This window comes from Oceanobacillus sp. CFH 90083 (assembly GCF_009389585.1).
Lineage (GTDB): Bacteria > Bacillota > Bacilli > Bacillales > Amphibacillaceae > Oceanobacillus.
Genome location: NZ_VIYG01000006.1, coordinates 1 through 57,296 on the forward strand (window position 1 = coordinate 1; position 57,296 = coordinate 57,296).

The following is a 57,296-nucleotide window of genomic DNA, read 5'->3' on the forward strand; positions in this document are numbered from 1 at the left end:
ATTGTCCAATCGATGAACTGCTGGAAAACAGGGAGAAGCGAAAGGAATTCAAAGATAAGATTGATTCACGCGGACTAACCATTAGCGCATTTAGCTGTCATGATAATCCTGTTTCACCAAACCAGGCTCATGCCAAAGCAAGTCATGAGGCGTTTGTGAAAACCGTCCGTTTGGCAGAACTGCTGGATGTTCCGGTAGTTAATACTTTTTCCGGTACACCGGGATCGAATGAAGATTCGAAGTATCCAAACTGGCCGGTAACACCATGGCCGACGGAATATTCTGATATTTTAAAATGGCAGTGGGAAGAAAAGCTGATTCCATATTGGAAGGAACAGGGACAATTTGCGGAGGATCATGGTGTTAAAGTTGGATTGGAGCTCCATGCCGGCTTTCTTGTTCATACACCGCATACGATGCTGAAGCTGCGTGAGGCAACCAGTAATGCAATTGGAGCAAACCTTGATCCGAGTCATTTATGGTGGCAGGGAATTGATCCGGTAGCGGCAATTAAGATTCTTGGTAAAGCTGGGGCAATCCATCATTTCCATGCGAAAGATACGTATATTGATCAGGATAACGTCAATATGTATGGCTTAACAGATATGCAGCCCTATGGAGAGGTGCAGACGCGAGCCTGGAGTTTTCGTTCTGTAGGGTATGGACATAGTATTCAGGAATGGTCGAATATCGTCAGCGCGCTCAGAACCTATGGCTATGATTATGTCATCAGTATTGAGCATGAAGATCCGATTATGTCGATTGAGGAAGGGTTCCATGCAGCAGTGAAAAATTTAAAGCAGGTGAATATAACTGAACCTCCAGCTTCCATGTGGTGGGCTTAAAAATGTAAGGAAGAGATATTGATTGTTTAGGTAAGATAGACGCTATACAAAGCGAAAATTAATCGAATTGAAAAAGAGCCAAATCCTTTGCTAATAGGGGTTTGGCTTTTATTCTGGATAGTTAATGCTCTTTTGACTCAGTGTAAAGGCAGGTTCTGTAAAACTTTTAATTGATTCCAACAATACGATTAGGACATATGGAGCTTCTAAATAATCTTTTGCTTCTTTTATCTGATCATATTTGGAACGGACTATATCATTTATTAGATTTTTTCCGACTCGAAAGCCGCATGAATGATATTCCCAATTTCTGCTGTCGCTTTTTTCGCTTCCGGAATAGGGAAAAGCGGAAAGATATGGTTCATTTCCGGATATTCATAGTAATTGATAGTCACACCTTGAGACTCGGCTTTTTCTTTGAATTTTCTGGCGTCAGGTAAAAATATTTCATGTGTGCCAATGAATAAAGAAATTTCTCCTAATCCTCTTAATTGCCCATTCATCGGGCTGAGTAAATAGTGATTGGGATCGGTATCACCTGCGTAGGCTTTCCCTATTTGAATTAAGCCGTAAATCCCTAAGATTGGGTCTTTGCTTTCTAATTCATATGCCTCTGGATTTTTCATTGTAATATCGAGCCAGGGGGAAAGTAAAATGATATGTCGAGGCTGTGGCAGCCCCTTTTGCAGAAGCAATTGCGCTAAAGCTAATGCAAAGCCTCCCCCGGCAGAGTCTCCCATCAGCACAATCTCTTTCTCTTCTGAATGTTGCAGCATAGCTTCATAGATTGGGAGAACTTGAGCAAATGCTTCCTGATACTGGTGATTCGGTGCTTTTGGGTAAATGGGGACAATGATTGTCGTATTTGTTTGTTTTTCTATTTCACCAAGAAACCTCCAATGATAGCCTAATGGCTGATTGATATAACCTCCGCCATGTAAATAAAGTATCTGTTTTTCTGGAGACTTGTTTTCCTGGTTAAAAATATAACAATCCATTCCGTTCAAATTTTTTTTTTCGATCGCATATTTCTTTTGGATATGTTTAGGTAAGGTATATGGCTTTTCAGCCCGCTTTTTTTCCATAAATGCAGCCAGACGTTTCTCATCTGTGAATTTTTCTTTACTCCCCAGTCGGGTAAGAAAACGTTCAACTATTTTGCTTTGTACACTGCGCATGTTCTGACTCACTTCTTTCTGAAGAATGATATTTGAATTCTTTTCAATAAGCTTTTACGGCAGTTTTACGACCATTTGTTATTAAAAGTATTATTCTATTTGTTCTCTTTATTTAGTTTATAGACCATTATATATGCAGGTAAATTTATAAAACAGTGATAGCAGCAACATGTGGATTTATTAAAAAATCTGCTTCTGAAAACGTCCGGAATGATAAGTAAGCATGTTATTAGATATTGTATATTTTACTAGATAATGAAAAATTAAACTAAGATTTCACTTCACTATCGAGCATATTCATAAATGTAATCAATGAGGCGGGTATGTACCGGTCTTTTCTGTAAATAAATACGGTCTTTACTTTTTCATACGGATGCGGAATAGGATGCTGCTTCAGGCTTCCTTCTTCTATATATTTTGCAACAACGCTTCGTGGAAGCATGCTGAGACCAAGTCCGGCAGATACACAGCCAATGATAGCCTCCAGAGTTCCCAGCTCCATGATTTTATTAGGAATCACACCCTCCTGATGGAACCAATGCTCAAGCTTTTCCCGATAAGCACATCCTGTACGAAATGCCAGCATAGTCCTTGTTTGTAGGTCCTTGATCGAAGTGATGCCCGGGTGGTTTGTCTCTGTTATCAGAACCATTTCCTCTTCAAAAACTTCTTTTTGGAGGAGGGCAGGGTGTTCGATGGGTTCTGCTACAAACGCTCCATCGATTTCATGCTGAAGGACGCCTTGGATATTTTGTTCTGTAGAGCCTGTTTTTAGTGTTAAATCCACCTTTGGAAAAGCCTTGTGATACTTGGAAAGAAAGGTTGGTAAGCGTACGGCAGCCGTTGTTTCCATCGAACCGACAGTTAACGAACCTCTGGGTGTTTGATCATCTTTCATTACTGCTTCTGTCTCCTCCACCAGATGGAATATTTTTTCTGTATATGTCAAAAGCAGACTTCCTTTATCTGTCAGGACAGTGCCGCGGTTATGCCTGTAAAAAAGGGTGGTTTGCAGACTTTTTTCTAATTGCTGTATTTTCATTGTAATATTGGACTGTGCATATTGGAGTTCTTTGGCAGCTTGTGAAATGCTTCCTAACCTCGCAACCGTATAAAAAATTTTTAGTAAGTGCAAATCCATGCTCCTCTTTCCCCGCTTTCTTTTGTCATCAGATTAACAGATAGCAAATATCATTATTATGTATTATTCAGTATATCAAAAAAATTGTATACTTGATATATAACGGTTTTAATCAGGAAAGATATATTTTTATCACTCTGTTCGCTCGAGGATAAGTAAAAATAGATAAAGGGGTGTGAAATGATGATACATAATGAAATGACAAAGCTTTTAAAAATAAAGTATCCGATTATACAAGCGCCTATGGCTGGCGGGATAACGACCTCAAAATTAGTGACTGCAACGTCAAATGCAGGTGGATTAGGGATGATCGGAGCAGGATATATGACACCTGTGCAAATGCAGGAACAAATAAAAGAAATAAAGAAGCTGACATCCAAGCCCTTTGGCATTAATTTATTTGTTCCCAGCCCATTTCAAGTTTCCGAGGATGGTATAAAAGCAGCAAACCAAGCCTTAAACCCTATCCGTCAGCAACTGAATTTACCTCACACAGACAGTTTCTCTATATCAGATCATCAAGAGGTTGTTGCCACCTTTATGGAACAAATCAAGGTTGTGATAGAGGAGAAGGTTCCGATTTGTTCCTTTGCATTTGGTATTCCGCCACAGGATGTCATTGCTGAATTAAAACAACATAATATTACGCTGATCGGAACTGCTACAACAGTGACCGAAGCAGTTGAAAATGAAGCGGCAGGAATGGATCTGGTTGTGGTGCAAGGAAGTGAGGCTGGCGGACATCGCGGAGGCTTTATCAATCCGGAACAGGAAGGTGCCGTGGGCTTGATGGCACTGCTTCCGCAGGTTGTTGATCATATCCGTATCCCTGCTATTGCTGCCGGTGGAATAATGGATGGGAGAGGAGTGGCCGCTTCCATTTGTTTAGGGGCGCAAGGTGTGCAAATGGGGACAGCCTTTTTGACTTGCGTGGAAAGTGGGGCACATAAGGTACACAAAGAAGCTATTTTAAATATTAACGAAGATCAGACCGTACTCACTCGGGCCTTTTCCGGTAAATGGGCAAGAGGGATTAAAAATCACTTTATTTTAGAAATGGAACACCATGAAGTATTTTTGCCGGATTTTCCTGTTCAAAATACACTTACACAGGATATTAGAAAAGCCGCTGCCATCCAAGATAATCCGGATTTTATGTCACTTTGGTCCGGGCAAAGTCCCAGGTTAGCGAAAAGCCAAAAAGTGGAAGCATTGATGGAAAATATAGTTGCAGAAATCAAGCAAATAAATTGGAATATATAAGGAACCACTCCTTTTATACCACAGGGATAGCCAGATTTTTCTGGTTGTCCTTTTTTTATGCAGGTATGGAAGCATAGTCCCTTCTTTTTAGAAAAAGCATCGTTTAACAAAATTTAATCGAAGCTTATTTAATATAATTTAGTGACTATACAGCATTACTGCTATCGCAGATTTAACATAATAAAATCTCCAATATTTCTTTAATAGTTCTATTTTAAAAAGGGAGACATTATAAATGTAGTAAAGCAGGGAAAAGGGGGAGAAAATGATGAAACTTAAGAAGCTGACGTTATCCATCTCATTATTGTTACTAGCTGGATTACTGCTTGCTGCTTGTGGAAATGATGATGGTGAAAGTGAGAGTGAGAGCTTAGATAGTAATATTTTAACCATTGCTACAGGGGGAGCTTCTGGTCCTTATAATATAATAGCAACTACTTTAGCGGATATTTACACGAATGCCTACGATGTAAATTCAAGAACACAAACTACCGGAGCGTCTGCTGAAAACTTAAATCTGATGGCAGAGGGAAAGGTTGAAATGGCTTTTGTGATGAGTGATGCATTGAGCCAGGCTTTAAACGGGGAAGCAAGCTTCTCAGAACCATTAGATGGGATTTCCCAGATTGCAAACTTATATCCAAATGTAGTTCAAATCGTTGCCCGTGCTGATGCTGGAATTGAAACAATGGAAGACTTAATCGGCAAGCGTGTTGCTGTCGGTGATCAGGGATCTGGAGTAGAGCTGAATGCCCGTGCGTTATTAGATGGACATGGCATTACTTATGACGACTTGCAGGTAGACTATCTTGGTTATGCCGAGGCGTCGGATGGTTTATCGGCAGGAAGGATTGATGCTGCTTTTTTAACAAGCGGTCTGCCTAATGCTTCTTTATTAGAACTGTCGGAAACAACGGATATTAATTTAGTAGCCATCGATGCAGATAATATTACGGAAATTGCAGAGGAGCATCCATACTTTATAGCCTTTGAAATCCCGGCAGATACGTATGATAATGAGGAGCCTGTCCCGACTGCTGCTGTACCTAATGCTCTTGTTGTACGCAGTGATTTTAGTGAGGAGGATGTTTATAAATTAACGAAAACATTCTTTGAAAGTCTGGACACATTAAGCAATTCCCACCAGGCAGCAGAGGATATTTCATTAGAAAATGCCCAAGAGGGGCTGATAGCACCGTTACATCCAGGGGCTGAAAAATATTTTAATGAGCAATAAGAAAAAAAGAATATGGATGGGGAGTTTGCTGTTCATCTTGCTCCCTGTCCTTCTTTTCTATCGTTTTCCTGTCATTGAAGTAGCAGGGGAGAACACTTCTTTTTTTATAAAAGAGGATCAGTTTGTTTTAGGCTGGATTCATTCGATTGAAAAAGAGGAATGGCTTGAAAGCTATCAGAGGGAAGATCAGAAAATTATTTTAACAGATACCTTTTTTAAAACATATGGAGCCGGAACCCCCTTTCAGGCAAATAAGACGATGACTGAAAATGGATTTATTCATATGGAGCTTGATATTGAATATGAGGAGTTAAATGTAACCATTTCTGAATTTGTACAAACTACACTGTTTATTAATGGTCGTGAAATACCTCTATACCAGCATTTTGATCAATACGAAAATGTCATTATTACAACACGAAAATTACCTGTTTGGGAATACATAAGGGGTGATTATTTTTGAAAAAGGATCAGCTGAATGGAATATCGGATGCGGAGATTTCACAGGACAAGGTAGAAAAGGTACTGGAAAAATTCGATTTGGAATCGAATGTGCGGAAGTGGGACAGCAAGACGATGGTATGTTTTTTTAGTATTTTGGCGATTGGTTATGCGTTAGTTCATTTATATATTACATTTAACCCGATGCCCACCCTTCTGCAGCGAAATTTTCATTTAATGGTTGGGCTGGCAATGGTTTTTCTGCTTTATCCAGCTTTCAAAAAGCAAGGTCGTACGCAGGTGCCCTGGTACGATTGGATTCTTTTTGGATTAAGTACCACTTCCTGTATTTATTTGTTTGTTGTATATCAGGATATAGTAACCGTACGTGGCGGAATTGCCAACACGATGGATATTATGATGGCTATTTTGACAGTAATTTTAGTATTTGAAGCTGCGCGTCGGGTTACCGGCTGGATTTTGCCTGTATTAGCACTGTTATTTCTAGCTTATCCATTCTTTAGCCATCAAGATTGGCTGCCGAGAATGCTGCTGACAAGACCTTTTGATTTAGCAGATATCTTTGGTCAATTATATACGAAAACGGAAGGGTTATTTTCTACGGCAATTGGTGCATCTGTACAATTTATCTTCTTATTTATTTTATTTGGTGCGTTTCTGGCGAAATCAGGAATGGGAAAATTCTTTAATGATTTGGCTCTTGCGCTTGCCGGCCATAAACAGGGTGGACCGGCCAAGGTAGCTGTTATTTCAAGTGCCTTTATGGGGTCAGTCAACGGTTCAGCTGTTGGAAACGTTGTCAGTACAGGTGCATTTACGATACCTTTGATGAAAAGAATTGGTTATGATAAAAACTTTTCAGGTGCTGTGGAGGCCAGCTCCTCGATTGGCGGACAAATTTTACCACCAATTATGGGAGCGAGTGCATTTATTATGGCAGAAACAACCGGTATCTCCTATGGAACAATAGCTCTTTCCGCAATCATTCCCGCATTTTTATTTTTTTTAAGCAGTATTATGCAGGTTCATTACCGCGCAGGACGTGCTAACTTAAGAGGCTTGCCAAAAGCGGATCTTCCTCAATTAAAAAAAGTGTTGAAGGAGGGCTGGCATTTAACGATCCCCCTCGTCAGCCTGATAGTGATGCTTTTTTCTAACGTGCCAGTTTCTTATGCTGCCTTTTATACAATCATTATTACCGTTATTGTATCCTGGTTTAGAAAACATACAAGAATGAATGTAAAAGATATTCTGCAGGCATTAGAAACAGGAACAAGACAAGCGTTATCAACGATTGTTGCCTGCGGGGTCGTCGGTATTGTTATCGGTGTTGTTAACCTGACTGGTTTTGGTGCAACATTATCCTCTGCCATTACTAGTCTGGGCGCTGGTTCCTTAATGCTCACGTTAATCTTAACGATGTTTGCCTCGATTGTTTTAGGGATGGGCCTGCCATCTATTCCGGCTTATATTATTACAGCTACAATGGCTGCTCCGGCCCTGGCGGAATTTGGGATTCCGGTTCTCATTGCTCATTTGTTTGTATTCTATTTTGGTATCTTTGCCAATATCACGCCACCAGTTGCTCTGGCATCCTTTGCTGCATCCGGACTGGCAGGAGGCGACCCGATGAAAACGGGATTTATATCGCTAAGATTATCGATAGCAGGTTTTATCGTTCCATTTATATTTGTGTATGCTCCTGCCATGCTATTAATTAATCCGGATGGATTGCCTGCGAATACGACAGATTTTCCGTTTGCAGCGATATCGGATATTATGATGGTTGCTGTAAGTTCTACGATAGCGGTAATAGCCATTAGTGCGGCAGTGGAGGGATATATTAAAACGCATTTAAGCATTATGACCCGGATGATACTTGGAATGAGTTCTCTATTATTAATTGTACCAGAGTTGATTACAGATATAATTGGATACACGATCATTATTTTGATTTTTATATTAAACTATATCAAAAGCAACAAAGAGCCATCGGCAGCACTTCCTTTAAAGGAAGGCTTAGATTAACAAAAGTAATGTTGGTGAAGTCTGTCAAACTTTGTAAATAAAAATAAGGCTTGAGCAGGAGCAATTCACACTCTCAAGCCTTAATCTCAAGGATTGCTTACATGATAGATGATAAAAATATGAAATCAAAAAGATATTTATAGAACAGACTCTTTTCTCCGCTTCAGCATTTTATTCTCTATCCCTGCTTTTTATAAACCAAATACCGCATATACTTCTCCAATGGTCCCTCTACCTGCTGACGCTCCATTAAGTATGCAATTGATAAAGTAAACATCCACATTATGATGCCGAGCAGTACAGAAGTGGTGACAGTCAGGGATGCTCCTAAATGGAAGGCGATAGGAGAAAGGAGTATAACTGTCAAAACTTCATGTATCACAAAAAATGTTAATGACCGTTTTCCCATTGCGGCGATAGCATCTAATATGACACCACGATTTTTAATAGTAACGCCCAGCAGCCCAAATAATGCTGCGTAGCCTACACCACCTGCAAAACCAGTAAGAATATGAATACCGTATACAAACCCTGCGGTGAAAAGGTCAGGAAACCAGACATCATTAATCAGTACCAATGGTATAGCACCTGCAAGTGAAAGGCTTAAGCCGCCAATGGTTAATTGTTTTAGCAGCTTGATATGATTTTGCGGTTTAATGAATACATTGATATTTCCCAGCCAGATTCCCATTAGGACGGAAGGAATAACCGGAAAGGCGATATGGGTAAGTAATGGAATGATAGGGATAGAAACCAGCCGCTCAAGCATTGTATTTACATATGTTTCCTGACCAGTTAATTCTACCGGTAATCCGTAAGCTTGATTCTCTACGATAATACCACCCCATAAAAACGGGATATACAGGATGCAAATAATAGTAGAAATAAGCACATACTTTTTAATCTTCTTATTGTTCTTTTTTAAGCTGGAGATTAACAGGAGCCCCGCAATACCATAGGTCATTAAGATATCCTGCCCGCCAGCGATACCGGCGAGTACAGCACCGAATAATATTAAATACCAGCAGCGTTTTTTGATAATGCGTTTGGCTTCCGCTGTACCCTTTCTTTCCGATTGCTTACGGTAAATCATGACGAGACCATAGCCAAACAGGATAGCAAATAACGGACGTGCCCGATTATCTACAATGATTTCCATTAGAAAATTTAAGAAATGATCTAATGGTGTACTGGCGGCAACTTTTGTGATAACGCCTGGTTCGATCGTGTATAAAAACAATGGGATATGCGAGAGTATAATCAAAAAAAGCATCGATCCCCGGGCAAGGTCTAAGGATAGGGCTCTTTTCTTTTGAACCATTTTTCCAGCTTCTAAGTCAGTCATGAATTATCCTCCTTATTTATTTTTTTGGTTGTTCAATATTTAATTTGGTTATTTGGTAATATTTTTGATTGATTAATCAAAATTTATCATTTACTGATTTCTTTGTCAAGTCCTCTATCTAATGATATCTGATAAAAAATTTCCACCTTAGTAAAATGCCTGCCTTTATTCCAGCTCTCAAATAATATGGCTGGCTGGGCTTTTTTAAGCAGGGGCCGTTTGAATATCTTTGGAGAAGTACCACCCATTTTAAATTTAAAAATATCTTAAAATAAACTTTGAGGGAATGGATAGGACGATTAAAAGACTGCCGGAATATTTTTCTGATATTTAAGAAAAGTATGATTGACATCTAAAAATATATCTAGTATACTTTCGGTATCAAATATAAAAGGAGTGTTTTTTCATGTATAAACCAGGTTTTACATTATGGTACAATGTCAGTGATCTTGAGCGTACAATGGAATTTTATACGGAGCAGCTGGGATTTGAGAAGTATTCCTTTGATAAGGAAAATGGAATGGGAAGCGTGCATACGAATACAAAGGATTGTTATATTGGATTTTCAGAGGCGGAGAAGATTATTCCTTCGACAGCAGCTGCTGTCATGGAAGTAGAGAACATCGATGCGGCAGTCAAAAAATTGACGGAAAAGGGAATTGTATTTAATGGTGATGTTTCCATCATCCCAGGATATGTTAAGTTAATTACATTTAAAGATCCTGACGGCCATGACTTGGAGTTATCTCAAACACTATAATGGAAAAAGCTGTTCAGGTGATACAGATTACCAAAGAACTTTCGGGAAGGTGGATCATTCCCATTCTGCTGTCACTTGATAAATCAGGAGGGAGATTCACCCCCTTAAAGAATATTTTGCAAATTTCTCCGTCGAGACTGAGCAGTAATTTGAAGACGATGACAGAAGCAGGGCTTATTCAGCATCTGTCTCCTTTTGAGCGGAACCATCCATTGCTTCCGGAATATGAGCTTACTGAAAAAGGACTTTTTATGAAGGAAGCTGCCTATGTGATTTCAAATACGGAGCATCAGCTGAGTCAAGGTTTCCTTGCCGCCAAAGCCTGGAATTGGCCGGTGTTACTCGCGCTTTATTGTCAATATCATGAGTTCAATGCGATACGTCAGCTGTTGCAGACAGTGACCCCCCGTATCCTTTCCCGACGGCTTGGTGAGCTGTGGGAAAAAGGCTTAGTAGAGAAGACGCTCATTACCGATCCAACACCGAAGTATACGTATGCATTGAATGATGATGTGAAGCCGATTATTCGATCTGCCATGAGTGATTTATCCGCATTACTTTAATTCCATTTCTATATTTTGTTGAAGCTGTATCAAATTTTTAAAAATGAAACAGGCCTTGATGTATGGATACCAGATTAGTAATAAGGATCAGGCAGATTCAAATAATAGACTTCTACTTTGATCGAGAGGAGGAAGGTCAGATGAATTTTCGGAAAGCTCGGAAAGAAGATGTACCTGCAATCGTTCGCTTATTAGCTGATGATGAATTAGGTTCTCAGCGTGAAAGGTATGAAGAGCCATTGCCGGATGAATATGATCAGGCTTTTGAGGAAATGGAAGCCCAAACCGGTAATCAGATTATTTTAGCAATGGAAGATGAAAATATAATTGGCTGTCTGCAATTAACTATCATACCTGGGTTAGCAAGGCTGGGAATGAAACGTGCACAAATTGAAGCGGTGCGTATTGATAAGAATTTTCGTGGAAAAGGAATCGGGGAGGCTTTGTTTAAAGAAGCAATAGCTATTGCGAAGGATGAAAATTGTGGTCTTGTACAGCTGACAACAGATAAGCTGCGAAATGATGCCCATCGCTTTTATGAAAGATTAGGATTTTCCGCAAGCCATGAGGGGATGAAATTGATTTTTAACACAATGCAGCATACTGGAGCAAGTATCTGAGTCAGTGGACATAGTGGAATCACGTGAGGACTGTTTCATCCATCTTAGCGTTGGCAGCTATTGTTATCAAACTAACCCAGTTGGACTAATTTCCAACTGGGTCTTTTGCTGCTTCTTTCTTTAAAATGAAAAGCTGTCCAGCTCTTTCCCGCTTGTTTCCTCGTAACCTTTCATATATTTAATGCGGCGTTGGGCAGCGGATTGGCTGACCTGTTCATCTGCGTGGTAAGAGGAACGTACCAGCGGACCTGCTTCACAATGTGAGAATCCTTTCGAAAGTGCGATTTCTTTTAATTCCGCAAATTCGTCGGGATGATAATAGCGTTCTACTTGCAGATGTTTTTTCGTTGGCTGCAAATATTGACCAAGGGTTACAATGTCTACGTTATGCGCACGAAGATCATCCATTGCCTCAATAAGCTCCTCTTTTGTTTCTCCAAGTCCAACCATAATACTTGATTTTGTAGGTGTATTTGGTGCAATTTCTTTTACTCTTCTTAATAATTCCAGTGAACGATCATATTTTGCAATGGCACGAACTTTTTTCGTCAGCCTGCTGACCGTTTCAATATTATGGTTGAAAATATCCGGACCGCTATCCATTAAGGTATGTAAGCTTTCATAATCTCCTTTCATATCAGAAGGTAAGATTTCAATCGTACAGCCAGGTACTTTTTCACGGACTTGGCGAACTGTTTCTGCAAAAACAGCAGCGCCGCCATCTTTTAAATCATCACGGGCTACAGCAGTGATGACAACATGTTTAAGCCCCATGATTTCAACCGATTCAGCCACACGCTTTGGCTCATTCCAGTCCAGCTCATTTGGAAGTCCAGTTTTTACTGCACAGAAGCGGCAGCCTCTTGTACATGTATCACCAAGAATCATAAAGGTGGCAGTCTGACGTTCACTCCAGCATTCATAGATATTTGGGCATTTTGCTTCTTCACAGACGGTGTTTAATCGTTTATCACGCATTAAATGTTTTAAATGGCTATAAGATTTATTCGTATTGAGCTTAATTTTCAGCCATTCAGGTTTTCGTAAATATTCCTCTTGTCTGGACATATTATCGACTCCTATCTGGAAAAATTCCATTCATCTGTTACGTATTTGCTGTGCATCAAATCATGAATTTCTTTTTCTTGCTCGTTGGAAAGGACAAATGTCTTCAGTTCAATGTCTAAGCCGATTTGGAATCCGGTTTTCAGTGCTTTTTTTGTTTCTTCTAAGGATACTTCCCGTCCAGCTGCCTGATGAATTGAAATAGCTTTATTATCGTAGCTGGCACGTGCACGCTCTTTCACTTTTTCATTACGGTAAATAAAAAGGTCGTATAAGGTATCTTTATCCACAGAGAGAGGAATGGACCCATGCTGTAAAATAACTCCCTGCATTCTTGTTTGGGCACTGCCGGCTGCCTTTTTATTGTCGATGACTAATTCATACCAGGAAGGCTCTTCGAAACAAACAGCAGATTGAGCTGGAGTTACCTTTTCTTTGGGTACAGCAAAATCGGCAGCAATTCCAAGCTGACGATATCCTTCTAATAACCCTTTTGATAAAACCAGATAAGCCTCTTTCACAGACTTTGGCATACGTGGATGATTTTCTGAGATAATAATGCTGTATGTCAGCTCTTTATCATGCAGTACTGCACGGCCGCCAGTCAGCCTGCGGACCAGTTGAAAACCGTTTTTCTTCACTGCTTCCAGGTCTATTTTATTTTTTGTTTTTTGAAAATATCCAATGGAAAGACCGGCAGGAAGCCACTCATAAAAACGTAAAACAGGTGGTATTTTGCCGTCACTATGCCATCGAAGTAAGCATTCATCTGCTGCCATATTATAGGCAGGTGTTTGTTTATTCGTGTCTAAGAAATACCAGGTTTCCGTCATAAATAGTTTCTCTCATCAGTCTGAGAAAATCGATCCTCCTTTAAGTATGTATTTGATCCATTATTGCCCAAAATGCTATGACATTCTCTTATGAAGTGCTAGATTGATAGAGTTATTAACCTTTATCAGCATTTTAACTTTTGAGAACAAAGCCTTTGAAGCATTCTCTATCATGGTAAACTGTAAAATTATATTTGTCAAAAAAGTCAAATATTATTATAGAACATATGAAAAATGATTTAAGTTGTTGCAATACAGCAGTATAGAAAAAATGTTTATCATTAATCCGAATGATTAAAAAATCCTATTGCCAGCTCAAGCAAAATCTGTATATGATAAAAACAGCTTCTCTGTATGAGAATAAAAGAAGGTGCAGTTTATGATAGCAGATGAAATCCTGTCTACTCTATTAGTAGTTGGAGGCTTTATTGGTATTTTTATTATTATTTATATCTTTAGTAAAATACCTGGCTCAGGCCTTGTTTTCCGCTTGATCCGAAGACTTTTTCTAATTCTGTGGAGTATGGTTGTCTTCGGTCTTATCTTTTTTATGTTTTTTATGGTTGGTTATATGGTCATTGTGTTCTTTACTTTTAATGGAAGTGAAGAGGGTATTCTCTATCAAGGAGAGCCGATAAACTTTCTTATTGGCGATAACGCAAGACATGCGGCATTTTTTACGATGCTGTACGCAGGTTTTTGTCTGGTGTCTGTATATATTGTTTCTTTTATCCTGGCGATGGGGCGGAAGGCTTCCCGCATCAGCAGCAGGTTTCATGCTGAAATCATTTTAGTTATTATGATTGGTCTGGTGTTTACTGTTTTCCCGCTTGTTGCGGAAAGAATATTGCCGGATTTTGAAGTGGGGCGTTTTGGAAGATATGCACTGGGCGTTCTGCCGCTTATGATGTATATTCAGGGACAAATAAAAAAAGTCAGAGAACGTCACGGGCATGGGCGCTATTTATCTCGTAAGGAGCAATTTTACCGGGATTTGGATGAGAAAAAGTCAAATAGAGCAGGGAAATAATAGCTGACTTGCATCATTGGTTCTAAAAATTGCAAATGTGATTTGATCCCATCTAATAATCTAATTCAGTGATGCATAAATAAAGGAGTGTGATGAACTATCACCTGCCGGCAAGATGAGCTGCAGGATGCGGCTGATAAATCAACGAATGGTGTCTTTGCCGGTGCTCCTGAAGAAACTGAAAAAGAGCGTGAAAAAATTATTTACTAATAGATGCTTTTATAAAAAGAAGCAAAAATATAGCAGATAGTGATAAGAGCCATTACCTTATAGAAAGGGATGGCTCTTTTTATATGTTAGGAAAACATATAATTTTAGCGACAGTTTTTATGGTGCGTGTAATCGAGGTCCCGGACCCAGTCCCAAACCAGACAATCCTGCGCCTTTCCTCTTTGGTTTGCCAAGCTTTAGTCATGTAAATGTTTATCAACCTTACAATAAGTTTGCAAAGATCGTGAATTTTCTTAATAAATAGCAAGTATATTTATTGGATATTCAGAAGGGGAACAAAGGATGTCATTTATTCACAGAGGCGGCAGGTTCTGTTGTTGAATAAGACTTCTGAAGAAATAATGTTGAACTTATGGAAACACATTGCTAATCAAGGTACTTTAGGGATAAATAATTTTTAATGAAAAAAAGGTTTTTCGTATCGAGATTTGATACGAGAAACCTTTTTTACTTGGGAGATTGTCTCTGATGTTGGCTCTGCGATCTCTCTTTGTTTTTCTTTTAACTGCTCTAAAGCTGGAAGGAACTTTATTCTCCCTGGTAGTAGTTATTGTCGAATTATTTTGCCCTTTTTGTCCCACTTTGTCATATTTTAGATAGATTTCTACTTCCGATTATTCAAAATCAAAGGGTTCAAAATGCAAACACGGGAGGAATATCCATGAACAGTCTTAGGCATTTGTCAGATGAACTCTTAAAGGAGTCTTTGAGAAATGCAATCAAGTTAAAGCTGGAACAGGATTTTTGTACAACATTAAAAAATGAAATCAAGAAACGGGCAGAGAGGCGTGAAAAAAGTACTGCGAAAGCGATGGACATGACAAATACTTTTGAATTGTAATAGCAACAGGACATTCATAGCTTCATCGCCTTATAATCAATAATTGCTGAAATCGGAAGTAGAATTCTACCAGCCTTAGATTTAGGCTGGGAAAGGCAGCATTCGTACTTTATGGTACGCAATGCTGTCTTTTTATAAAGGTTCGTTTCATTTAAACATTTGTACAATACTTTCAGACACATTTATGTGAGCCGTTACTTTTAACTGATGATTTGTTATTCCAATAGAGCATTTGCTGCTTGGAGGCTTTATGTTTTTTAGATTCTTTTAGTGCGAGTTCTGAGCAGCTTTATTTGACTTATCCATTTACAGATAACAACTGCTTATTTTTTCCTTGATTTTCAGTGTAATCATGATAATTATTGCTTTTGCACTTGAAGACAGGCTTGATATGGGAGCTGGCTATCTTCCTGAAAGAGTAGGACGGGGAAGTGCGAAAAAATCTCTATTATCTGTCCGGGGCTGTTTATTAAGATTAATAAAGGGGTCATGCTTGGCTGGCTGATTGCTTTGATGATCATCGGTTATCTCGGATTTAATAGAAGGGGTTTAACCTCGAGTAAGTAAATATTCACGTAAACTTTAAAAGTCAATGTATTCCATGTGGTTATGGAGTAGGTTGACTTTTTTGTATTCTATTATTTTGTAAAGCTTCTGTAAAATTTTTTGGCGTTGGGTTGAAATGACTATAGAACAATGATAAATTAATAACGAAATCCGATATCAAGTTTCGATATTGATAGTACAGGAGATGAATCCATTGGAGGATAAATTATTAAGAAAGTTATTTTTAGGATTTATTCAAATTCATATTTTGCATCATGCCATGGAACATCCAATTTATGGTGCCTGGATGCTGGATGAATTGAGAGAGCACGGCTACACGATCAGCCCGGGCACGCTATATCCGATTCTTCATTCCATGGAAAAGGATGGACTTTTACATATGAATGAACGCAATGTAGGCGGGAAAATAAGAAAATATTACACCGCTACCGAAAAAGGTCAGGAGATTCTAGACGAAGCTCGAAAGAAAGCGTATGAACTGTTCAAAGAAATAAAAGATTGATAGGAAAGGGCGTGCAAAATGCATCATACTTCAGAAAAGGGTAAATTCAAACTTCTATTAGAAATCCTGCTTATTTCTACACGGCTGGGACTGACATCCTTTGGCGGTCCGATCGCGCATCTTGGATATTTTCACGAAGAATATGTCCGGAAAAGAAAATGGATGGATGAAAAAAGCTACAGCGACTTAGTAGCACTGTGTCAATTTTTACCGGGACCTGCCAGCAGCCAGGTTGGCATTGGTATTGGTGTTATGCGCGGAGGTGTGTTAGGAGGAATTCTTGCTTTTATCGGTTTTACACTTCCTTCTGTGGTTGCATTAATTATACTTGCTTTGTTTTTACAAGGTTCATCTGTTGGAGAATTAGGCTGGATTCAGGGGTTAAAAATCGTCGCGGTGGTTGTCGTCGCACATGCGATTTTAGGAATGGCTCAAAAATTGACGCCTGATTTAAAGCGTAAATCGATTGCACTGTTTGCTTTAGTCGTAACGTTATTATGGCAAACAGCCTTTATACAGGTCGGTGTTATTTTAGTAGCAGGCCTGATCGGCTACGCAGTGTATAAAAATTATGCTGAAAATGATGATGCGAAATTTATTTTTCCGATTTCCCGAAAGATGGGGATCGTATGTTTGTCTTTATTTTTCGGGTTACTTATTTTTCTTCCTATTTTAAGAGAGATGACATCGCTGAATTGGGTTGCTCTGTTTGACAGCTTTTATCGATCCGGTTCGCTTGTTTTCGGTGGAGGGCATGTTGTTTTACCATTGCTGGAGCGTGAATTTGTCCCGACAGGATGGATGGACGAGGCTTCCTTTTTAGCCGGCTACGGAGCTGCCCAGGCTGTACCCGGACCATTATTTACATTTGCGGCCTATATCGGTGCCGTTATCAGCGGGTGGAAGGGTGGATTAGTAGCAACTGCAGCTATTTTTCTGCCAGCGTTTCTGCTTATTTTAGGCACATTGCCTTTTTGGAATCAAATCAGACAAAATCATAAAATGAAAGGTGCTCTTATGGGTGTGAATGCTGCTGTAGTCGGGATATTAATTTCTGCTTTCTATCATCCTATTTGGACAAGCGCGATCCTGGAGCCGATTGATTTTGCTTTTGCTGCCGTCCTTTTCAGTATGCTGGTCTATTGGAAGCTGCCGCCTTGGGTTATTGTTATGGCTGGAGCTCTTGGGGGTACTTTTATATCCATGTTATAAAGGGAGACTTAAGCAGTGGATGAAGCAAAACTCCACTGCTTTAAGTTGATAAATGGATGTATTTCATTATATAGCTTAAATGCATATAATGAAATTTTGCTTAATTTTCTAATGCTTCCCGAACAGCTTCCATTGCATGAATTTCAGTAGTGTCAAATAAAGGTACTTGTGAATCATTCTGCTTAACTAAAAACCCAATTTCCGTACATCCCAGAATGATTCCTTCAGCCCCTTGATCAATTAAGCCTTTGATAACTTCCTTATAATAACCTCTTGATGTTTGTTGAATATTCCCCAAACATAGCTCTTCAAAAATAATCTTATGAATCATTTCTCTTTCCGAATGATCCGGTATTAAAATATTTAGCCCATTTGATTCTATTCGAAATTTATAAAAGTCCTGTTCCATTGTGTATTTGGTGCCCAGCAGTCCAACCGTACGAAGATTAGACTTTTTTATTTGACTGGCAGTTGCATCTGCAATATGAAGGACAGGAATATTAATTCTTGCTTCTATATCCTTCACTACTTTATGCATGGTGTTCGTACAAATAACGATAAAATCTGCCCCTGCTTTTTCTAATGAGTAAGCTGCATTTCCTAATCGTTTCCCTGCTTCATCCCATCTACCCGCGGCTTGAAATCGTTCCATTTCTTCAAAATCAACGCTGTATAAAAGACATTTAGCGGAGTGTAGTCCGCCTAATCAGTTTTTAACCTCTTCATTGATAATTTGATAATATTCAGCTGAAGATTCCCAACTCATTCCACCTATCAGGCCAATTGTCTTCATAAGCATTCCTCCGCTGTCTGTTATTTTTACTTCCTTCTCTAATTATCTCATTATTAAACATTCAATTCTATGTCCATGTTCGGACGGACTATTAAAGCCTGCTCCAAATCATTGATTAAATCCTTTGCATCTTCTAAACCTAATGAAAGCCGGATTAATCCATCGGTAATCCCGAATTTTTCTCTTTCCTCCGTTGGGATAGAAAAATGTGTCATAGAAGCGGGATGCTGTACCAGAGTTTCGGGGTCTCCCAGGCTAAAAGAGATAATAATCAGATTCAGTGAATCAATAAACCTTTTTCCTGCTTCTTTTCCGCCTTTTAATTCAAAAGATACCATTCCTCCCATGCCTTCCATTTGCTCTTTAGCAAGCTCGTGCTGAGGATGAGACGGCAACCCGGGGTAATAGACCTTTTCTACTTGCGGATGATTCTCCAGAAATACTGCGATTTCCAGTGCATTCTTACAGTGGCGCTCCATCCGGACACCTAATGTTTTTAAGCCTCTTAGGATTAAAAAAGCATCCCAGGCGCTTAATACCTGACCAAGATCGCCCATCATGCTGTTTCTCATAAAAGTTATGTCATCAGATTTGCCTACAATAAAACCAGCAATCGAATCACCGTGTCCATTTAAGTATTTGGTTGCGCTGTGTACAACGATATCTGCTCCTAATTCAAGCGGATTTTGCAGATAAGGCGACATGAATGTGTTATCGATGATAAGCGGAATTCCATAAAGCTTGGAAATTTCAGAAATCCTTTTGATATCGAGTATTGTTAAATGAGGGTTGGAAGGTGTCTCGATATAAATGGCTTTCGTGTTTTCTTTTATATGATTGTGAATGAGATCAGGATTGGTGCAGTCAACAAAGTCATATTCGATTCCGTAGCGAACGGCGATATTCGTTAAAAATTTATATGTTCCTCCATAGACATCCTTTGTTACAACTACATGATCTCCGTGTTTTAAGAAAGCCAGGAGAGCAATAGAGATAGCTGCCATTCCGGAACTGACTCCAAGTGCAGCCTCTCCACCTTCTAAAGAAGCAATTTTCTCTTCTAATACGGAAAGGGTTGGGTTGCCGTAACGGCCGTAATAAACCCCTTCTTTTTGGCCGGATACTACAGCCGCGGCCGTATCTGTATCAGGAAAAGCATATGCTACTGCTGGAATAAGAGGTTCTGCTACAGGTCCTGAATGTGTTGCACCCTGTTTACTATGATGGATTAAAGCGGTATCAATGTCCCAATTATTTTTCAAGAAAAACTCCTCCTCTAAAACTGTAAATACGGAAATAATCTTAAGCTGGCTTCATTATAAATATCCTGTAAATATTAATCAAATGAATATTTATGATATAATACATGAACAAAAATAATATAAAGGAGACTTTAATTTGACGCTTGCAAGATATGAAATTTTTCGTTCAATTGTTGAAACTGGTGGTTTTTTTAAAGCAGCTAATGAGCTTGGCCTTACACAATCAGCCGTCAGCCATGCAATTTCAAGTCTGGAGTCTGAATTTGGCTTTACACTTTTAACAAGAGGGCGATCAGGAGTAAGGCTAACGAATAATGGAGAAAAAATGTTGCTTCATATTCATCAGATTTTGAACTCCTATGAACAGATGATGCAAGAGGCAGCAGAAATTGAAGGGGTTAAAACAGGAATTGTCCGAATTGGAACATTTCCGAGTGTCTCCATAAATTGGCTCCCTAAAATAATTAAAGAATTTAAACAGCACTATCCTCATATAGAAGTAAAGCTATTAGAAGGAGATTATGATGATATAAATAGATGGATTTTAAATGGAACCGTTGATTTTGGTTTTCTTTCCTTACCGGCAGAAAATGTATTCGATGCTGTTCCATTGAAAAGAGACCGGATTTTATGCGTCATGTCCAATCAGCATCCGCTCAGCAATCAAAAGGCCATTACGTTCGAACAATTAAAAGAAGCACAATTAATTATGCCTAAAACAAATATCGATAAAGACGTGAGGGATATTTTAAAAGAAAACAATATCACACCGAGCATAGATTATGAAATGGAAGAAGATCAGGCTATCATTGCGATGGTTCAAAACAATTTGGGAATTAGTATACTTCCCGAATTAATTTTGTACAGGCTGCCAGAAGATATTCGAATTAGAAACTTGGAAAAGGAATATTACCGGACAATTGGAATGGCTGTTCAATCCTTGGAAAAAGCAGCACCTGCGACCAGAGCATTTATGGAAACTGTGCAGGGGTGGATTGAGAGGAAGTATGTTTAGAAATGAAAATATGATAGAAAATAATTTTATTAAGAGGATGCGTTGTTATTATTTAACAATCAAATCTTCAGAATAGATCGAGCAATAGAGAAGAAATCTGTACGGTTCATATATGATATATTTATACTAAATCAAATGGAAAGGTTGTATAAACAGATGAATCATAGTAAAAGTTCCATACTTATTCCCGCAAGTGCTGAAACTGTTTGGAATGCTATTACAAATGATGAAAAATTTTCAGAGTGGTATGCTCCAGGTTCGAAGTGGTCAATTCCTGATCTTGAAGTTGGAAAGCAGGTAAATTTTACACTTATGCCAAGTGCTTATAATCATCTTCAAGAGGGAGAAAGCATTCCAATGAACTTTGTAATAAAAGAAATGAAGACGAATAGAGTCTTTTCACTTTATCGCAGTGTAACTGGCTGGAAGACTCCCACTTCAAGAATTGAGGGAACTTGAAAATTCTAAGTGGGAGATCAACAGCCAGTAACGGCCCGATTCGTTCAACTAATATTCAGTGGGGGATGCAAAGAAAACCCCCACTGAATAAAGTTTCACTTTATTCTGAGGATGATGAATTTCTGCTTGCGTTCGAATTAATATCCCAACCTGATGGAACACAAGTTACCGTAAATATGGAAGGTTTGGATGAGTCTCTGGAGAATTTGAAAGCTTTTCTTGCAGGGAAGGAATTACCCTATGCTTAGGAGATAGTTAAGGTGTTAGAGCATTAAACGATACCGCTGCAGGATATTATTACCTCATCGAAGAACGGAATATTTTAAAGGAATAACCAGTCAAAAAATAATCCAATAATAAATATAAAAGCTGAAAAGTTCTACTTAAAAGTAGAATTTTTCAGCTTTTGAATTTAGGTCTTTTTAATATAAATGAATATAATACATTATTTTATATACTATCTGATGGTATACAAAACGAAACCTGTTTTTTGCTATTTAGGCAAATAATAAAATTCATTTGACATACCTTATAGGGGTATAGTATGATGAGTTTAGAAATAAATTAGTTTAAATAATCCTTCAAATAAGAGAGGAGAATAGATATGGGGAAGACAGCTGAACAAATGAATCCAATAGATCAGAAGAAAATGTGTTGTGTGGAAGAAAAAGAAGAGTCCAGCACACATATGTCGGATGAACTTCAACGAAATTTAATGAATCGCATGAGCCGGATTGAAGGACAGGTCAAGGGCGTTAAACGAATGATTGACCGAAATGTATATTGTGATGATATTTTAACGCAAATGTCGGCTGTACAATCTGCGTTGCATTCTGTTTCAAGGCTGCTTCTGGAAAGTCATATAAATACCTGTGTAATTGAAAGGTTAGAGAATAAAGATCCAGAAATCGTGGAAGAATTTATGACAACCATTTCAAAAATAATGAAATAAAAAACTTTCACTTGACAATACCTACCCAGGGTATGGTAATATTGAAATGAATTAAAAATTAGGAGGTAATTTACATGGAAAATATAACACTTAATGTACAAGGAATGTCTTGTGGCCATTGCGTTAATTCAATTGAAGGCAATGTAGGTGAATTGGACGGAGTTGAATCTGTCAAAGTGCATTTAGAAGATGGAAAAGTAGATGTAACCTTCAATTCAGAAAAGGTGAATGTAAAAGAAATTACAGAAGTAATAGAAGAACAAGGTTATGATGTTGCCTAAATAAAGGAGAAATGATCGTGCTGCTCCAGCACGATCCCCTTTTTGAAAATACAATACCCCTATAAGGTATATTGAGAGGTGAGAATAATGGGTGCACAAAAGGAAGTAAACTTACAAATTCAAGGTATGACTTGTGCTGCATGTGCCAATAGAATTGAAAAAGGCCTGAATAAGATAGATGGTGTGGAGAATGCAAATGTCAACTTTGCAATAGAAAAAACAAAGGTTGTTTATGATCCTGAAAAAACAAGTGTACAGGATTTTGAAGATAAAATTGAGAAATTAGGCTATCATGTTGCACACGATAAACAGACATTCGATATTTCGGGCATGACCTGTGCTGCATGTGCCAATAAAATTGAAAAACGTTTAAATAAAATGGAAGGCGTCTCTAATGCTTCTGTTAACTTTGCTTTAGAAAACGTGGCAGTAGATTATGATCAGGGTCAGGTTACTGTCAACGATATGATGGAAGTAGTAAAAAAATTAGGCTACAGCTTAAAAGTCCAGGCATCGAAAGAAGAAACAGCAAATAATAAAGAGGAAGAAATACGGCATCAGACAGGGAAATTTATCTTTTCCGCCATTCTGACACTTCCTTTATTATGGACGATGGTGACACATTTTGAGTTTACGTCGTTTATTTATTCTCCGGATATGTTAATGAATCCTTGGGTACAATTAGCATTAGCGGCACCTGTCCAATTTATCGTCGGTGCACAATTTTATAAATCTGCTTATAAAGCCTTGAAAAATGGCAGTGCTAATATGGACGTTCTCGTCGCATTAGGTACATCTGTTGCTTTCTTCTACAGTATTTTCTTAGGTGTTGAGTGGCAAGTACAAGGTCAAGTGGGCATGCCAGAGCTTTATTTCGAAGCAGCGGCAGTCATTATCACTTTGATTCTTCTTGGAAAATTATTTGAAGTTCGTGCCAAAGGAAGAACAGGTCAGGCGATACAAAAATTGCTTGGCATGCAGGCGAAAACCGCTCGCGTGATCAGAAATGGCGAGGAACAAGAAATTGCAATTGAAGAAGTTATTGTTGGCGATACTGTCATGGTACGTCCTGGTGAAAAAATTCCTGTAGATGGTCAAATTATTAAAGGTGAATCAGCGGTTGATGAATCAATGATTACCGGGGAAAGTATTCCTGTTGATAAAAAGACGGGTGATGCAGCTATTGGTTCAACCATTAATAAAAATGGATTGTTAACTATCGAAGCTACAAAAGTAGGGAAAGATACCGCTCTTTCTCAAATTGTGAAGGTGGTTGAAGAAGCACAAGGAAGTAAAGCCGATATTCAGCGCGTAGCTGACCGTGTATCCGGGATTTTTGTCCCGATTGTTGTAGGAATTGCGATTGTGACTTCTCTTGTATGGTATTTCTTCGTGGCACCTGGAGATTTACGCTCTGCTTTAGTTCCTGCGATTACCGTATTGGTCATCGCCTGCCCTTGTGCGCTTGGTTTGGCTACTCCAACATCTGTGATGGCTGGATCAGGGAGAGCAGCAGAGCTGGGAGTCTTGTTTAAAGGCGGAGAGTATTTAGAAAATACACGTAATCTGAACACAATCGTTTTAGACAAAACAGGAACAGTAACGAAAGGGGAGCCAGAATTAACAGACGTTCTTCCAGAGCATGGTTTTTCTGAAGAAGAAGTGCTTACTCTGGTGGCTTCTGCAGAAAATAATTCTGAACACCCGCTTGCTGAAGCGATTGTAAAAGGTGCCAAAGCAAAAGGTGTTGAACTGAAAGAAACAGATTCTTTTGAGGCAATACCAGGCTATGGTATCCAAGCGTCTGTAGATGGAAAAATGATTTTTGTCGGTACAAGGAAACTGATGAAACGAGAAAATATTGATGTCTCTTCTGTAGAAGACAATATGGCAAAGCTTGAATCCGATGGGAAAACAGCCATGTTAATTGGTTTGGAAAATCAATTGGCTGGTGTTATTGCGGTGGCAGATACAGTAAAAGAGACTTCCAAAGCTGCTATTCAGAGGATGCATGAGCAAGGGTTGGAAGTCATTATGCTGACTGGGGATAATCAGCGGACTGCTGATGCAATCGGAAAACAGGTAGGAATCGACCGTGTCATTGCAGAAGTTGTTCCGGAACAAAAAGCAGATGAAATAAAAAATCTTCAATTAGAAGGCAAAAAAGTTGCGATGGTGGGTGACGGTGTAAATGACGCACCAGCATTAGCCGTTGCAGATATCGGTATGGCGATTGGTACAGGAACAGATGTAGCGATTGAAGCAGCGGATATTACACTTATGCGTGGAGATTTAAATAGTGTGGCAGATAGTGTACAAATTAGTGAGAAAACAATGCGTAATATCAAGCAGAATCTGTTCTTTGCATTCTTCTATAATTCGGCTTCCATTCCAATCGCTGCAATTGGTTTATTAGCGCCATGGGTTGCCGGAGCAGCAATGGCATTCAGTTCTGTATCTGTTGTATTAAACGCTTTACGATTACAACGCTTGAAGTTAAAAGGAGGCCAATAATATGTCCATTAAGAAATGGGTTTCCTTAGGGATTATCTATGTAGTAGCAGTTTTTGCAGTGTTCAGTGTAGTTACAGGACAAAACCCGCTGGCGAGTGGGGAAATGGAGCACGATGAGCACTCTGGCGAAGAAGCTCAGAATCATGAAGATCATGATAAAGAAGATAATCAAAAGGAGGCAGAAGATATGGATCATAGTAAGCATGATCATCATAATCATCAAGAGGAATCCGAAGTAAAAACAAATGTAACATATAATGATGAAAAAATTTCAATTGAATTGGAAGGTCATGAAGGTGCAGCGCCTGAACTGGCAGTCGAACATGAGAAAGAAATGCATTTTATTATGGTCTCTAATGATTTAGAGGAGTATTATCATTTACATCCTGAAAAGGAACAAGAGGGTCTCTATACGATTAATCAACCTTTAAATGCTGGTACCTATCAAGCTTTCGTTGATATTGCGCCGGAAGGAAAAGCATATCAACCTGCACCTAATACAGTACAAGTTGGAACAAGTGAGACAAATAAAACGAGCTTGGAAAAGGAAGATAATTGGACGAAGGAAATGGATGGGAAAACAGTCACTTTAGAAGATGTTGAAGCAACAGCTGGTGAAGAAGTTTCTTTAGTCTTTGACATGCATGGAGAAAAGCCTGAACATCACCTGGGAGCTTTAGGTCATGTCGTAATTGTTGATGAAGGAGCTGAACAGTATATTCATGTTCATCCGGATTCAGAAGATACAACCAGCTTTCATGCTCACTTTCCAAAGCCGGGCATGTACAAAATCTGGGCTGAATTTAAGTTTGGTGATGAGGTGCACACCTATCCGTTTATTATAGAAGTAGCTGAATAAGTGAAGGCATGATCATTAAAAGGAGGTAGTGATAACAGATGGCTAAATATGATTTAGAAATCTATACTAGATCAACTTGCTCCGATTGCCAGGACTTGAAAAAATTCTTGGAAGAACACCAAATCCCGCATAAACAATATGACTTAGCAAAGCAGCCTGAAAAAGAGAAAGAGTTGAAAAAGATAACAGGAAACAGAATCGTTCCCGGCATTGTTTTTTCACAATCTTCTATGCTGGGTTTAAGGAAAAAAGCTAAAAGTATGACTGGATTTGAGCAAAATAAAGAAGAAATTAAAAAGCTGTTAGAAGTCAGCTAATAGAAATAAACAGATTCCATAAAGAGATTTGATGAATATTTAGTCACAGCGCAATCAGTTGTAAGATTCCCACTTCAAGAATAGAGGAAAATCGAAAATCCTAAGTGGAAGTCGGGCAGTTAGTAACGATCGGTGGTTCAAGGATCTTTAGGGAGGTCGTTTTTTGGTCATACCTTTAGGTCATGCACTTGTAGCGTTACCATTCAGTGAGGGGAAACTAAGGTTGCGACGTCCTGGTGGGGCGATTACTCGCCCCGCCTAAAAGCGTCGTGCGTCGAAAAAACATTGAATGAAGTCTCCTTTATATCATCTTCATAACTGTAAAATCGATTCCTCTTTTTGAAGCCAAGTCAGATCCACACTTATCCCACAGATTTTTTCGATTTTTTTGCTATAGGAAAGCTCAGAAGTTTTTATTTCTTTTTAGATCTCAAACTTGGCTGGCTCATTTTGCGTTGCTTGTATATATTTTTTCGGCAAAGGGTTAATTCCTTCTTTCTTAGTAAGTTTTTCAATCTCCTCTTTGCTCAATTTTGTGATTTTTGCTATTTAACTGATTGGCATTCCTGCTGCCAGATCAATTAAGACTGCTGGATGACTCGAATAATTTGGAAGTTGCAATTTTAAATGATGCAGGTCACAATTTATTCATTGATACCTCGAAAGATATTGATTTCTATTTAAATAGATTTTTGCGGCTTCATTAAGTACAGTTATTTCAAAGCACTCATTCTAACTGGAAATTAGATAAATGAGTGCTTTTTTCACTTGATATACGGCTTATATAAAACTAAATTAAACATTTAAGCTGATCTTTTGTCTGATACGGAAAAATCTCCTGATTCGCTTTCAGACGAATGACTAGGTCCGGATTGGCTATAAATAATTGTCCAAATGCTACTAAGTCCGCCTGATTATCTCCAACAATGACTGCCCCTTTGTTAGGTGCAATATTTCCAACAGCGATAAGCGTCTCATCCCAGTATTGTCTAAATAATTCATGAAGTGATCTTTGATCATTTTGAAGCGTATCACCATAGTTTTCTACAGATGGATGGACAATTTTTAATTGATGCTTAGAAAGAATCTCTGTTATAGCGCATACCATTTCTTCAGGATACTTCCATACATAACCCTTATCATCATCTTTCTTTTCAGAAACTCGAATGCTGATTTTATTTTTAGGTACAACCTTCTTTACTTCTTTAATAATTAAATCTAAAAATCGCAGTCTATTTTGTAAAGAACCTCCAAACTCATCTTGACGGTTATTCGTTTTCTCACTGATAAATTGATCAATGAGGTATCCATGTGCGGCATGTATTTCAACACCGTCAAATCCGGCTTCCATCGCATTTCTTGCTGCATCTCTGTAATCATCTATAATTTGATAAATTTCCGTATTTTTTAAAGCTCTAGGAGCTTGGAAAGGTTTCCTCAATCTATGCACATGTCCGCTGGCACCGATAGGAGACGGAGCAACAGGAGTCTGCCCGTTTAAAATTTCCTGGTGACTTACTCTGCCTACATGCCAGAGCTGGGCGAAGATTTTCGTTTTATATTGATGGACTTCTCTGGTGACTTTTTGCCAGCTTAACGTCTGACGATGGGTGTATATTCCCGGAATTCCATAGGTTCCCTTAGCCAATTCATTGATGGCAATGCCTTCTGTAATGATTAAGCCTGCACCATATCTCGCTCTCTTTCCATAATAATCAGCAATCAGGTAATTCACTTCACCGGTTTCATTATCAGCAAAGCCTCTTGTCATTGGCGCCATCACAATCCTATTGTCTAATGGTAAGTTCCCAATTCTGTAATCGGAGAAAATGGAACGTGTCATATTTATCACCTCATATCAAATTTTAATGTGATGCCGAATTGTTTACAATGGGATTTTTAAGATATATACTATGAAAAACTTTAAAATTTAAAGTCATTGGAAGGCGGGGAAAGGAATGTTAGATCATATCGATCATCAAATATTAGATTTATTAAAAAGCAATGCGCGGCTTTCGTATACGGAGATCGGTAAACAAATAAACATGTCATCTCCAGCTGTGAAAACGAGGATAGAAAGATTAGAGGATTATGTTATCAAGCGCTATACGGTAGAGGTGGATCATAAAGAACTCAATAAAGGAATTCATGGTTTTGTTTTATTCAAAACAAAAAGCTGTGAAAGGTTAATGAATTATTGTAAAGAGAATAATAATATTATCGACTTATGGAGGATTAGCGGAGAGTATAATTATATGGCAGAGGTTGTCTGTACAAAGATGGAAGAGCTTGAACAGATTTCTAAAGATACAACGAACTTTGCTTTTTCCAATATACTATCTGTTCTGGGAAATCATCAGGTTGGTAACGATTAAAATAATAACGCATACGAAACAAACCTGGTGGAATCATTTAAAATGACGCTGCCAGGTTTGATTATGTGAGCCTTCGTTTTCACACTCCAGCGTTTTGATTCATTTCTCCCCAGTCACACATCATATTTAAAATAGGAAGAAGAGACCTGCCGCGATCCGTCAATGAATATTCCACTTTTGGAGGAATTTGCGGATATTCTTTTCGTATGACAATACCATCTGCTTCCATTTCTTTTAACATGACACTTAGTGTTTTATAGGAGATTGATGCTATATTACGCTTTAATTCATTAAATCGCATGACCTCATTTTCAGACAGCCAATAAGAGAATAATTATTTTATATTTCCCCCCGATGACAGATAGCGTGTACCCAAATCCGGTGTCTTTTAAGACAACTCCGTTTGGAACACAGGTTTTGTCCAATTCACTATGCATGCAAGTTCTCTCCCTCAATTATTTTGATGATTTACTGTATTCTTCTAATGGTTTTTTTTCTAAAAATTCCTCATGCGTAAAACCCCATGCACACATCTCTCTTAAGACATGCTCCAATGATTTTCCATGTGTTGATAAGGAATATTCTACTCTTGGTGGAATTTCCTGATAAACGACACGTGTGACCAGGCCATCTTTTTCTAATTCTCTAAGTTGTTGCGTTAGTACACCCTGCGTTATTTCAGGTATTAAACGCCTTAATTCGCCGAAACGTTTTGTCCCCATTTCTAAAAGGATAAATAATATATGCGGCTTCCATTTACCGCCAATTGCCCGGAGTGCAGAAACTATTCCGTATTTTGATAAATCATCCAAAAGAACCTTCCTCCTTTAAAGTCAAAGCTAATAGTCACTATTTCATACTAAGTACATTAATCATACCAGAGAGAAGGAAGAAAAGTAATAAAATTGCCATAAAGAATCCTGATTTTACAAATATGGATAATTGGATGAAAAAATAAAAATGCTGTACACCAGACGGGGCTTTATTTGTCCCTTTTACCATACTAAGTATGAAAAAGATGTCTACTTTTCAATCTGAATTTTGCCCGGCATAATTGTTATACATTTATAACGCACTAAATTTATTGTTTACAGTCACTTTAAAGTAACTGTATTTACGATGCTTGACAGGAAAGGAGTAAAAAAGCAGCGGACCTCGTGACTTTAAAGAGAGACAGGTGATGGAGGCAACAATAGATTTATTGGATAAAGGGTGTTTTATTCATTTGCTTTTATATATGCTGCCCTTTTTAGTAAAGAAATATTTGAAATTGGAGTTGATTACATGCCATTTGCGGTATATATATTAGGAATTCTTATTTTTTCACAAACGACATCAGAGTTTATGGTAGCGGGAATGCTGCCCTCTCTCTCTGCGGATTTCGGAGTATCGTATTCTGCTATTGGTTATCTGATTTCCGCCTATGCGTTGGGAATGATTATAGGCGGTCCTTTCTTAACGATTGGATTATCGAAAATGCCACGAAAAAAAGCACTGCTGACCGTTACTATTATCTTTCTTATCGGACAAACGATTGGTGCAATTGCTCCTGACTATGGAGTGATGATGGTAGCACGAATCATTACTGGTATTGCCTCTGCGGCTACTTTTGGTGTTTCTATGTCGATTGCATTTCAGCTTGTTTCACCTCAAGCGCGAGGAAGAGCTGCTTCGATTGTTTTAGGAGGTTTAATGGTTGCGACGGCTGCTGGTGTACCATTTGCTATGCTGTTTGATCAATATTTGGGATGGCGTTCCAGCTTTTGGGCAGTTGTTGTGCTGGTATTTATAGCGACGATACTCATGCAATATTTTATTCCAACCTTAGCTTCTCAAGGACAAATTAGCCTTAAGAAAGAGCTTGAATCATTTAAGAAGTATAGTTTATGGTCTGCCTATGGTACGAGTTTGCTTATTATAGGCGCTACATTTGCCGCTTTTAGTTATTTTACGCCTATCCTTAGCGATCTGACAGGGTTTGATCCGAAAATAGTACCATTTATTCTTGCCATCTATGGAGTTGCCACGATTATTGGAAATATCATTGTCGGCAGATTAGCAGACGCTTATATGTTGTCTACACTAACAATTGGCTTGGTTATCCTAACCGTTGCCTTAGTTATCTTTGGTCTCTTTGTAGAAATTCCGGTGATCTCCGTCGCTGCTGTCATAGTAATTGGTTTAGTAGGCGTAACACTGAATCCTGCAATGGCGACACGTGTTACCAGAGCTGCCGGTACGGGAACACTCATAGCTACCGTCCATAATTCCGCTATTAATCTGGGGCTTTTGATAGGTTCCGCTGTAGGGGGATTAACGATTGATACTGGGTATGGACTCAGCTCTCCGTTATGGGTGGGGGCTATATTAGCCATTCTCGGTTTAATCTCCTTGCTGCCGTTTATTCGTGGGAAAATTCCTTCTGCTGATGTTTCATAAGGAGAATAGAACCTTCCATAAAATATTATTTGCTTTTTTAAGTGATAATTAAATAGATTTTATCAGCAAATGGAATAAATTGCACCTAATTTTTGGGGAATAGAGAGGATGCTTTTCTGGAATAAAAACAGCGGATGGTGAGTGGAGAAAAATATGAAATAAAAGAAGCATGGATTGGGCTTCTTTTATTTCATCATCAGCTGGTCACCCGGATAAATCAAATGAGGGTTTTCCAAGCTGTTTGTTTTTTCGAGTGTCGTCCATAAATAATTATAGCGCAGGCCAATTTCAAATAGGGTTTCGCCTGGTTGAACAGTGTGAAGCGTTTCGCTTTCCTTCGTGCTTGAATCACCAGCACCAACTGTAAATGATGCGACTGTTCCTGAGATTTCATAGCTGGCCAGAAGCGTCGGTTTGCCGCTTGGACTTTTGTCTGCTGGAATGAATTTGAGACCTTCGGGTGCATTATCACTAATAGGATGCTGTCCATCAAAGTCGCGGGTAGAAAAGTATGTCTCATAGCTGGCTTCGGCCGGGTTTGTAATGTCATAGACAAACAGACCGGCATCTCGCTCAAGTGCAATAAAAGCATATGTTTTTCCATCAATTTCTGCTAGTTCAACCGTCTCCGGCTCGGGTCCTTTGTTATCGCTGCGGTCATCAAACACATCTTCTTCATGATCCGTATTAAAGAAATCCGGATTCATTTCAGCTAGTTTTTGTTCAAATTCATCGCCGCTATCAAAAACAAGCTCCATCGTATCGGCATCAAAAATCGAGAAGGAACGTCCGCCAAATGCATAGAGGGCTTCATATTTGCCGTCTTCATTTGTTGGCGCAGAAGTGGTCACGTTTAACCGGCCGAGGTTTTCATCTGCAAATAAATCGTCTTCGATTAGTTGATCTAAATCTTCTTGTGAGTAACCAGAGAATAAGTCCGCATTAAAGACAACTTTATCTTCAAGTTCGGCTGCACGAGCTTCTTCTGAAAAACCATCATAGTCTTGCGCATCGCCTTCATTTGGTGTAACAATGTATGTTTTTTCGTTTGTTTCATAGAGTGTAATCGCATCCGGCTGGTGGATGCCAAGCACAGGCCACTCCTGGATATTTATTTTGCCGTCTTTGTCAGAAGCGTCCATACCGTTTCCGGTCTCTGAATGATCCTTCCACCCAAACGATTGTACACTTGTAAAAGCACCCTTCTCTAAATCGAGCGTAGCAATTGCATTATTTTCCTGCAAGACGATATAAGCGAGGGAGCTGCCTTCATTTACAGCGATAAATTCCGGCTCCAGATCTTCGGCATAGCTAGCCTCGGGATGGACTTTACGAACATCATCGTCAACGATCTCATCTGTGAATCCTGCTGTGACGATTTCTGGTTTTTCTACGTCTTGACTGACATCAATAATCGAAACGGACCCTTTAGGGTTTACGTTATAGTCTTCGCTTGGTTCTCCTTCATTGGCAACAAGCAATTTATCTCCATCAGGCGTAAAAGTGATCATGTCTGGCAAAGCACCAACCTCGACTGTTGAGAGATGCTCGCCTGCACTTGTTAGAAAGAGCACACTGCCAGGATTTGTTTTGGGCTCTGCTACGGTTGTTACGGCAATGATGTCTTCGGTTGGATGAACGGCAATGCTTGTTAAATCAGATACATTTGACAGGGATGGATCCAGGTCTTCCACAAATAATCGTTTTTTAAGCGGAATATCAGTAAAGGTTGTGCTCTCCGTCAGTACGTCCCCATCTAAAATATCAATGGATTCTTCATCCCCATTGACTGAAAATATTTGCTTGCTTCTTTCATCGTAGGCAACAATTTCTGCTCCACCAGCACCAAATTCGGCACCGCTTATGTATCGTCCGGTTAGCTCGATTGGAAGACTCCCTTTCGCTGCTTCATCATGCAAAGAAAAATCGGTCAATTGTTCAGGAGGAGAATGGCCGCTTGCATTTGCAGACAGTGGAAAAGCTGCCAGGAAAGCGGTTGTAATTAATAAATGCAATGGTGTTTTTTTCATTTCAGCTTTCACCTCATTGTTTATTGATGTGCCAAGCATAGCACTTAAATTTTAAGCTGGTGTAAAATCCAAGTTAATGTTTTGTGAAAGGGTATTGGCGGATATTATAAAAATGTTTCAAGTCACCATCGTCCAGTAATTGCGGGGTGGACAGATAAAATAGCTAAAGAATGCAATTCTTTATAAATGTGTTCCTCATACCTATAAATTTACAGGTACCCTTGACGCTCTTTTTCATATACTATATAATCCTTATAAGTTTAGTTGTAATTAATTTTTATGAATTAATTTTTATTTTTTAAGGAGAGGGACTTTATGAAGGTAAATTTGAAGCAGGTTAATAAAAGCTTTCCCAAAGGCAAACACGATTCGCTTCATGTCCTGCATGATATAAATCTCCAGATTGAAGCGGGCGAGTTCGTTTCTTTGCTTGGACCCTCCGGCTGTGGGAAGTCCACGATTTTGAATTTAATTGCTGGTTTGGACAGTCCGACATCTGGGGAAGTGTATGTGAATGATAAAAAAGTCAAAGGACCGGGTACGGATCGTGTCGTTGTTTTTCAGCAAGGCGGTTTATTTCCATGGATGAACGTGATGGATAATGTTACATATGGACTGCTTTTGAAAAAAATGAACAAAAAAGAGGCAGAAGAAAAGGCAATGGAAGGGCTTCGGATGGTGCATCTCGGGAATTTCGCACAGGCTTTCCCGCATGAGCTGTCCGGCGGTATGCAGCAGCGGGTGGCGATTGCACGTGCACTTGTGATGGACCCGGACGTTCTTTTAATGGATGAACCATTTGCGGCCCTTGATGAACAGACGCGGCTAATTTTACATCAGGAGCTGCAGGAAATCTGGCAAAAAACCGGGAAAACCATTTTGTTTATTACGCATAATATTCGTGAAGCTCTCACACTTTCGGAGCGGGTATTGCTTATGAGTACGAGGCCGGGGGCGATCAAAAAATCGTTCAGGGTACAGTCGGCACGTCCGCGTAACCCTTCCGATAGCGTGATTGTGGATCTGGAAACACGTGTGATGACCGAATTGGAAGAAGAGATGGAGAAAGTACTGAAGGAGGAGTTCGGGGATGATTACAGTCTTAAGACGAGTGCTATTCGTGATCGTGATCGTGACTATATGGGAGATCATATCTAAAACGAACCTGTTCCCGACCTTTATGTTTCCTCCGCTGCTGATTCCAAATGACCCGGGCGGGGTTACGGTATTAAGCACATTGGTAAACGGTCTGATCTCGGGACAAATACTTGGGGCCACAGGGATGACGCTTGGCAGGCTTTTGCTTGGCTTTTCGATTGCGGTGGTTTTAGGTCTTATTTTTGGGTTTTTGATTGCCCGTTACAAATGGGTGGATGACACGTTAGGTTTTTTTGTTACCGCGTTGCAGTCGATTCCGAGTATTGTTTGGTTTCCGCTTGCAATTGTCTGGTTTGGACTTGGGAATGTAGCGATTTTATTTATTGTAACGATTGGTGCAACGTGGACGATGACCGTGAATGCAAGCACCGGATTTAAAAATGTCCCCGGCATTTATTTAAATGCAGCACGCACGTTGGGGTCATCGGGCACTCATCTTGTGCGGACGGTGATTCTTCCGGCATCCGTGCCACACATCATCTCCGGTCTTCGTGTTGCCTGGGCTTTTGCCTGGCGGGCAATTATGGCCGGGGAGCTGCTTGGAGGAAATGGAGGACTTGGATATCTTTTGGATATGGGACGCTCTTTACAATCGATGGATTTAGTGCTCTCGATCATGATTGTAATTGGTATCATCGGGACAATTATGGATAATCAGGTATTCCTTAGAATGGAGAGATCTGTTGCAAGAAAATGGGGGACAGGAAGCTAAGGGAGAGGATGAAGGGTATGAAAAAAATATTATCCAGCTTTGGTGCTTTGCTTTTATTGGGAGTAGCAGGCTGCGGATCAGAAGAAAGTGCTGATGAAGTACACATTGGATATTTTCCTAACTTTACGCATATCACCACGGTGGTTGCTCTGGAAAAGGGTTATTTTGAAGAAGAATTTGGGGAAGGTGTTCATATTGAAACGTCTACGTTCCCGAACGGCAGTGCCTTTATGGAAGCCATGTCCACACAGGAAATTGATATTGGCACTGTTGGTCCATCACCGGCGACAACGACCTATTTAAGAAATCCGGAACATGAAATCATTGCCGGGGCTGTGAATGGTGGAGCTGTCCTGGCAACGCGTGAAGGAGCAGGCATTGAAAGTGTTGAGGATCTTGACGGGAAGTCTGTAGCGATCCCGACCATCGGTTCCACACAGGACATCATGTTACGGGCGGTGTTAAGTGAGGTGGGGCTGGCAGTAGAAGACGATGGTGGAACAGTAAGAATGGTACCGCAAGCCCCCGCTGATACATCAACGCTGTTCCTGCAGGAAGATGTTGATGCTGCGGCAACACAGGAACCTTGGGGTGTCTATTTGGAAAATCAGGCAGATGCCGATATTCTCCTTGATGAAGAAGAATTTGCATGGGGAACGGAATCAACAACAACAGTGGTCACTGCCCGAAAAGGATTTACGGAGAGTAATGAGGATTTAACACAGGCCTATTTGCGTGCCCATATCCGGGCGGTTGAATTTATTGAAGAAAATCAGGAAGAAGCAGTTGAATTGTTTGTCAATCATATCGAAGAAACGACAGGCAACAAGCTGGACTATGAAGAGACGCTGGAAGCCAGCAAGCGTCTCAACCCGACGTATGAAATCAATGAAGAAGTCCTGCAAGAAATGGCGACCATTAGTTATGAAGCGGGATATATGCAATCGGACGATATCGAGGGCTTAGTTAATCAGACGTTTTTGGAAGCAGTGTTAGAAGAATAAAGGAAGATGATCCCCCAGCTTGGTAGCTGGGGGTTTTTTGGTTCGATATAAAACAATCCATCTATTTAATTGAGAATTATTATCATTTATAGTATATTAGATAATAACGATAAATTTAATGGAATAAGGAGTATATATCATGCAAATATATTGGACTAAAATAAATAAGATTATTGAAGAAATGCCGGACGTTAAAACATACCTGCTCGACTGTCCGGAAGACTTTACATGGGAAGAAGGAGCCCACACCCACTTCGCATTGGAAGGCTTTAATTTCGGTGATAAACCGAATCGCAGCCTGATTCGTCATATGTCGATCTCCACTTTACCACATGAAAATTCAATCGGTATCACAACGCGCATCAAAGAGGAATGCTCGGAGTTTAAAACGATTTTAAGAAATTTGGAAGTCGGTAATGAAGTTGCTATATTTAAAACGCATTCGAATGTACCGCTTAAAAGAGAAGGGAAAAATGTTTACCTGCTGTCATCCGGCGTTGGCCTGGCAACCTTCAGACCGCTTATACTTGATTATTTTGAACGTACTGATAATGTTAGTCACATGCATTCCCTGAACATCGATTCATCAAGAGATTTCTTATTCCCTGATATATTCGAATCCGTACCTGACAAGAAGTTCACGTCACAGTTCGTTGATAACCGTAAAGACTATTATGAGGAAGTGAAAAATCTGGCTGCAGACAAGGATGGGCTCTTCTATGTTGTCGGCAGTGATGAATTTCTCGTGCAGAACATTGAAGTATTGCGTGAGCAGGGGATCAAGCCGGAACAGATTAAGCTCGACAAGCATGAACAACAGCTGTCTGAGTTCTTGTCCATGTAAGTAAGACCGCCTGTTCTCTTGGTAAATTTGAAATAGATTTTCATGAGTTGGAGACCTGATTTCGTTTCATAAGAGCAAGGGACAGCTGCACAACCAGATAACTGATTGTGCAGTTGCCCCTTCATACATATACAGTATTAAACTTCGGCACACCAAAGTTCGATTTCAATTTTTAACTCAGGCCATCCTAATGCAGAAATATAAGCAACGGTCATAGATGGGTAAGCCGTTCCGAATAACTTATCCCATTGAGAATATAGATGATCCCAATCTATTTCTTCTGTTGCCCATATATTTACCTTTATCACATTTTCTTCTGCCAAACCTTCTGATTCAAGCACCTTTTTTATATTTGCAAAGGTATTGGTTACCTGGTCATTTAAATTGGCAGGGATATTACCGTCCATATCCGTTCCCACTTGACCTGATGTTACCACTAATTCTGCACCTTTTGGCACTCTAGTGACATGGCTGTAGTTGCCTACCGGCTCTGGCATAAACTCTGGGTTTTTTCTAGTAATTTTTTGCATTTTATTCCCTCACTTATAAAAATTTTTCTGCGTATTCTCCTTCAGAATGAGACAGACTTCACCAATTTCTGGAAATCTAAAAGAAAACAGCAGTAGAGTATCCATAGCCCATAGATAAAAACATCAATATTTTTTTCTTCATGACTTGAACACTCCTTTTCTTTATAGCGTGAGAAATGCATTCTCCTGTATGTGGAATTTATATTTAGTGATAATTTGTTAAACTATAATAGAAATTCTACCAGAGCTTTTAATCTGAGTCCAATAAGTGTAACAACAATTGATTCGAGACTGGAAATTCCAAGAAATTTCTAAGAAGTTATCGTTCCTTTTTTGTAGAATTTATTCAGAACAATTCAGACACGGTTTTAAATACAATGTTTCTGGAGAGGATAATGTATTTGTCAGATTGCTTCTGGGATTTTCAAGAGGTTCTTTGCTTCTTTTGGAGATGTGATTTAATTTCAAATAATTCACTATTTAACTATTTGATAGTTAATCATTTCCTATTATAATAAATGCATTCACTGGTTGTAAAGGAGATGAATAACATATGGCAAATCCGCTCGATAATCCGGATATCGAGATAGAACTCTTTCTTACCTTACATCAGAAAACAAATAAATTAACAAGAATATTGGATTCCAGAATCAAAGTATTTGATTTAAATTTAGGCCGTCTATGTTTATTATATATGCTCGAAGAAAGAAATTATGAAGCATTGCCTTCAGAGTTGAGTGATGAATTGACTGTTACCCGATCGAATATTAGCGGTTTATTGCGTGCATTAGAGAAATTGCATTATATTAAAAGAGCTTTTGATGAGAATGATCGCAGAAGAATTAAAGTGACCATGACAGAAGAGGGGAAAAAGATTCTGGCAAAAGCATGGCCAATTTATGAGGAAGTAGTAAAAGATTTATTCAGTGACTTAAATAATGATGAGAAGGCGAAGTTATTAGCTGTGATGGCACGCCTATAGTCCCTATTTGAAAGAATAGGGTTTCATTTTTGACAACAGTTAATCAGTTAACTATTAACCGATTAACTAATAGTAGGGGTGATTAAAAATGAAAAAAATGATTTCTGTTTTATGTGTATTATCGTTCCTGGTTGGTTTTGATCTGATTGTTACCGTGCCTACGTTACCAGCAATAAGTGAGAGTTTGAATATAAACATGGAAATCAGCGGCATATTATTTACCTCTTATGCGCTGCCATATGCTTTATTTGGATTGATTACCGGAAGTGTATCGGATTGGATCGGGAAAGAGAAGATATTGTTAGTCGGGATTGCTATCTTTTCAGTGGCAACCTTTGTTACCGGGCTGGCCAATTCCCTACTTATGCTGATTGGATTCCGTATTTTAGCTGGATTAGGAGCTGCACTTATTCAGCCTACTGTCTATTCAATTGTAGGGGAAGTGATTGCCTAACAGTTCAGCCATGTATTTTGGGGCAACTGTATTAAGGATGATCAGTATTACGCTTCCATAACAGGAAAAATCCCCTTAAAAACATGACAAGTGTCATATCAAATCACTGACAACTGCATCTAACATTTCATCGTCCGATTCTTTATACTAAAAACAACGTAAGTTTTTAGAGGGCGGGGATATTAGTGAGCAAACAAAAGCAAGCACAGCTTAGAAAAGACGTTATGCCATTTGCAAAATCAAAAACGAAGACGAGTATTGTTCAAATTTTAAATACGATTCCTCCATTTTTTATCTTGTGGTTCTTAGCTTATCAGAGTTTAGCTGTTTCCATCTGGTTGAGTATATTATGTAGTATTGCTGCCGCGGGCTTCATGGTTCGGACGTTTATTATCTTTCATGATTGCGCACACCAATCTTTCTTCAAAAATCCGAAATTAAATAGAATACTTGGCACTATTACAGGTGTGATTACCCATTTTCCTTTTGAAAAGTGGAAAAGAGAGCATGCGATTCATCATGCGACAAGTGGAAATTTAGATCAACGGGGTACAGGTGATATCTGGATTATGACCGTTGATGAGTATGAGCAGGCAACAAAATGGGAAAGACTGCAATATCGTTTATATCGCAATCCAATCATCCTGTTTGGCTTAGGGCCATTTTCTCTATTTCTCTATAGTAATCGTATCAATCGTAAAGATGCGAGAAAAAAAGAACGAAGGAATACCTATATTATTAATATGGCATTGATTGTAAGCTATTGTCTGATCGGCTTTTTGCTTGGCTGGCAAGCACTTGTATTCGTCCAGCTGCCGATTGCTTATATCGCTGGTGTGTTAGGCATTTGGTTATTCTATGTCCAGCACCAGTTCGAGGATTCTTATTTTGAGAATGAGTCAGAATGGGATTATGTGAAGGCAGCAGTAGATGGAAGCTCTTATTATAAGCTGCCTAAATGGTTAGAATGGATGACGGGGAGTATTGGTTATCACCATGTGCATCATTTAGCACCAAAAGTTCCTAATTACCACTTGGAGCAGGCACACCGTGAAACACCGCCATTGCATCAGGCGACCACGATTACATTAAAAACGAGTTTGAAATCAATCAGGTTTCGTCTCTATGATGAAGAACAGAAAACATTTATCAGCTTCCGGGAAATGAAGCACCGTTTACATCAAACAAAAGATCAAAGGATAACGGCAGCGAAGTCAACTTCTACGATCCGATCATAGCTGATTACACATCACCCCCCCTGCATCATTAAGGGGGGTTCTTTTATCTGGAAAAGAGATATATCTGATACAATAGCATCATGAAGGAATTTAGGAGGTAAAATTGTGCGTCAATGGTATCATATCTTTCCAAAGAATACAGGGTTAAGCTTATATATTTGGGTTATTTTTTGTGTATTGCCGTTTTACTTCATTTTTCGTTCTACTTCGATTTGGGAGATCAGTGTAGGCGTGTCAGTAACGTTACTTTTCTTTGCGGTTTACTGGTTTACCTTCAATTCCCGTGAAGCGCTTATGTATATCGGGCTAACGATGGAATTTATTATTAATATTGTAATGACGATTTTATATGGATACGTTTATTTTGCTTTATTTACTGCATTTTTTGTTGGTAATATTCGCCGTAAATCTGGATTTATTGCGATGTATGTGATCCACATGGTGGTGATCGTAGGAGCCGTCACAGCGGGTTTTTTCTTTAATTATTCCCTGTTTTTGAATCAATTGCCGTTCTTGATTGTGACTGTGTTAGCGGTTATTTTGATACCTATCAATCGTTATAACCGTCTGAAGCAGGAAGAATTAGAAGAACAATTAGAAGATGCCAACCGTAAAATTGCTGAGCTTGCTATTGTAGACGAAAGGCATCGGATAGCCCGTGATTTACATGATACATTAGGACAGAAGCTATCGATGATTGGTCTGAAAAGTGAACTCGCTGCGAAGTTATTGGAGAAAGATCCTGTAAGAGCGAAGAAAGAGCTGCAGGATGTGCAGAATACGGCCAGGCATGCATTAAAAGAAGTCCGGGAAATGGTATCGGATATGAAAAATATCCGTTTGACGGAAGAGCTTGCACATGCTGAACAGTTAATGGAAGTCGCACAAATTAAGCATAAAATTGTCGTGCAGATGGATCAGTCATCTTTACCATTATTAATGGAAAGTGTATTAAGTATGTGTTTGAAGGAAGCGATCACGAACGTCGTCAAGCATAGCCAGGCAAATTACTGTTCTGTGGCGTTTTCAGAAACAAAAGAAGAAGTCAGGCTGCAGATAGAAGATGATGGCGTAGGGAAGCATAGTGTTCCTGAATTTGGAAATGGTCTTCAGGGAATGCGGGAACGTCTTTCCTTTATTAATGGGACATTAGCGGTTTCTGCCCATGCTAAGGGTTTTAAAGTAGATATGACAGTGCCAAAGGTTCTAAGGCAGATGGAGGAGGTTTAAAATTTGATTCGGATCGTAATTGCAGAGGATCAGCAGTTATTGTTAGGAGCATTAGGTGCGCTCTTGGATTTAGAGGAAGATATGACAGTAGTAGGTAAAGCAGGTAACGGAGAAGAGCTGTTGGCATTAGTCAAACAAGAGCAGCCGGATATTTGCTTAATGGATATAGAGATGCCAGTCATGACAGGGCTGGATGCTGCAGAATATTTAAGAAATAATGCTTGTAAAGTTATTATTCTGACTACGTTTGCAAGACCTGGCTATTTCGAACGTGCCAGAAAAGCGGAAGTCGATGGTTACTTGTTAAAGGATAGTCCCAGCGAGGATTTAGTCCACTCCATTCGTCAGATTATGAAAGGGAAGCGGATGTATTCTCCAGAGTTAATTGACCTTGTCTTTGCGGAAGAAAATCCTCTGACCAAACGGGAAATAGAGATATTGCAATTATTAACAAAAGGGGAAACAACCAAGGCGATTGCGAAAGCATTGTACTTATCGAATGGCACTGTTCGAAATTATATTTCGGTTATCCTGGATAAATTAGATGTGAGTAACCGTATCGAGGCTGTAGCGAAAGTGAATGAAAAAGGCTGGTTAAAATAACAGCCTTTAATTGCTTGATGTTGCTTAATTTTTTTCTTGCGAATGATGGGAACGTGTGTTAGTATTAGTTTACTTAAAAGGAACGGAGGGTTTTAAAATGGCGTTAATTCCGAATAGCTTTTGTTAACTGAATAACAGATTACTTGTGTAGCAAAAACGGGATTTGTCTGCCTTTTTTAAAATAATAATTGAGATGGGAGAGAAAATCAGCTCTCTTTTTTTATTGGGCAAAAATGTAAAAAAATGATAATGCTGCAATCTTATTGCTTTTAAACGGAAAGGAGCTTCGTCAATGACGGAACAGAATACAACGAAATATGAATACCTGGCAGAGGACCCGAATTTTAAGGTTATGCCAATTATGCTATCACTAATCATTGGTGCTTTTTTTGCTATTTTAAATGAAACGCTGTTAAATATTGCTTTAACTACATTAATGGGAGAATTCAATGTTACCCTTCCAACCGTTCAATGGATGGCAACAGGTTTTATGTTAGTCATGGGGGTCATTATTCCTGCCTCAGCTGTGCTTCTGCAATGGTTTACTACCAGACAGCTGTTTTTAGGAACGATGATTATATTTACAATTGGAACAATCGTCTGCGCCATGGCGCCAACTTTCCCTATTTTATTAATCGGAAGGTTTATTCAGGCAGCTGGAACCGGGTTATTAATGCCAGTTATTTTTAATGTATTTTTACTTATCTTTCCACCCCATAGGCGCGGAAAGATTATGGGAATTGTCGGGCTTGTTATTATGTTTGCGCCGGCGATAGGACCGACACTTTCAGGTATTATTGTAGAATATTTAGGCTGGCGCTTTTTATTTATCTGCGTGATTCCATTCGCTCTTTTTTCTATCGCATTTGCGTATAAATATTTACTAAATGTATCGGAAATTACAAAGCCGAAAGTGGATATCTTATCGCTTATTTATTCAACGATTGGTTTTGGTTCGCTTGTTTACGGGTTTAGTTCAGCAGGAGAAGAGCAAGCAGGATTCCTGAGCCCTGATGTGTACAGCTTTATTATAGTTGGGGTTGCTGCTCTTATTTTGTTCTCTGTAAGACAATTGAAGCTGGATGATCCTGTTTTAGATCTGAGAGTTTTTAAGTATCCAATGTATACACACGGGGTGCTTATGTTTCTTATTATTATGATGACGATGTTTTCATCTGAAATCATTCTGCCTGTTTTTATGCAGGGGCCGTTGGCGTTATCTGCTGCAACTGCAGGTCTGCTTCTTTTACCTGGAAGTATTTTAAATGGAGCGATGTCACCGGTGATGGGACATCTTTTCGATAAGTTTGGCCCTAGAGTACTGATGATTCCTGCTTCCATTGTGCTTAGCGGAACGATGTTTATGATGAGCCGGCTTCATGCAGATACACAACCGTGGGTGATCATTGTCGGCTATATCTTGTTAATGCTTGCCGCTTCAGCGATTATTATGCCAGCAGAAACCAATGGGTTAAATCAGCTTCCGAAACGGTTGTATCCTCATGGAACGTCAATTATGACAACATTGCAGCCGGTTGCCGGTGCTATGGGGGTGTCTGTATTCATTAGTATTTTGAATGCAAGGCAGCAGCATTATTTAAATCAATCAGCTACACCTGCAGACCCAGGGACAATAAATGAAGCAATGATTGCCGGCGTCGAGCTTGTGTACTTTATTGCCTTTGCGATTTCTGTCATTGCGGTTATCTTAGGATTTTTGGTCTATCGTGCTACGCCAAAGGATCAGGAAGAAGAAGTTCAAAAGGTACCGGAAGACAGTTAATATCCCAATATAACAGGCTTATTCCAGTATTCCGTACTTGTGATAAGCCTGTTTTTGTTTGTTATTTGCCCAATGAACCAAAAAATACCAAGTTACTCTATTCGGGAGTAGTTTGGTATTTTTGACTTACCAAGCTTTCTTTAAAAAACACCTTCCGCCACTTGAAGAAATTCCTTTACTGCCGGAGAAGCATTAGCAATGGAATGACAGGCTAGTGCTACTTCTCGGCTATTTTGAATGTTCAGCCTGCTGATTTTTATGTGCTGCTGTGTCTTTAAAAATAACTCTGGTCCAATAGTAACTCCAAGGCCTTCCTGTACCATGTTTGCAATGGTTGTACAATCATGCACTTCAAATCGGACGGATGGCACCATTTGCGCTTCTGCAAATAATTCTTCTACATGGAATTGATACATCCCTGTCGGCATAATGAAAGCTTCTTCTGCTAAATCCTCCATATTCACTGTTTCTCTGGAGTGAAATGGATGCTCCGGATGATAAGCTACTACCATATTGTCTTTTATAAGCGGAACCAGATCAAAGTCTGGATTGGCATTTCCTTTCACCACAAATCCAATATCGATAATTCCGAATTCCAGCCATTCCATGATTTCTTCATAGGTTCCTTCGTAAAATTTAAATTCGATTTTAGGATGTTTCTTCTGGAACCTTGCAAGTAATTTCGGCAACAGACAGGAAGAAGCACTGGCAAAGGTTCCGATACGTATCATTCCAGTCTCTAAGTTGGTAGCTAATGCAATTTCCTGATGAATGCTATCCATTTGTTTCAGCACTTCTCTCATGTGTGGAAGAATTTTTTGTCCCACCTCTGTCAGCGCTATCCCTTTTTTGCGGTCACGAATCAACAGGGAAACATCTAATTCTGATTCTAAACTGGCTACAGCATGACTTACGGCAGATTGGGTCATATTTAATGCTTCAGCAGTTTTTGTAAAGCTTCCAAGCTCCACTACTTTTGCGATGATTTCAAATCGAACAATGCTCATGAGTTATTACTCATCTCCTTTATTAAAAACATCAATTTTACTTATGTTAACACGGGTCTTAAAATAAAATCAACGCTTAAAATTAGAAGGAGATATGTAAAAATGAAAAACAATATAAATCAATTCATCATTATTTTATTAGCTTTAGGAGCATTTGTTACAGGGACTTCAGAATTTGTTGTTTCTGGTATCTTAGAAATTATTTCTTTTGATTTGGATGTATCTATTTCCATGGCAGGTCAATTGATAACCATCTATTCTTTATCATATGCTATAGGGGCATTAGTGCTGGTGATGGTAACGTCCAGGCTCGATCGGAAAAAGGTCTTGCTCTATGCTATTTTTATCTTTATCTTAGGTAATCTCGTTGCCTTTTTTAGTTATCATTTCCTTTTGCTTATGTTATCCAGAGTCATTATGGCGATGAGCGGCGGTTTATATATTGTTGTTGCCACCAATTATGCAGCACAAATTGCCGCGCCGGAAAAAAGAGGCAGTGCCATGGCGACAGTTATCACGGGATTTACTGTCTCTTTGGTGCTTGGTGTGCCTATAGGGACATTCTTAGCAGGATATTTGGATTGGAACTATATTTTTCTGATTATCGCTCTTGGTACGGCTGTTTTATTTATATTGCTTTTAAAATTAGTGCCGGATATACAAGCAAATCCATCGCTGCCATTTAAACAGCAATTGGAGGTAATAAAAGATAGACGGCTTCTCAGCGGATTAACAACAACGATTTTCTGGATATTGGGTTACACCATGGTATTTGCCTATATATCGCCGTTACTAAGTAATTCTACAGGTTTTTCTATTGAAATGATCAGCATCGCCTTATTCGTTTTAGGTACTTTTGCTTTTATTGGATCACGTTTTGGAGGGTATGCTGTAGATAAATGGGGACCGGATCGTACCATCTCGCTCAGTCTGATTATTCATATCATTGCGTTACTGGTGCTGACCTTTACGCAGTTTTCAGCGACAGGCGTATTTATCACCCTGGCTGTCTGGGGAATAGCGACGTGGACCACAACACCGGCGAAGCAATTTTATTTGATTTCATTAAAACCGGAATCCTCGGAAACAGTGCTCAGTTTTAATACAGCATTAATGAATGTGGGCATGATGCTGGGATCTGCGTTGGGAGGAATTATTATAGAGTACACAAATGTCGTGAACTTAAGCTGGATTGGCGGATTATTTGTACTGCTTGCTTTTATTTCTATTCGATACTCTTTTTATTTAAATAGCAGAAAAAATGAAAACAAGTAAGCAGAAAGGTACAGATTAACACAGTACGAAGCAGTAGGTTTGCTTCTTCTCACTCTATTGAAAATAGTATATACTTATTCTCAGCTGAAAGGATTGTATCCTTTTCAGAAGGAATGTAACCTTAGATAGAAAATGAGGGGGAGTAAATTTGAAGAAGATAATTGGATTAACTTTTCTGTTTTCTCTGTTATTTATGATGGCAGCATGTGCAGATGACAGTGGACCAGAAGATGAAACAGAAGCACCTTCCGAGGAGGCTGCTGAGGAAACACAGCTAAGAGCAGGTTTGGCATCGGAACCTGTATCACTTGATCCGCATGCAGCAAATGATGGAAATTCTTTATATGTGATGAATACGCTATATGATACATTGGTAGAACAGAATACAGATTTGGAAATTCAGCCTGCACTGGCTGAAAGTCTGGAGCAGATCGAGGATACGGTCTGGGAGGCGAAGCTGCGTGAGGATGTTACTTTCCACGATGGATCGCCTTTTAATGCAGAAGTGGTGAAAGCAAATTTAGATCGTGTGCGTGATCCGGAAATAGGCTCTCCCCTTGGTTTTCTATTTGATATGATTGAAAATGTGGAAGTGATTGACGCGTATACGGTTCAAATTGAAACAGCATATCCGTTTTCGGCATTACCTGCTCATTTGGCACATCCTGGCGGCCATATGATCAGCCTGGAAGCAATTGAAGCAGATAATGAAGCTGTTGCAAATGGGGAAGAGCCTTTTACTACTGTGAATGAAAATCCGGTAGGCACAGGTTACTTTAAGTTTGAGGAACGTGCCGTCAGCGGTGAAATTACAGTAGTGAAGAACGAAGAGTATTGGGGGCAGCAGGCTGGAACAGACTCTATCGCTTTTCATTTTATACCCGAGGACTTAACTCGAATTGCTGAACTGCAAACAGGGGATTCTGATTTTATTTATCCTGTGAATGCCAATAATGTTGAAGAAGTCGATAATAATGAAGGCACAAATGTGATGCAGTCTGACAGTGCCAGCATGACCTATCTTGGCTTTAATGTGGAACGCGAGCCATTTAATGATGAAAGAGTGCGTCGGGCTATTGCGATGACAGTAGATAAGGATGAAATTATTAATGGTGTTCTGAATGGGGTTGCTTTACCGGCAAAAGGACCTCTTGCCCCGACTGTATTTGGATATGATGAAAATATAACTCCAATTGACAGAGATGTGGAGGAAGCAGAAGCTTTATTGGCGGATGCGGGCTATGCAGATGGCTTAGAAGTAACCTTAATGGCTTATGATACAAATACAGGTGATATTGCACAGGTAATACAATCCCAGCTGAACGAAATTGGGATTGATGTAAATATTCAAATGACAGAAACTGCTACTTATTTAGAGGATACTGCAAATGGCAGTGTTGACATGTTTTTAGGAAGCTGGGGAACCGTTACGCTGGATGCTGATTATGGATTATATCCAATGTTTCATTCTGACAATGCCGGCGCACCAGGGAACCGTTCCTTCTATGCAAATGAAGAGGTTGACGAGCTGCTGGAGCAGGCAAGACAAGAAGGGGATGAAGCGGAACGTTTATCCTTATATTCGGATGCACAGCAAATTATTGTAGATGAGGCACCAATTGTACCGATTTATCATTCTGTCCTTTTATCCGGTTTGCGTGATGAAGTGAATGGGTACTACCAATTTCCAAGCAGCTTCCCGTTTTTTAGAGATGTTACTATTGAAGCAGAATAGTATAAAAAAGAAGCAGTTCAGATATAGAGCTGCTTCTTTTTACTGACTTAAGCAATCTTTTTACATGCTTCTGCACATTGGAAGCATGCGTCAGCACACTTCTGACAATGCTCATGACTATGTTTTTTGCATTCATTTCCACATGCTTCACAAATGTTAGCACATACAGAAGCCAGTTCTGTGGCGAAAGGAGTATCTCTGCAAAGTGCTTGTGCAAAATAGGAACAGATTTCAGCACATTCCCGATCCAGGCGGATACATTCTGCCATCATCTGTATATCTTCTTCTTTGAGACATGCATCATAGCAATGATTGCATGTAACGATGCAATTCTGCAGTGCATCAATCAGCTGTTGATGTTGTTTATGTGACATTTCCAAAACACCTCCGTACCTTATTTTCACCGTACATTGTTTAACATTCCCATTTATTGCCGGGTTAAACGGATTTTCTTCTTCTTTTGAGGATAGAGATGTTTTCGGACTTATTTTCAATCATACCGGCTTTATGGCTAGTGTACCTATGTGACAGCTGTCCGATAATAGCGGAAAGATTCGCATCGATAACATCAATTTTTGTGTACGGCAAGAATCGTTAAAAATAAATAACCTACTCCAAACCAAACAGCAGCTAACTGTCATTTTAGTGCTTTCGCTGTGTAAGATAAGGTGCCTTTTTTCAAAAACAGAGCAATGCCAAGAATGATCGTTCCGACAGCAAAGTTATAAAGACTGCTTTCCGCAGCATATATTGCGCCTTCCACACTTAATGTGACACCTGCTAATAGTGCTGCCGCATAAAATAAAATCTTCAAGCATCATCCCTCCGTAATTAACTATTATATTTCGAGAAACATCGAAGTGAAGAGTGAAAAAAGAAGACATTTGAACTTATGCGAAACTGAATTTGTATAATTCGAGAAATAACGAAATTCAAAGGATAAAAAAAGACCTACAGATCTTTTTTATGAAAGGGGTTATTTCCTCAATCTTTTCTTCGCTTCGGCGATAATAAGTTCATTGCCCATGACGCTCAGACTCCAAAAGTCCGGCCTGCTGTATCATCTTTAAATAATAGCAAACATAGGAATTCCCGGCTTAATTCTTATCATTATTCTGGCATTAATCATTTTTGGGTCAAAAAAAACTACCGGAGATAGGAGAAGCATTAAGGGAATTTAAGAGCACAGCGAACGATATAATGGAAGATAAGACGGGGGAAACCAGAGCAAAAAGATAAAAATTAATCGTAAAAATAAGTGCCTGAAACATTTATATTCAGGCGCTTATTTTTGGTGGGAGGAAAGCGGGAACGAACGCAACCTGGTTCAGTTTGCTTTCACGCCCTCCAGCCGTTTACGGGCAGAATTGTGCTGTGCGGTGATAGGGATGTGCTTTTTCGCATTTCCCATTCCAAACAATGGCATATTTCGATAGACAGATTCGTAGCTTCCCGCCTTAATTTGATAGGTTTCATGATAGAAGCCAACCGCATTGTTATCCCCGACCTTTTTATTAAAATTCTGCCATGCAGTCAGATGCTTTTTCCCTTTGGCATAGGCAAGTAAATCTTCTGTCGAGCGCCAATATTGAACCATAATCGTGGTACGCAGCCCAAAATAACTCTCCATGGAAAGAAATCCTAATTCCTCCTGATTTTCATACAGCTCTTTAATCATACGCGGCATCGCAGTAAAGACAGGACCCCATTGTCGAACTGCCAGTCTTTTATTAATGCGCATTCCGATAATAAAAACAACAACGTCCTGGTCATTTACGGTGGTGTATCTGCCTTTGTATATCTTTTTACCCATGGATGATTCCTCCTCAAAAAATATTAGATTTCTTTTATCGTTGCATCACACCATGCAATCGCAGCTTCTGTCACTTTTTTTCCATAATCCAGGGTGAACAGCCAATATTTCGCATCGCTCTGATTATGGTTATGGCTGGCAATTCCTTCTTCAATTCCTTCTTCAATTCCTTCATACGTTTGATAGAGTTTCTCCAGCTTTTGCTTATAATCCTCTAACAGATGGAGGGTTTGTTCCGTTGTTTGATGCCTGCCGAAAAACAGCTTCAGCAATACTTCATTCCTTTCAACTGGTAACTGCTTTAATGGCTGCTCCAACCAATCCTTTAAAACTGCTTTCCCTTTTTCTGTTAAAAAATATTCCTTGCGATCAGGCTTACCTTCTCGGGAAGCGGCCTGTATGGTTGCTAACTCTTCCTGCTCCAGCTTTTTTAATGTCGGGTAAACCTGTCCATAGCTGATTTTCCAAAAATGATTGAGGCTATTATCAATAAATTGCTTTATCTCATAGCCTGAGCGGCATTCTGTCGTCAAAATACCGAGTATTGCATATGTGGTATCGTTGTATTTTTGCATATATCTCACCTTATATCTTTATGATATGTATCTTTTAGATATATAATACATGAATTTGTTTTGAAAGTAAAGGGTGATCTTAGTATGACAGAATCAGAGGTTCAAACACTATTAAAGGATTTGAAGTTTGATGACCTGATGAATCATTTACCCAATGGATTAGCTACAGAAGTAGGAGGAGGGGATCAGATTTATCTGTAGGACAGCGGCAAAAAATCTCCATTGCCAGGGCAATATTACGTAATGCTCCCATATTTCTTTTTGACGAAGCAACTTCCGAATTAGATTATCAGTCGTAAAAACAAATTCAGGAAGTATTATTACACTTTAAAAATGAACGGACGACATTGGTTATTGTCCATAAAGCGTCTACGATTAAACAAGCAGATTATATTATTTTTTTAAATAAAGGGGGGGATACGTGCAAAAGGTCCCCATAAGGAACTTATAAATAATGATGCCTATTATTGTGATTTATATAAAGAATATGTTGTGGGAGATGCAGGATGATGTTAAAAAATGATTGATAGGAAGCGAAATAAAAGTGAAAATATAATTACCATATTTTGCGTTAAATGTGGGAGTGGCAGCACATACAACTATAGGATGGAAGTTCTGAATACGCCGAACAGCCGGTAAGCATTAGTTGACAGGTAGTGCGTTGACTGTGAAGCAGCGTAAGGAGGGCATGAAGGCAAGGCACACCTCTGAACAGAGCTGATATCCCGTGCGGGCAAGAGAGACGGTGACTGTGCAAAAGACCAGGAAGTCCAAATAGCTGAAAGACTTGAAGTTTATCATGCTAAATTCCTCCCCTTTTTTTATGTTGATTCATGTATACTAGATATTGTGAACGTTTCCTTGTTAGCTTTATTTTTGGAGGAGAGGTGTTTATTAAATTGGAAGATACTAAAAAAAGAAATGTTTTTGATTATGCGGTTATATTATTAGCAATAATTGGTTTTTCATCCCTGCATTTTTACCCTGATTTTATGGAAGGATATTTTTCGCCAATACTATTATCCATTGTGGCTTTCGCTTTTTTGACAAGAGTAGTTGGTTTAGTGAAAAAGAAATCGTTTGGTCTGCATTTTATTGCGTTTTTTTTTATTAACCATTGTCGTAATATATTTACTTTATAATCTAGTTTAACTATGTTATAGAATAGAAAAGTCGCCTATCCAGGCCTTTTCTATTCTATAATAGTTTTTCGATTTCCCTGTCTTCTCCGCATAAAAAGAAAGGGTCTACTTTATTTTAATGATGATTTTTCCTTTTGCTCTCCCTGTCTCTGAATATTCCATTGCTTTTTGTGTGTCTTCAAAAGGAATAACCTGATCAATCAATGGTTTGATTTTCTCAGCTTCGATAAGTTCTTTGATCTTATTTAATTGTTCTCCGCTCGGTTTCATAAATAAAAAGTTATATTGGACCTGGTATTGTTTTTCAAGCTTTGTTAAGTTCCTGGAAATTAATCTAAAAGCAATTGTTTTCCAAAAAGGAAAATTATTTTCTTTTCCAAAACGGGCATTTGGAACATCAGAAATCGATACAATTTTTCCACCGGGTTTAAGAATTTTAAAAGAATTGCGTAAAGGGGCACCGCCCAAAGTGTCATATACATAATCATAAGCTGTTAATTTTTCCTCGAATCTTTCTTCCCGGTAGTTGATTACTTTATCAGCGCCCAGACTTTCTACTAAATCTTTTCCGGCATTACTTGCTGTTGTTGCGACATAGGCCCCCATTTCCTTTGCAAGCTGAATTGCAAAGGTTCCAATACCGCCAGATCCTGCATGAATCAAAATTTTGTCTTTGGGTTGAAGGTCTAATATGTCATGAAAGGCCTGATAGGTGGTTAGCCCGACTAAAGGTACAGCCGCTGCTTCTTCAAATGTTAAATTTGCCGGTTTTATTGCAATATCGTCCTCATGAACGGAAATATATTCAGCAAATGTTCCCATTCTTGATTTTCTCGGACGTCCATAGACAGGATCTCCAGTTTTAAATTCCGTTACATTTTTTCCAGTTTTAATAACTGTTCCAGAAAAATCATTTCCTAGAATCAATGGCATCTTATAATTAATAAGCGGTCTTAATTTCCCGTCTCTAATTTTGAAATCAACAGGGTTAATGCTGGCAGTGTGAATTTCTACCAGTACATCATTACTGGATATTTCAGGGATAGGTACATTTTCCAATTGTAAATTTTTTTGTCCATATTTATGAATAAGCATTGCTTTCATTTGTTTTTTCATTTTAAAGAACTCCTTTTTAGAAAGAATGTTTAAGAGTTTAAATATTTAAACCATTAAACTAATAATGAATAATAGACGGATTTTTAGAAAATGTCAACTGAAAAATATAAAAGAGAGCTTTAAAAGCATCCTTTTAATTACGCCGTTTAAACAAGTCAGCAGCATTGACTTGTTTAAAAATTAATGGTTTAATAATTTGAACGATTATACCAATTAGATGAATCGAGGATTTATATGAAGAAGAATAAGATGGAAAAATTAAAATATGAATTTGAAGAAGTAAAAGATTTTCTTATCGCTTTAGGAGATGAAAAACGGCAAATCATTATTATCGCTTTATTGAATGACCATGCCTGTAAAGGGCTGCGTGTAATTGATTTAACTGATTTGACTGAACTGTCGAGGCCGGCTGTATCACATCATTTAAAAATTCTGAAACAAATTGGAATTGTTGATATCCGCCGGGAAGGGACAAAGAATTATTATTATCTTTCCAATGCAGCATCGGAAATGAAAAAATTAAGGAATTTGCTGGATAATGTTATGTCAGTCATGGCAGAAAACAAAGAAGAATCATGCAAAGGATTTTAATTATTTAAATCGATTAACTAAAAAATAGAGAAGATAATCAGGCAATAGCTTATTGCTGTAAGATGTGGCTGAACTGGTTGAAGAAGTTGTAAAATGGAAAATAAGATTGTTAGTGTGAGCCCGAAAGACGGATGTGTATTAAAATATATCTTGGCTAGTAGTATGGAAATAATAGATAGTGTTTTTCTCCTTTTTGAATGGAAAGTCGCTATCTAATTTCACTCTACAAATACATCCATCATTCGGTCTCCATGCTGATTTTTCTATACAGAGACAGGAGTAGTTGTATTATTATTCAATTAAATTGTCTTCACTTAGCCCACTCATATGAAAAGCTGCTTCCTTATTATCAAAACGTGCCATCAAAGCAACTTTCCCCTCTGTTATTTTCATATAAGTATAGACAGTAGCCTGGCTCTTTATTTCACCGTTCATTTCATACCATGTCCCATGCTGTTCAAGAATAATATTATTTCCTTTAGCAAAGCGGTTTATTGTAACTAATTTTAGATTTGCCCGTTCTAACCAGTCGGCTAAATGATGGCTTCCAATGATTGATCCTTTAGGTCCGTTGATCTCAATATTTGGATGAGTCAGTTCAAGCAAGGAGGGTACATCTTTTATATTCGATTTTTCAATCCATAGCCCTGCTGTTTTAATTGTTGAAGCCAGGGTTCCTTTTTTAGATTGGTATTTTAGAAAAGAAGATGAGCGTTCAATAAGATTTTCTTCCCTAGTGTTAAAAACATGGAGTAAAATCTCTTTAATCTCTTGTTTGTTAGGTTCATCTATAAATAGATATGATTGAATTAAAGATTCTTTTAACGTATAGAACTGTTCTTCCGAAATAACTTCTTCAACATTCTTTGCTTTTATGTGTGCGTAACACATCATTATTTATCTCCTTCCTGTTTAATAGCATTAAGAAAATAACTTGTAGAATAGTGAACAAACTCTTCATGGCTCATATTCCCTTCATAAACCAGGGAATTGTAGATTAGTGGATCAAATAATTGCATGAGCTGAAGTGACAGGAAGCTAGAAGGGAGGGGAGTATCGAAGCATGGACTTTCTATTCCTTCTTCTATCACTTGTCTGAAGCATTCTATAATCTTGTGCTGAATCGAGGATAATTCTTTATTATGATCTTCACTGAATACTGCCCCCATATCAGGAAAACTAGCTAAAACAAATTCAAAAAAATCACTTTTATATCCTTCTTCGATAAAATGAATTATTTTATCTTTTGCTGTTCTATCGCTATAAGATATAGTCTCTACGGATTTAAGAAACTGTAGTATTTTAGGTTTTACAATTGAAAATACTAAATTTTCCTTGGATTTATAGTGCAAATATAGCGTACCCTTGGCAATATCTAATACTTCTGCAATATCAATCATCTTAATATTTTGATAACCCTTGGCTTTTATCAGCTTTTCTGCATTTTGTAAGATTAATTCATTTCTTTGGTTGAATTTTTCTTTCATTCTATTAGACATTTTTTTCCTCCGTAAACTAAAATGACTTAAAGGTCAAATTTGACTTTAAAGTCATTTTAGTTTCTGATCATATAATTGTCAAGTTTATGGATAATAAACTAATTCAAATTCAAAAAGAACAAGTTGTTATGGAACGATTTTTCTATGACATTATCTCAATTATGATAAGGTGGGCTTTGCCTTTTCATTTAAGATATGGTTCGTGATAATCGCCTTTTTAACATTGTCTTTGCACTTAACCAACCTTAAACGTTGCCGGTGTTAAATCTTTAACTGCCGGAATCCAGGCAATCCTAAACAAAACAATAGATATCCAAGGATTGGAAATGAAAGTATAATTATAAAAATACCATTTCATGCGATGGTCATGGTATATAGCCTTCCCACGCGAAACCGCTATTTCAAATCCTCTTTCATTTTATATTTAACAGCCAGGATAGAAAATAATACCAGGAAAATGATGGCCACACCGGCTACATGAATAACATCAGCCGTATGGTTAAAATCCTTGATACTGACAATCGTATTTACCAGCAAGTAAGAAGTCAGGTTTGTATCGCTGATAAGAGACTCCAGCGCACCCGCAGCTATGCCAATCACATTCAGCCCCAGGATGATTCCCGTTACGATGCTTGGAATCGCATTTTTAATAAGCATGGCTGCACATAATACGACAACAGAAAAAGCCCAATGGAGCAAAATCTGCCCTGCCACCAGCCTGGCAAAGTAACCGAAACCGCCAAAGGCAGCATTTTGGAAGAATAGCGATCTTCCAATTAAATCTGCAATGATCATAATAAAAAACATCAATAATGTGAATATACCAAGCATGAGAATTTTGGAAATAACAGAATTTCTCCGTGCATTTTTGATAGATATATAATTTTTATAAAAGCCGGCGTTATATTCACTCATGTAGAAATAAACAGTGAATACCGCAATATACATCAATATCCAGGATGGTGTCTGGGATAGCATCATTTGGATAAATTCACTTTCATTCATATTGCTGATTAACACTTCTCCTTGCCCGTCAGGTTGTTCATATTGCTTTAACATAAATATGCCAAATACTTGACAGGCTATAAAGACCAGCAATAGCACATACATGATTTTATTTGTGAAAAAACGGTTTAAATCCATTTTAAGAAGGTTAATCATGGGTTTCACCGCCATTTCCAGTCCGTTCTAAAAAGTATTGCTCCAACGTCTGCTTATGCTTGGAAATGGAATGAACATAGATATTATTTTCTGCCAGCTTTTTCGTAATTTGCTGACTTCCTGAAGCTGTATCATAAATGTGTATGATCCGATCATCCATTACTTTGTAATTATAAATACCTAAGTGGTTTTCCAGGATAAGAACAGCCATTTCCGCTTCATCTACCTCTATTTCAATCCGGTCTTCACATTGAAGCAGCAGTTCTTCCTTTGTGATATTTTCAATAACCTTGCCGTGATAAAGAATGGCGTATTTGGTAGCTACTTTTGATAGCTCTTCCAGAATATGACTGGAAATAATAATGGTAATCCCGGTTTTATTTAAATCCCAAATTAACTTCCTGATTTCAGAAATACCCTGTGGATCGAGCCCATTGATAGGTTCATCAAGGATCAGAACATCCGGACTGCCCATTAATGCAATGGCAATCCTGAGCCTTTGCTTCATCCCCATGGAATAGTTTTTAACTTTCGTTTTATTTGATTTATCCAATCCAACGAGATCTAATAGGTCATGAATATGTTTCTTACGATTTTTTAATCCATAGGAAATTGCCGTCAAATCAAGGTTTTTATAGGCAGAATAATGGGGGAATATCCCTGTGTCCTCGATTAATAAACCCATCCGTTCAAAATAGGCATGATTTCTTTCTACAGCATTATCGAATAAATGAATTTCGCCAGACGTAGGATATATAAGTCCTCCAATCATCTTTAGCAAAGTAGATTTACCTGAGCCATTTGGACCGATCAATCCGAAAATATCGCCTTTTCTAATTTTAAAATCGACGTTATTGACTGCCTTTTTTAATTTGAATTGTTTCGTGAGCTGTTTCACTTCAATAATTTCACTTGACATATCGGCTGCCCCCTTTGTAATGAATGTACTAAAGATAAGCTAATATAACGCCAAGAAAAGGTTAAGAAAGTTCAAAGAAACATGCTATTTACTTAACCGGAAGCCGATTCCCCAGACAGTATCAATGTATTTCTCTTCATCAAATTGCTTTATTTTATTGCGGATGTTGCTGATATGAACGGAAATGGTTTTATCCTCTCCCATGTATATATCATCCCACGCCAGCTCGTACAGGTCCTGTCTTGTAAATACACGTGCCGGGTTTTTTACTAAAAGTTCAATGATTTTGTATTCCTGTCTTGTCAGGTTTAATTCTGAATGGTGAATGGTAACACACATCGTTTCACTGTCTAAAACTAGGTTTTTATACTTATGTGTCCCGGGAGAATTACTTTGAGAATTTCTTTTTATATGTACATAGATTCTTGCAAGCAATTCTTCTACTTCGAATGGTTTGGTGACATAATCGTCGGCCCCCAAATCAAATAAGTTTAATTTATGATCCAGCTTTTCTTTGGCAGATAATACAATGACAGGGGTATCACAGTTCAAATTTGTTCTTAGTTCACACATAAATTCTTCCCCTGATAAACCGGGGAGCATCAAATCCAATATAATTAAATCATAGACCTGCTGATGCACGTTCATTTTTCCTTCACTGCCGGAAAAGCTTTGCGTGCATAGGAAATTTTCTTTCTGTAGAACGTCGGATATAATATTGTTAATATGTACGTCGTCTTCAATAATTAGAATATGAGGCTGTTTCATTTCAATATCCATGTGCTTCCTCCCTTGGCATTTTTGTGAATATAACACTGATGCAAAAACGATTTTCTTCTAATTCAGCATGGACACGACCATTCATTTTTTCCACGAGTGATTTAACAATAGACAGTCCCAGACCGG

General features: G+C 38.7%; 59 protein-coding genes and 3 pseudogenes (1 of these 62 running past the window's edge). 38 read left to right on the forward strand and 24 right to left on the reverse strand.

All coding sequences use genetic code 11. The features are described 5' to 3' along the window. Positions 1 to 845 (forward strand): sugar phosphate isomerase/epimerase family protein (locus FLK20_RS10495; RefSeq protein WP_152656528.1); only part of this gene is annotated, 845 nt, incomplete at its 5' end. A 263-nt stretch (positions 846 to 1,108) separates the two neighbouring features. Here FLK20_RS10495 and FLK20_RS10500 read toward each other — a convergent pair. Both FLK20_RS10500 and FLK20_RS10505 read right to left on the reverse strand, forming a co-directional pair. After that, positions 1,109 to 2,023 (reverse strand): alpha/beta hydrolase fold domain-containing protein, encoded by a 915-nt coding sequence (locus tag FLK20_RS10500; RefSeq protein WP_152656529.1) that lies wholly within the window; start codon positions 2,021 to 2,023, stop codon positions 1,109 to 1,111. A gap of 268 nt (positions 2,024 to 2,291) precedes the next feature. Next, positions 2,292 to 3,164, reverse strand: coding sequence for a LysR family transcriptional regulator (locus tag FLK20_RS10505; protein WP_152656530.1), 873 nt, complete (start codon positions 3,162 to 3,164; stop codon positions 2,292 to 2,294). A 183-nt stretch (positions 3,165 to 3,347) separates the two neighbouring features. Here FLK20_RS10505 and FLK20_RS10510 point away from each other — a divergent pair, with 183 nt between their 5' ends. The 4 genes from FLK20_RS10510 to FLK20_RS10525 all read left to right on the forward strand — a co-directional run bounded on the left by FLK20_RS10510 (position 3,348) and on the right by FLK20_RS10525 (position 8,154). Beyond that, positions 3,348 to 4,427, forward strand: coding sequence for an NAD(P)H-dependent flavin oxidoreductase (locus FLK20_RS10510; protein ID WP_152656783.1), 1,080 nt, complete (start codon positions 3,348 to 3,350; stop codon positions 4,425 to 4,427). A 268-nt stretch (positions 4,428 to 4,695) separates the two neighbouring features. Continuing rightward, the gene (locus FLK20_RS10515; protein WP_152656531.1) at positions 4,696 to 5,664 is read left to right on the forward strand and encodes a TAXI family TRAP transporter solute-binding subunit; all 969 of its coding nucleotides are present in this window, start codon (positions 4,696 to 4,698) and stop codon (positions 5,662 to 5,664) included. Continuing rightward, positions 5,654 to 6,127 carry a DUF1850 domain-containing protein gene (locus FLK20_RS10520; protein WP_152656532.1) on the forward strand — a complete coding sequence of 158 codons (474 nt, stop codon included), beginning with the start codon at positions 5,654 to 5,656 and terminating at the stop codon, positions 6,125 to 6,127. Before FLK20_RS10515 ends, FLK20_RS10520 begins: the two co-directional genes overlap by 11 nt. A 113-nt stretch (positions 6,128 to 6,240) precedes the next feature. Beyond that, entirely contained in the window at positions 6,241 to 8,154 is a 1,914-nt protein-coding gene (locus FLK20_RS10525; RefSeq protein ID WP_152656784.1) for a TRAP transporter permease, read from the forward strand. 178 nt (positions 8,155 to 8,332) lie between these two features. On the opposite strand, the gene FLK20_RS10530 is transcribed toward FLK20_RS10525, so the two are convergent. Beyond that, a complete protein-coding gene (locus FLK20_RS10530; RefSeq protein ID WP_152656533.1) occupies positions 8,333 to 9,499 on the reverse strand; it encodes a DUF418 domain-containing protein in 1,167 nt (388 codons plus the stop codon). A 194-nt stretch (positions 9,500 to 9,693) separates the two neighbouring features. On the opposite strand from FLK20_RS10530, the gene FLK20_RS22265 reads away from it, so the two are divergent. The 4 genes from FLK20_RS22265 (at position 9,694) to FLK20_RS10550 (ending at position 11,442) form a co-directional block, all read left to right on the forward strand. Next, positions 9,694 to 9,774, forward strand: a complete 81-nt coding sequence (locus tag FLK20_RS22265) for a hypothetical protein (protein WP_152656785.1) — start codon at positions 9,694 to 9,696, stop codon at positions 9,772 to 9,774. Between the two features lie 131 nt (positions 9,775 to 9,905). Then, positions 9,906 to 10,259, forward strand: coding sequence for a VOC family protein (locus FLK20_RS10540; protein ID WP_152656534.1), 354 nt, complete (start codon positions 9,906 to 9,908; stop codon positions 10,257 to 10,259). Further along, positions 10,259 to 10,822, forward strand: a complete 564-nt coding sequence (locus FLK20_RS10545) for a winged helix-turn-helix transcriptional regulator (RefSeq protein ID WP_152656535.1) — start codon at positions 10,259 to 10,261, stop codon at positions 10,820 to 10,822. Before FLK20_RS10540 ends, FLK20_RS10545 begins: the two co-directional genes overlap by 1 nt. Positions 10,823 to 10,962: 140 nt before the next feature. Continuing rightward, positions 10,963 to 11,442 carry a GNAT family N-acetyltransferase gene (locus FLK20_RS10550; RefSeq protein ID WP_152656536.1) on the forward strand — a complete coding sequence of 160 codons (480 nt, stop codon included), beginning with the start codon at positions 10,963 to 10,965 and terminating at the stop codon, positions 11,440 to 11,442. Between the two features lie 120 nt (positions 11,443 to 11,562). Here FLK20_RS10550 and lipA read toward each other — a convergent pair whose 3' ends face one another. Both lipA and FLK20_RS10560 read right to left on the reverse strand, forming a co-directional pair. Beyond that, positions 11,563 to 12,510, reverse strand: a complete 948-nt coding sequence (gene lipA / locus FLK20_RS10555; RefSeq protein ID WP_152656537.1) for a lipoyl synthase — start codon at positions 12,508 to 12,510, stop codon at positions 11,563 to 11,565. Positions 12,511 to 12,521: 11 nt separating this feature from the next. Beyond that, positions 12,522 to 13,340: a lipoate--protein ligase family protein gene (locus FLK20_RS10560; RefSeq protein ID WP_152656538.1), complete on the reverse strand. Its 819-nt coding sequence runs from the start codon at positions 13,338 to 13,340 to the stop codon at positions 12,522 to 12,524. Between the two features lie 379 nt (positions 13,341 to 13,719). Between FLK20_RS10560 and FLK20_RS10565 the strand changes: the two genes are divergently transcribed. The 4 genes from FLK20_RS10565 to FLK20_RS10585 all read left to right on the forward strand — a co-directional run bounded on the left by FLK20_RS10565 (position 13,720) and on the right by FLK20_RS10585 (position 17,723). Further along, a complete protein-coding gene (locus tag FLK20_RS10565) occupies positions 13,720 to 14,370 on the forward strand; it encodes a hypothetical protein (protein ID WP_152656539.1) in 651 nt (216 codons plus the stop codon). Between the two features lie 892 nt (positions 14,371 to 15,262). After that, positions 15,263 to 15,442, forward strand: a complete 180-nt coding sequence (sda, locus tag FLK20_RS10570; protein ID WP_152656540.1) for a sporulation histidine kinase inhibitor Sda — start codon at positions 15,263 to 15,265, stop codon at positions 15,440 to 15,442. A 760-nt stretch (positions 15,443 to 16,202) separates the two neighbouring features. Next, positions 16,203 to 16,511, forward strand: coding sequence for a PadR family transcriptional regulator (locus tag FLK20_RS10580; protein WP_152656541.1), 309 nt, complete (start codon positions 16,203 to 16,205; stop codon positions 16,509 to 16,511). An 18-nt stretch (positions 16,512 to 16,529) separates the two neighbouring features. Next, entirely contained in the window at positions 16,530 to 17,723 is a 1,194-nt protein-coding gene (locus FLK20_RS10585; protein ID WP_152656542.1) for a chromate transporter, read from the forward strand. 100 nt (positions 17,724 to 17,823) lie between these two features. On the opposite strand, the pseudogene FLK20_RS10590 reads toward FLK20_RS10585, so the two are convergent. Next, positions 17,824 to 18,516, reverse strand: a pseudogene (locus FLK20_RS10590) (aspartate/glutamate racemase family protein). 53 nt (positions 18,517 to 18,569) lie between these two features. Next, a complete protein-coding gene (locus FLK20_RS10595; protein WP_227994990.1) occupies positions 18,570 to 19,778 on the reverse strand; it encodes a trans-sulfuration enzyme family protein in 1,209 nt (402 codons plus the stop codon). A gap of 136 nt (positions 19,779 to 19,914) precedes the next feature. On the opposite strand from FLK20_RS10595, the gene FLK20_RS10600 reads away from it, so the two are divergent. The 7 genes from FLK20_RS10600 to FLK20_RS10630 all read left to right on the forward strand — a co-directional run bounded on the left by FLK20_RS10600 (position 19,915) and on the right by FLK20_RS10630 (position 26,175). Further along, positions 19,915 to 20,793 carry a LysR family transcriptional regulator gene (locus FLK20_RS10600; protein WP_152656543.1) on the forward strand — a complete coding sequence of 293 codons (879 nt, stop codon included), beginning with the start codon at positions 19,915 to 19,917 and terminating at the stop codon, positions 20,791 to 20,793. A gap of 156 nt (positions 20,794 to 20,949) precedes the next feature. After that, positions 20,950 to 21,252 (forward strand): SRPBCC domain-containing protein, encoded by a 303-nt coding sequence (locus FLK20_RS10605; protein ID WP_194165599.1) that lies wholly within the window; start codon positions 20,950 to 20,952, stop codon positions 21,250 to 21,252. Positions 21,253 to 21,856: 604 nt separating this feature from the next. Next, the gene (locus FLK20_RS10610; protein ID WP_227994991.1) at positions 21,857 to 22,204 is read left to right on the forward strand and encodes a metal-sensing transcriptional repressor; all 348 of its coding nucleotides are present in this window, start codon (positions 21,857 to 21,859) and stop codon (positions 22,202 to 22,204) included. Between the two features lie 74 nt (positions 22,205 to 22,278). Then, on the forward strand, positions 22,279 to 22,485 hold the full coding sequence (copZ, locus tag FLK20_RS10615; RefSeq protein WP_152656545.1) for a copper chaperone CopZ: 207 nt from the start codon (positions 22,279 to 22,281) through the stop codon (positions 22,483 to 22,485). A gap of 87 nt (positions 22,486 to 22,572) precedes the next feature. After that, a complete protein-coding gene (locus FLK20_RS10620; RefSeq protein WP_152656546.1) occupies positions 22,573 to 24,999 on the forward strand; it encodes a heavy metal translocating P-type ATPase in 2,427 nt (808 codons plus the stop codon). A gap of 1 nt (position 25,000) precedes the next feature. Then, on the forward strand, positions 25,001 to 25,858 hold the full coding sequence (locus tag FLK20_RS10625) for a hypothetical protein (RefSeq protein WP_227994992.1): 858 nt from the start codon (positions 25,001 to 25,003) through the stop codon (positions 25,856 to 25,858). Positions 25,859 to 25,896: 38 nt separating this feature from the next. Then, a complete protein-coding gene (locus tag FLK20_RS10630) occupies positions 25,897 to 26,175 on the forward strand; it encodes a glutaredoxin family protein (RefSeq protein ID WP_152656547.1) in 279 nt (92 codons plus the stop codon). Between the two features lie 790 nt (positions 26,176 to 26,965). On the opposite strand, the gene FLK20_RS10635 is transcribed toward FLK20_RS10630, so the two are convergent. Further along, positions 26,966 to 28,018 (reverse strand): oxidoreductase, encoded by a 1,053-nt coding sequence (locus FLK20_RS10635; RefSeq protein ID WP_152656548.1) that lies wholly within the window; start codon positions 28,016 to 28,018, stop codon positions 26,966 to 26,968. A 115-nt stretch (positions 28,019 to 28,133) separates the two neighbouring features. Here FLK20_RS10635 and FLK20_RS10640 point away from each other — a divergent pair, with 115 nt between their 5' ends. Beyond that, on the forward strand, positions 28,134 to 28,550 hold the full coding sequence (locus FLK20_RS10640; protein ID WP_152656549.1) for an Lrp/AsnC family transcriptional regulator: 417 nt from the start codon (positions 28,134 to 28,136) through the stop codon (positions 28,548 to 28,550). A gap of 79 nt (positions 28,551 to 28,629) precedes the next feature. Here FLK20_RS10640 and FLK20_RS10645 read toward each other — a convergent pair. Both FLK20_RS10645 and FLK20_RS10650 read right to left on the reverse strand, forming a co-directional pair. Further along, positions 28,630 to 28,975, reverse strand: a pseudogene (locus tag FLK20_RS10645) (winged helix-turn-helix transcriptional regulator). Between the two features lie 30 nt (positions 28,976 to 29,005). After that, positions 29,006 to 29,362: a winged helix-turn-helix transcriptional regulator gene (locus tag FLK20_RS10650; RefSeq protein WP_152656550.1), complete on the reverse strand. Its 357-nt coding sequence runs from the start codon at positions 29,360 to 29,362 to the stop codon at positions 29,006 to 29,008. Positions 29,363 to 29,834: 472 nt separating this feature from the next. On the opposite strand from FLK20_RS10650, the gene FLK20_RS10655 reads away from it, so the two are divergent. Continuing rightward, positions 29,835 to 30,989, forward strand: coding sequence for an MFS transporter (locus FLK20_RS10655; protein ID WP_152656551.1), 1,155 nt, complete (start codon positions 29,835 to 29,837; stop codon positions 30,987 to 30,989). 185 nt (positions 30,990 to 31,174) lie between these two features. On the opposite strand, the gene FLK20_RS10660 is transcribed toward FLK20_RS10655, so the two are convergent. Next, entirely contained in the window at positions 31,175 to 33,019 is a 1,845-nt protein-coding gene (locus FLK20_RS10660; RefSeq protein ID WP_194165600.1) for a choice-of-anchor I family protein, read from the reverse strand. Between the two features lie 315 nt (positions 33,020 to 33,334). On the opposite strand from FLK20_RS10660, the gene FLK20_RS10665 reads away from it, so the two are divergent. The 4 genes from FLK20_RS10665 to FLK20_RS10680 all read left to right on the forward strand — a co-directional run bounded on the left by FLK20_RS10665 (position 33,335) and on the right by FLK20_RS10680 (position 36,737). Further along, positions 33,335 to 34,177: an ABC transporter ATP-binding protein gene (locus FLK20_RS10665; RefSeq protein ID WP_152656553.1), complete on the forward strand. Its 843-nt coding sequence runs from the start codon at positions 33,335 to 33,337 to the stop codon at positions 34,175 to 34,177. Continuing rightward, positions 34,110 to 34,889, forward strand: a complete 780-nt coding sequence (locus FLK20_RS10670) for an ABC transporter permease (RefSeq protein WP_152656554.1) — start codon at positions 34,110 to 34,112, stop codon at positions 34,887 to 34,889. Before FLK20_RS10665 ends, FLK20_RS10670 begins: the two co-directional genes overlap by 68 nt. A 17-nt stretch (positions 34,890 to 34,906) precedes the next feature. Next, positions 34,907 to 35,893, forward strand: coding sequence for an ABC transporter substrate-binding protein (locus FLK20_RS10675; protein ID WP_152656555.1), 987 nt, complete (start codon positions 34,907 to 34,909; stop codon positions 35,891 to 35,893). Between the two features lie 139 nt (positions 35,894 to 36,032). Then, positions 36,033 to 36,737 (forward strand): ferredoxin reductase domain-containing protein, encoded by a 705-nt coding sequence (locus tag FLK20_RS10680; RefSeq protein ID WP_152656556.1) that lies wholly within the window; start codon positions 36,033 to 36,035, stop codon positions 36,735 to 36,737. A gap of 137 nt (positions 36,738 to 36,874) precedes the next feature. Here the strand turns inward: FLK20_RS10680 and FLK20_RS10685 are convergent, their stop codons facing one another. After that, positions 36,875 to 37,267, reverse strand: coding sequence for a RidA family protein (locus tag FLK20_RS10685; protein WP_152656557.1), 393 nt, complete (start codon positions 37,265 to 37,267; stop codon positions 36,875 to 36,877). 553 nt (positions 37,268 to 37,820) lie between these two features. On the opposite strand from FLK20_RS10685, the gene FLK20_RS10690 reads away from it, so the two are divergent. The 6 genes from FLK20_RS10690 (at position 37,821) to FLK20_RS10715 (ending at position 43,557) form a co-directional block, all read left to right on the forward strand. Further along, a complete protein-coding gene (locus FLK20_RS10690; protein WP_152656558.1) occupies positions 37,821 to 38,249 on the forward strand; it encodes a MarR family winged helix-turn-helix transcriptional regulator in 429 nt (142 codons plus the stop codon). An 88-nt stretch (positions 38,250 to 38,337) separates the two neighbouring features. Continuing rightward, positions 38,338 to 38,703, forward strand: coding sequence for an MFS transporter (locus tag FLK20_RS10695; protein ID WP_152656559.1), 366 nt, complete (start codon positions 38,338 to 38,340; stop codon positions 38,701 to 38,703). Between the two features lie 185 nt (positions 38,704 to 38,888). Continuing rightward, entirely contained in the window at positions 38,889 to 39,941 is a 1,053-nt protein-coding gene (gene desA, locus FLK20_RS10700) for a Delta(5) desaturase DesA (RefSeq protein WP_152656560.1), read from the forward strand. Between the two features lie 105 nt (positions 39,942 to 40,046). Further along, positions 40,047 to 41,171 carry a sensor histidine kinase gene (locus tag FLK20_RS10705; protein ID WP_152656561.1) on the forward strand — a complete coding sequence of 375 codons (1,125 nt, stop codon included), beginning with the start codon at positions 40,047 to 40,049 and terminating at the stop codon, positions 41,169 to 41,171. Positions 41,172 to 41,174: 3 nt separating this feature from the next. After that, positions 41,175 to 41,774: a response regulator transcription factor gene (locus FLK20_RS10710; RefSeq protein ID WP_152656562.1), complete on the forward strand. Its 600-nt coding sequence runs from the start codon at positions 41,175 to 41,177 to the stop codon at positions 41,772 to 41,774. Between the two features lie 292 nt (positions 41,775 to 42,066). After that, the gene (locus FLK20_RS10715) at positions 42,067 to 43,557 is read left to right on the forward strand and encodes an MDR family MFS transporter (protein WP_152656563.1); all 1,491 of its coding nucleotides are present in this window, start codon (positions 42,067 to 42,069) and stop codon (positions 43,555 to 43,557) included. 140 nt (positions 43,558 to 43,697) lie between these two features. On the opposite strand, the gene FLK20_RS10720 is transcribed toward FLK20_RS10715, so the two are convergent. Continuing rightward, entirely contained in the window at positions 43,698 to 44,564 is an 867-nt protein-coding gene (locus tag FLK20_RS10720; RefSeq protein WP_152656564.1) for a LysR family transcriptional regulator, read from the reverse strand. Positions 44,565 to 44,666: 102 nt separating this feature from the next. Here FLK20_RS10720 and FLK20_RS10725 point away from each other — a divergent pair, with 102 nt between their 5' ends. Both FLK20_RS10725 and FLK20_RS10730 read left to right on the forward strand, forming a co-directional pair. Continuing rightward, positions 44,667 to 45,839 (forward strand): MFS transporter, encoded by a 1,173-nt coding sequence (locus tag FLK20_RS10725; protein WP_152656565.1) that lies wholly within the window; start codon positions 44,667 to 44,669, stop codon positions 45,837 to 45,839. A gap of 193 nt (positions 45,840 to 46,032) precedes the next feature. Further along, positions 46,033 to 47,574 (forward strand): glutathione ABC transporter substrate-binding protein, encoded by a 1,542-nt coding sequence (locus FLK20_RS10730; RefSeq protein ID WP_194165611.1) that lies wholly within the window; start codon positions 46,033 to 46,035, stop codon positions 47,572 to 47,574. Between the two features lie 47 nt (positions 47,575 to 47,621). Here the strand turns inward: FLK20_RS10730 and FLK20_RS10735 are convergent, their stop codons facing one another. Continuing rightward, positions 47,622 to 47,948 (reverse strand): four-helix bundle copper-binding protein, encoded by a 327-nt coding sequence (locus FLK20_RS10735; RefSeq protein WP_152656567.1) that lies wholly within the window; start codon positions 47,946 to 47,948, stop codon positions 47,622 to 47,624. A gap of 263 nt (positions 47,949 to 48,211) precedes the next feature. After that, complete coding sequence (locus FLK20_RS21625) at positions 48,212 to 48,388, reverse strand: hypothetical protein (RefSeq protein WP_194165601.1); 177 nt, start codon at positions 48,386 to 48,388, stop codon at positions 48,212 to 48,214. A 256-nt stretch (positions 48,389 to 48,644) separates the two neighbouring features. Between FLK20_RS21625 and FLK20_RS10740 the strand changes: the two are divergent. Continuing rightward, positions 48,645 to 48,813, forward strand: a pseudogene (locus FLK20_RS10740) (twin-arginine translocase TatA/TatE family subunit). An 88-nt stretch (positions 48,814 to 48,901) separates the two neighbouring features. On the opposite strand, the gene FLK20_RS10745 reads toward FLK20_RS10740, so the two are convergent. Both FLK20_RS10745 and FLK20_RS10750 read right to left on the reverse strand, forming a co-directional pair. Next, positions 48,902 to 49,387, reverse strand: coding sequence for a DUF4188 domain-containing protein (locus tag FLK20_RS10745; RefSeq protein WP_152656568.1), 486 nt, complete (start codon positions 49,385 to 49,387; stop codon positions 48,902 to 48,904). A 23-nt stretch (positions 49,388 to 49,410) separates the two neighbouring features. Further along, the gene (locus FLK20_RS10750; RefSeq protein ID WP_152656569.1) at positions 49,411 to 49,962 is read right to left on the reverse strand and encodes a PadR family transcriptional regulator; all 552 of its coding nucleotides are present in this window, start codon (positions 49,960 to 49,962) and stop codon (positions 49,411 to 49,413) included. Positions 49,963 to 50,183: 221 nt separating this feature from the next. Here FLK20_RS10750 and FLK20_RS22270 point away from each other — a divergent pair, with 221 nt between their 5' ends. Both FLK20_RS22270 and FLK20_RS10760 read left to right on the forward strand, forming a co-directional pair. Next, positions 50,184 to 50,261 (forward strand): hypothetical protein, encoded by a 78-nt coding sequence (locus tag FLK20_RS22270; protein ID WP_227995016.1) that lies wholly within the window; start codon positions 50,184 to 50,186, stop codon positions 50,259 to 50,261. Positions 50,262 to 50,861: 600 nt separating this feature from the next. After that, entirely contained in the window at positions 50,862 to 51,104 is a 243-nt protein-coding gene (locus FLK20_RS10760) for a hypothetical protein (protein ID WP_152656570.1), read from the forward strand. 105 nt (positions 51,105 to 51,209) lie between these two features. Here the strand turns inward: FLK20_RS10760 and FLK20_RS10765 are convergent, their stop codons facing one another. Continuing rightward, positions 51,210 to 52,208 carry an NADP-dependent oxidoreductase gene (locus tag FLK20_RS10765; RefSeq protein ID WP_152656790.1) on the reverse strand — a complete coding sequence of 333 codons (999 nt, stop codon included), beginning with the start codon at positions 52,206 to 52,208 and terminating at the stop codon, positions 51,210 to 51,212. A 246-nt stretch (positions 52,209 to 52,454) separates the two neighbouring features. Between FLK20_RS10765 and FLK20_RS10770 the strand changes: the two genes are divergently transcribed. Continuing rightward, entirely contained in the window at positions 52,455 to 52,811 is a 357-nt protein-coding gene (locus FLK20_RS10770; protein ID WP_152656571.1) for an ArsR/SmtB family transcription factor, read from the forward strand. A 291-nt stretch (positions 52,812 to 53,102) separates the two neighbouring features. Here the strand turns inward: FLK20_RS10770 and FLK20_RS21930 are convergent, their stop codons facing one another. The 6 genes from FLK20_RS21930 to FLK20_RS10800 form a co-directional block, all read right to left on the reverse strand. After that, positions 53,103 to 53,705 (reverse strand): hypothetical protein, encoded by a 603-nt coding sequence (locus FLK20_RS21930; protein ID WP_227994993.1) that lies wholly within the window; start codon positions 53,703 to 53,705, stop codon positions 53,103 to 53,105. After that, a complete protein-coding gene (locus FLK20_RS10780; protein ID WP_152656572.1) occupies positions 53,705 to 54,310 on the reverse strand; it encodes a TetR/AcrR family transcriptional regulator in 606 nt (201 codons plus the stop codon). Before FLK20_RS10780 ends, FLK20_RS21930 begins: the two co-directional genes overlap by 1 nt. 396 nt (positions 54,311 to 54,706) lie before the next feature. Then, positions 54,707 to 55,471 carry an ABC transporter permease gene (locus tag FLK20_RS10785; protein WP_194165602.1) on the reverse strand — a complete coding sequence of 255 codons (765 nt, stop codon included), beginning with the start codon at positions 55,469 to 55,471 and terminating at the stop codon, positions 54,707 to 54,709. After that, positions 55,464 to 56,390 carry an ABC transporter ATP-binding protein gene (locus FLK20_RS10790; protein ID WP_152656574.1) on the reverse strand — a complete coding sequence of 309 codons (927 nt, stop codon included), beginning with the start codon at positions 56,388 to 56,390 and terminating at the stop codon, positions 55,464 to 55,466. Before FLK20_RS10790 ends, FLK20_RS10785 begins: the two co-directional genes overlap by 8 nt. Positions 56,391 to 56,474: 84 nt before the next feature. Next, entirely contained in the window at positions 56,475 to 57,170 is a 696-nt protein-coding gene (locus FLK20_RS10795) for a response regulator transcription factor (RefSeq protein ID WP_227994995.1), read from the reverse strand. Continuing rightward, positions 57,160 to 57,296: the final stretch of a sensor histidine kinase gene (locus FLK20_RS10800; protein WP_152656575.1), read on the reverse strand. The gene runs 784 nt beyond the window's last position; 137 of the gene's 921 nt are visible here — the last part of the coding sequence; its start codon lies beyond the right edge, outside the window — the gene reads right to left on this strand; its stop codon occupies positions 57,160 to 57,162. Before FLK20_RS10800 ends, FLK20_RS10795 begins: the two co-directional genes overlap by 11 nt.

What these genes read in the sequence shown, in the direction of transcription:
- FLK20_RS10500 (WP_152656529.1), bottom strand. Translation starts at nt 2,023, where the DNA reads ATGCGCAGTGTACAAAGCAAAATAGTTGAACGTTTTCTTACCCGACTG.
- FLK20_RS10505 (WP_152656530.1), bottom strand. Translation starts at nt 3,164, where the DNA reads ATGGATTTGCACTTACTAAAAATTTTTTATACGGTTGCGAGGTTAGGA.
- FLK20_RS10510 (WP_152656783.1), top strand. Translation starts at nt 3,348, where the DNA reads ATGATACATAATGAAATGACAAAGCTTTTAAAAATAAAGTATCCGATT.
- FLK20_RS10515 (WP_152656531.1), top strand. Translation starts at nt 4,696, where the DNA reads ATGAAACTTAAGAAGCTGACGTTATCCATCTCATTATTGTTACTAGCT.
- FLK20_RS10520 (WP_152656532.1), top strand. Translation starts at nt 5,654, where the DNA reads ATGAGCAATAAGAAAAAAAGAATATGGATGGGGAGTTTGCTGTTCATC.
- FLK20_RS10525 (WP_152656784.1), top strand. Translation starts at nt 6,241, where the DNA reads ATGGTATGTTTTTTTAGTATTTTGGCGATTGGTTATGCGTTAGTTCAT.
- FLK20_RS10530 (WP_152656533.1), bottom strand. Translation starts at nt 9,499, where the DNA reads ATGACTGACTTAGAAGCTGGAAAAATGGTTCAAAAGAAAAGAGCCCTA.
- FLK20_RS10540 (WP_152656534.1), top strand. Translation starts at nt 9,906, where the DNA reads ATGTATAAACCAGGTTTTACATTATGGTACAATGTCAGTGATCTTGAG.
- FLK20_RS10545 (WP_152656535.1), top strand. Translation starts at nt 10,259, where the DNA reads ATGGAAAAAGCTGTTCAGGTGATACAGATTACCAAAGAACTTTCGGGA.
- FLK20_RS10550 (WP_152656536.1), top strand. Translation starts at nt 10,963, where the DNA reads ATGAATTTTCGGAAAGCTCGGAAAGAAGATGTACCTGCAATCGTTCGC.
- lipA (WP_152656537.1), bottom strand. Translation starts at nt 12,510, where the DNA reads ATGTCCAGACAAGAGGAATATTTACGAAAACCTGAATGGCTGAAAATT.
- FLK20_RS10560 (WP_152656538.1), bottom strand. Translation starts at nt 13,340, where the DNA reads ATGACGGAAACCTGGTATTTCTTAGACACGAATAAACAAACACCTGCC.
- FLK20_RS10565 (WP_152656539.1), top strand. Translation starts at nt 13,720, where the DNA reads ATGATAGCAGATGAAATCCTGTCTACTCTATTAGTAGTTGGAGGCTTT.
- sda (WP_152656540.1), top strand. Translation starts at nt 15,263, where the DNA reads ATGAACAGTCTTAGGCATTTGTCAGATGAACTCTTAAAGGAGTCTTTG.
- FLK20_RS10585 (WP_152656542.1), top strand. Translation starts at nt 16,530, where the DNA reads ATGCATCATACTTCAGAAAAGGGTAAATTCAAACTTCTATTAGAAATC.
- FLK20_RS10605 (WP_194165599.1), top strand. Translation starts at nt 20,950, where the DNA reads ATGAATCATAGTAAAAGTTCCATACTTATTCCCGCAAGTGCTGAAACT.
- FLK20_RS10610 (WP_227994991.1), top strand. Translation starts at nt 21,857, where the DNA reads ATGGGGAAGACAGCTGAACAAATGAATCCAATAGATCAGAAGAAAATG.
- copZ (WP_152656545.1), top strand. Translation starts at nt 22,279, where the DNA reads ATGGAAAATATAACACTTAATGTACAAGGAATGTCTTGTGGCCATTGC.
- FLK20_RS10620 (WP_152656546.1), top strand. Translation starts at nt 22,573, where the DNA reads ATGGGTGCACAAAAGGAAGTAAACTTACAAATTCAAGGTATGACTTGT.
- FLK20_RS10625 (WP_227994992.1), top strand. Translation starts at nt 25,001, where the DNA reads ATGTCCATTAAGAAATGGGTTTCCTTAGGGATTATCTATGTAGTAGCA.
- FLK20_RS10630 (WP_152656547.1), top strand. Translation starts at nt 25,897, where the DNA reads ATGGCTAAATATGATTTAGAAATCTATACTAGATCAACTTGCTCCGAT.
- FLK20_RS10635 (WP_152656548.1), bottom strand. Translation starts at nt 28,018, where the DNA reads ATGACACGTTCCATTTTCTCCGATTACAGAATTGGGAACTTACCATTA.
- FLK20_RS10640 (WP_152656549.1), top strand. Translation starts at nt 28,134, where the DNA reads ATGTTAGATCATATCGATCATCAAATATTAGATTTATTAAAAAGCAAT.
- FLK20_RS10655 (WP_152656551.1), top strand. Translation starts at nt 29,835, where the DNA reads ATGCCATTTGCGGTATATATATTAGGAATTCTTATTTTTTCACAAACG.
- FLK20_RS10660 (WP_194165600.1), bottom strand. Translation starts at nt 33,019, where the DNA reads ATGAAAAAAACACCATTGCATTTATTAATTACAACCGCTTTCCTGGCA.
- FLK20_RS10665 (WP_152656553.1), top strand. Translation starts at nt 33,335, where the DNA reads ATGAAGGTAAATTTGAAGCAGGTTAATAAAAGCTTTCCCAAAGGCAAA.
- FLK20_RS10670 (WP_152656554.1), top strand. Translation starts at nt 34,110, where the DNA reads ATGATTACAGTCTTAAGACGAGTGCTATTCGTGATCGTGATCGTGACT.
- FLK20_RS10675 (WP_152656555.1), top strand. Translation starts at nt 34,907, where the DNA reads ATGAAAAAAATATTATCCAGCTTTGGTGCTTTGCTTTTATTGGGAGTA.
- FLK20_RS10680 (WP_152656556.1), top strand. Translation starts at nt 36,033, where the DNA reads ATGCAAATATATTGGACTAAAATAAATAAGATTATTGAAGAAATGCCG.
- FLK20_RS10685 (WP_152656557.1), bottom strand. Translation starts at nt 37,267, where the DNA reads ATGCAAAAAATTACTAGAAAAAACCCAGAGTTTATGCCAGAGCCGGTA.
- FLK20_RS10690 (WP_152656558.1), top strand. Translation starts at nt 37,821, where the DNA reads ATGGCAAATCCGCTCGATAATCCGGATATCGAGATAGAACTCTTTCTT.
- FLK20_RS10695 (WP_152656559.1), top strand. Translation starts at nt 38,338, where the DNA reads ATGAAAAAAATGATTTCTGTTTTATGTGTATTATCGTTCCTGGTTGGT.
- FLK20_RS10715 (WP_152656563.1), top strand. Translation starts at nt 42,067, where the DNA reads ATGACGGAACAGAATACAACGAAATATGAATACCTGGCAGAGGACCCG.
- FLK20_RS10720 (WP_152656564.1), bottom strand. Translation starts at nt 44,564, where the DNA reads ATGAGCATTGTTCGATTTGAAATCATCGCAAAAGTAGTGGAGCTTGGA.
- FLK20_RS10725 (WP_152656565.1), top strand. Translation starts at nt 44,667, where the DNA reads ATGAAAAACAATATAAATCAATTCATCATTATTTTATTAGCTTTAGGA.
- FLK20_RS10730 (WP_194165611.1), top strand. Translation starts at nt 46,033, where the DNA reads ATGATGGCAGCATGTGCAGATGACAGTGGACCAGAAGATGAAACAGAA.
- FLK20_RS10735 (WP_152656567.1), bottom strand. Translation starts at nt 47,948, where the DNA reads ATGTCACATAAACAACATCAACAGCTGATTGATGCACTGCAGAATTGC.
- FLK20_RS10745 (WP_152656568.1), bottom strand. Translation starts at nt 49,387, where the DNA reads ATGGGTAAAAAGATATACAAAGGCAGATACACCACCGTAAATGACCAG.
- FLK20_RS10750 (WP_152656569.1), bottom strand. Translation starts at nt 49,962, where the DNA reads ATGCAAAAATACAACGATACCACATATGCAATACTCGGTATTTTGACG.
- FLK20_RS10765 (WP_152656790.1), bottom strand. Translation starts at nt 52,208, where the DNA reads ATGAAAGCAATGCTTATTCATAAATATGGACAAAAAAATTTACAATTG.
- FLK20_RS10770 (WP_152656571.1), top strand. Translation starts at nt 52,455, where the DNA reads ATGAAGAAGAATAAGATGGAAAAATTAAAATATGAATTTGAAGAAGTA.
- FLK20_RS21930 (WP_227994993.1), bottom strand. Translation starts at nt 53,705, where the DNA reads ATGATGTGTTACGCACACATAAAAGCAAAGAATGTTGAAGAAGTTATT.
- FLK20_RS10780 (WP_152656572.1), bottom strand. Translation starts at nt 54,310, where the DNA reads ATGTCTAATAGAATGAAAGAAAAATTCAACCAAAGAAATGAATTAATC.
- FLK20_RS10785 (WP_194165602.1), bottom strand. Translation starts at nt 55,471, where the DNA reads ATGATTAACCTTCTTAAAATGGATTTAAACCGTTTTTTCACAAATAAA.
- FLK20_RS10790 (WP_152656574.1), bottom strand. Translation starts at nt 56,390, where the DNA reads ATGTCAAGTGAAATTATTGAAGTGAAACAGCTCACGAAACAATTCAAA.
- FLK20_RS10795 (WP_227994995.1), bottom strand. Translation starts at nt 57,170, where the DNA reads ATGGATATTGAAATGAAACAGCCTCATATTCTAATTATTGAAGACGAC.